Source organism: Streptomyces sp. PTL18 (assembly GCF_059510295.1).
Map to the genome: position 1 here is coordinate 336329 of NZ_JCAJZO010000007.1, position 44391 is coordinate 380719.

The 44391-nt window shown below is 71.7% G+C and carries 41 protein-coding genes and 1 pseudogene (1 of these 42 running past the window's edge); 23 read left to right on the forward strand and 19 right to left on the reverse strand.

What is annotated here, in order from left to right; genetic code table 11:
* The 3 genes and pseudogenes from AC5WS8_RS16835 to AC5WS8_RS16845 all read left to right on the forward strand — a co-directional run.
* Positions 1-490, forward strand: the final stretch of a protein-coding gene (locus AC5WS8_RS16835) for a helix-turn-helix transcriptional regulator (protein ID WP_496104188.1). The gene continues 761 nt to the left of window position 1, outside the view; 490 of the gene's 1251 nt are visible here — the last part of the coding sequence; the start codon falls outside the window, past its left edge; it ends in the stop codon at positions 488-490.
* On the forward strand, positions 487-849 hold the full coding sequence (locus tag AC5WS8_RS16840; protein WP_124439674.1) for a hypothetical protein: 363 nt from the start codon (positions 487-489) through the stop codon (positions 847-849). Before AC5WS8_RS16835 ends, AC5WS8_RS16840 begins: the two co-directional genes overlap by 4 nt.
* 532 nt (positions 850-1381) lie before the next feature.
* Positions 1382-1612, forward strand: a pseudogene (locus AC5WS8_RS16845) (LysE family transporter); the annotation flags it as partial.
* Positions 1613-2001: 389 nt separating this feature from the next.
* Here AC5WS8_RS16845 and AC5WS8_RS16850 read toward each other — a convergent pair.
* The 3 genes from AC5WS8_RS16850 to AC5WS8_RS16860 all read right to left on the reverse strand — a co-directional run bounded on the left by AC5WS8_RS16850 (position 2002) and on the right by AC5WS8_RS16860 (position 5538).
* Positions 2002-2952, reverse strand: a complete 951-nt coding sequence (locus AC5WS8_RS16850; protein WP_496104189.1) for a class I SAM-dependent methyltransferase — start codon at positions 2950-2952, stop codon at positions 2002-2004.
* Positions 2953-3229: 277 nt separating this feature from the next.
* Positions 3230-4564 (reverse strand): alpha-2,8-polysialyltransferase family protein, encoded by a 1335-nt coding sequence (locus tag AC5WS8_RS16855; RefSeq protein WP_496104190.1) that lies wholly within the window; start codon positions 4562-4564, stop codon positions 3230-3232.
* Positions 4561-5538: a glycosyltransferase family 2 protein gene (locus AC5WS8_RS16860; protein ID WP_496104191.1), complete on the reverse strand. Its 978-nt coding sequence runs from the start codon at positions 5536-5538 to the stop codon at positions 4561-4563. Before AC5WS8_RS16860 ends, AC5WS8_RS16855 begins: the two co-directional genes overlap by 4 nt.
* Before the next feature lie 198 nt (positions 5539-5736).
* On the opposite strand from AC5WS8_RS16860, the gene AC5WS8_RS16865 reads away from it, so the two are divergent.
* The 12 genes from AC5WS8_RS16865 to AC5WS8_RS16920 all read left to right on the forward strand — a co-directional run bounded on the left by AC5WS8_RS16865 (position 5737) and on the right by AC5WS8_RS16920 (position 20628).
* Positions 5737-7110 (forward strand): DUF6716 putative glycosyltransferase, encoded by a 1374-nt coding sequence (locus tag AC5WS8_RS16865; RefSeq protein ID WP_496104192.1) that lies wholly within the window; start codon positions 5737-5739, stop codon positions 7108-7110.
* A gap of 23 nt (positions 7111-7133) precedes the next feature.
* Positions 7134-8405, forward strand: coding sequence for a cytidylyltransferase domain-containing protein (locus tag AC5WS8_RS16870; RefSeq protein ID WP_496104193.1), 1272 nt, complete (start codon positions 7134-7136; stop codon positions 8403-8405).
* A gap of 11 nt (positions 8406-8416) precedes the next feature.
* Positions 8417-9355, forward strand: a complete 939-nt coding sequence (locus AC5WS8_RS16875; RefSeq protein ID WP_496104194.1) for an N-acetylneuraminate synthase family protein — start codon at positions 8417-8419, stop codon at positions 9353-9355.
* 26 nt (positions 9356-9381) lie between these two features.
* Entirely contained in the window at positions 9382-10671 is a 1290-nt protein-coding gene (locus tag AC5WS8_RS16880; RefSeq protein ID WP_496104195.1) for a hypothetical protein, read from the forward strand.
* An 816-nt stretch (positions 10672-11487) separates the two neighbouring features.
* Complete coding sequence (locus tag AC5WS8_RS16885; protein ID WP_496104196.1) at positions 11488-12711, forward strand: amidohydrolase; 1224 nt, start codon at positions 11488-11490, stop codon at positions 12709-12711.
* A gap of 276 nt (positions 12712-12987) precedes the next feature.
* Positions 12988-14043, forward strand: coding sequence for a BMP family lipoprotein (locus AC5WS8_RS16890; RefSeq protein ID WP_496104197.1), 1056 nt, complete (start codon positions 12988-12990; stop codon positions 14041-14043).
* 232 nt (positions 14044-14275) lie between these two features.
* Positions 14276-15769, forward strand: a complete 1494-nt coding sequence (locus AC5WS8_RS16895; RefSeq protein ID WP_496104198.1) for an ABC transporter ATP-binding protein — start codon at positions 14276-14278, stop codon at positions 15767-15769.
* Positions 15766-16893 (forward strand): ABC transporter permease, encoded by a 1128-nt coding sequence (locus AC5WS8_RS16900; protein WP_496104199.1) that lies wholly within the window; start codon positions 15766-15768, stop codon positions 16891-16893. The genes AC5WS8_RS16895 and AC5WS8_RS16900 overlap by 4 nt, the downstream gene beginning before the upstream one ends.
* Positions 16893-18179, forward strand: coding sequence for an ABC transporter permease (locus AC5WS8_RS16905; protein WP_496104200.1), 1287 nt, complete (start codon positions 16893-16895; stop codon positions 18177-18179). Before AC5WS8_RS16900 ends, AC5WS8_RS16905 begins: the two co-directional genes overlap by 1 nt.
* Positions 18176-18577: a cytidine deaminase gene (locus AC5WS8_RS16910; protein ID WP_496104201.1), complete on the forward strand. Its 402-nt coding sequence runs from the start codon at positions 18176-18178 to the stop codon at positions 18575-18577. Before AC5WS8_RS16905 ends, AC5WS8_RS16910 begins: the two co-directional genes overlap by 4 nt.
* Positions 18578-18669: 92 nt before the next feature.
* The gene (locus AC5WS8_RS16915) at positions 18670-19953 is read left to right on the forward strand and encodes a thymidine phosphorylase (RefSeq protein WP_496104202.1); all 1284 of its coding nucleotides are present in this window, start codon (positions 18670-18672) and stop codon (positions 19951-19953) included.
* Positions 19954-20241: 288 nt separating this feature from the next.
* Positions 20242-20628 (forward strand): STAS domain-containing protein, encoded by a 387-nt coding sequence (locus tag AC5WS8_RS16920; protein WP_496104237.1) that lies wholly within the window; start codon positions 20242-20244, stop codon positions 20626-20628.
* Here AC5WS8_RS16920 and AC5WS8_RS16925 read toward each other — a convergent pair.
* Together AC5WS8_RS16925 and AC5WS8_RS16930 are read right to left on the reverse strand one after the other, a co-directional pair.
* Entirely contained in the window at positions 20521-21528 is a 1008-nt protein-coding gene (locus tag AC5WS8_RS16925) for a sigma-70 family RNA polymerase sigma factor (protein ID WP_496104203.1), read from the reverse strand. The two genes, AC5WS8_RS16920 and AC5WS8_RS16925, sit on opposite strands and share 108 nt — an antisense overlap.
* A gap of 137 nt (positions 21529-21665) precedes the next feature.
* Positions 21666-22946 (reverse strand): MFS transporter, encoded by a 1281-nt coding sequence (locus AC5WS8_RS16930; protein ID WP_496104204.1) that lies wholly within the window; start codon positions 22944-22946, stop codon positions 21666-21668.
* 63 nt (positions 22947-23009) lie between these two features.
* Between AC5WS8_RS16930 and AC5WS8_RS16935 the strand changes: the two genes are divergently transcribed.
* On the forward strand, positions 23010-23972 hold the full coding sequence (locus tag AC5WS8_RS16935; RefSeq protein WP_496104205.1) for a LysR family transcriptional regulator: 963 nt from the start codon (positions 23010-23012) through the stop codon (positions 23970-23972).
* Between the two features lie 93 nt (positions 23973-24065).
* Here AC5WS8_RS16935 and AC5WS8_RS16940 read toward each other — a convergent pair whose 3' ends face one another.
* Positions 24066-24827 (reverse strand): alpha/beta hydrolase family protein, encoded by a 762-nt coding sequence (locus AC5WS8_RS16940; RefSeq protein ID WP_496104206.1) that lies wholly within the window; start codon positions 24825-24827, stop codon positions 24066-24068.
* A 113-nt stretch (positions 24828-24940) separates the two neighbouring features.
* Between AC5WS8_RS16940 and AC5WS8_RS16945 the strand changes: the two genes are divergently transcribed.
* Together AC5WS8_RS16945 and AC5WS8_RS16950 are read left to right on the forward strand one after the other, a co-directional pair.
* Complete coding sequence (locus AC5WS8_RS16945) at positions 24941-26095, forward strand: adenosine deaminase (protein WP_496104207.1); 1155 nt, start codon at positions 24941-24943, stop codon at positions 26093-26095.
* Between the two features lie 131 nt (positions 26096-26226).
* Complete coding sequence (locus AC5WS8_RS16950) at positions 26227-26577, forward strand: ATP-binding protein (RefSeq protein WP_496104208.1); 351 nt, start codon at positions 26227-26229, stop codon at positions 26575-26577.
* A 69-nt stretch (positions 26578-26646) separates the two neighbouring features.
* Here AC5WS8_RS16950 and AC5WS8_RS16955 read toward each other — a convergent pair whose 3' ends face one another.
* The 5 genes from AC5WS8_RS16955 to afsQ1 all read right to left on the reverse strand — a co-directional run bounded on the left by AC5WS8_RS16955 (position 26647) and on the right by afsQ1 (position 30535).
* On the reverse strand, positions 26647-26853 hold the full coding sequence (locus AC5WS8_RS16955; RefSeq protein ID WP_496104209.1) for a PspC domain-containing protein: 207 nt from the start codon (positions 26851-26853) through the stop codon (positions 26647-26649).
* Positions 26854-26981: 128 nt separating this feature from the next.
* Positions 26982-27533 carry a VanZ family protein gene (locus AC5WS8_RS16960; protein WP_496104210.1) on the reverse strand — a complete coding sequence of 184 codons (552 nt, stop codon included), beginning with the start codon at positions 27531-27533 and terminating at the stop codon, positions 26982-26984.
* A 103-nt stretch (positions 27534-27636) separates the two neighbouring features.
* Entirely contained in the window at positions 27637-28299 is a 663-nt protein-coding gene (locus AC5WS8_RS16965; RefSeq protein WP_496104211.1) for a hypothetical protein, read from the reverse strand.
* Positions 28296-29861 carry an ATP-binding protein gene (locus AC5WS8_RS16970; RefSeq protein WP_496104212.1) on the reverse strand — a complete coding sequence of 522 codons (1566 nt, stop codon included), beginning with the start codon at positions 29859-29861 and terminating at the stop codon, positions 28296-28298. The genes AC5WS8_RS16965 and AC5WS8_RS16970 overlap by 4 nt, the downstream gene beginning before the upstream one ends.
* Positions 29858-30535: a two-component system response regulator AfsQ1 gene (afsQ1, locus tag AC5WS8_RS16975; RefSeq protein ID WP_103837555.1), complete on the reverse strand. Its 678-nt coding sequence runs from the start codon at positions 30533-30535 to the stop codon at positions 29858-29860. Before afsQ1 ends, AC5WS8_RS16970 begins: the two co-directional genes overlap by 4 nt.
* Positions 30536-30798: 263 nt before the next feature.
* Between afsQ1 and AC5WS8_RS16980 the strand changes: the two genes are divergently transcribed.
* Positions 30799-31575: a SigE family RNA polymerase sigma factor gene (locus AC5WS8_RS16980; RefSeq protein WP_496104213.1), complete on the forward strand. Its 777-nt coding sequence runs from the start codon at positions 30799-30801 to the stop codon at positions 31573-31575.
* Positions 31576-31772: 197 nt separating this feature from the next.
* Here the strand turns inward: AC5WS8_RS16980 and AC5WS8_RS16985 are convergent, their stop codons facing one another.
* Positions 31773-32474: a uridine kinase gene (locus tag AC5WS8_RS16985; RefSeq protein WP_496104214.1), complete on the reverse strand. Its 702-nt coding sequence runs from the start codon at positions 32472-32474 to the stop codon at positions 31773-31775.
* A 63-nt stretch (positions 32475-32537) separates the two neighbouring features.
* Between AC5WS8_RS16985 and AC5WS8_RS16990 the strand changes: the two genes are divergently transcribed.
* Positions 32538-32963: a hypothetical protein gene (locus AC5WS8_RS16990; protein WP_496104215.1), complete on the forward strand. Its 426-nt coding sequence runs from the start codon at positions 32538-32540 to the stop codon at positions 32961-32963.
* Between the two features lie 104 nt (positions 32964-33067).
* Here AC5WS8_RS16990 and AC5WS8_RS16995 read toward each other — a convergent pair whose 3' ends face one another.
* Genes AC5WS8_RS16995 through deoC form a run of 3 tightly spaced genes read right to left on the reverse strand, consistent with a single transcriptional unit; the run spans position 33068 to position 36382 of the window.
* Entirely contained in the window at positions 33068-33952 is an 885-nt protein-coding gene (locus tag AC5WS8_RS16995; RefSeq protein WP_496104216.1) for an aldehyde dehydrogenase family protein, read from the reverse strand.
* Positions 33945-35381: an aldehyde dehydrogenase family protein gene (locus tag AC5WS8_RS17000; RefSeq protein WP_496104217.1), complete on the reverse strand. Its 1437-nt coding sequence runs from the start codon at positions 35379-35381 to the stop codon at positions 33945-33947. The genes AC5WS8_RS16995 and AC5WS8_RS17000 overlap by 8 nt, the downstream gene beginning before the upstream one ends.
* A gap of 5 nt (positions 35382-35386) precedes the next feature.
* Positions 35387-36382 carry a deoxyribose-phosphate aldolase gene (deoC, locus tag AC5WS8_RS17005; RefSeq protein ID WP_496104238.1) on the reverse strand — a complete coding sequence of 332 codons (996 nt, stop codon included), beginning with the start codon at positions 36380-36382 and terminating at the stop codon, positions 35387-35389.
* A gap of 114 nt (positions 36383-36496) precedes the next feature.
* Between deoC and AC5WS8_RS17010 the strand changes: the two genes are divergently transcribed.
* The gene (locus tag AC5WS8_RS17010; RefSeq protein WP_496104218.1) at positions 36497-37183 is read left to right on the forward strand and encodes a PH domain-containing protein; all 687 of its coding nucleotides are present in this window, start codon (positions 36497-36499) and stop codon (positions 37181-37183) included.
* Positions 37184-37541: 358 nt separating this feature from the next.
* On the opposite strand, the gene AC5WS8_RS17015 is transcribed toward AC5WS8_RS17010, so the two are convergent.
* The 3 genes from AC5WS8_RS17015 to AC5WS8_RS17025 form a co-directional block, all read right to left on the reverse strand.
* Complete coding sequence (locus AC5WS8_RS17015) at positions 37542-39173, reverse strand: phospho-sugar mutase (protein WP_496104219.1); 1632 nt, start codon at positions 39171-39173, stop codon at positions 37542-37544.
* A gap of 191 nt (positions 39174-39364) precedes the next feature.
* On the reverse strand, positions 39365-40189 hold the full coding sequence (locus AC5WS8_RS17020) for a purine-nucleoside phosphorylase (protein WP_496104220.1): 825 nt from the start codon (positions 40187-40189) through the stop codon (positions 39365-39367).
* Between the two features lie 138 nt (positions 40190-40327).
* The gene (locus AC5WS8_RS17025; RefSeq protein ID WP_103837389.1) at positions 40328-40768 is read right to left on the reverse strand and encodes a gamma-glutamylcyclotransferase family protein; all 441 of its coding nucleotides are present in this window, start codon (positions 40766-40768) and stop codon (positions 40328-40330) included.
* 96 nt (positions 40769-40864) lie between these two features.
* Between AC5WS8_RS17025 and AC5WS8_RS17030 the strand changes: the two genes are divergently transcribed.
* Together AC5WS8_RS17030 and AC5WS8_RS17035 are read left to right on the forward strand one after the other, a co-directional pair.
* The gene (locus AC5WS8_RS17030; protein WP_496104221.1) at positions 40865-42313 is read left to right on the forward strand and encodes an NAD(P)H-quinone dehydrogenase; all 1449 of its coding nucleotides are present in this window, start codon (positions 40865-40867) and stop codon (positions 42311-42313) included.
* A gap of 202 nt (positions 42314-42515) precedes the next feature.
* Positions 42516-43460: a DeoR/GlpR family DNA-binding transcription regulator gene (locus tag AC5WS8_RS17035; RefSeq protein WP_496104222.1), complete on the forward strand. Its 945-nt coding sequence runs from the start codon at positions 42516-42518 to the stop codon at positions 43458-43460.
* Between the two features lie 458 nt (positions 43461-43918).
* Here the strand turns inward: AC5WS8_RS17035 and AC5WS8_RS17040 are convergent.
* Positions 43919-44391 (reverse strand): acyl-CoA carboxylase biotin carboxyl carrier protein subunit (locus AC5WS8_RS17040; RefSeq protein WP_496104223.1); only part of this gene is annotated, 473 nt, incomplete at its 5' end.

A 44391-nucleotide genomic window follows, 5' to 3' on the forward strand; every position in this document is an offset into this window, starting at 1 on the left:
AGCCGTGCAGGCTGAGGCGTTCGCCTGGCTCGGCGACTTCGACGCCTGCGAGGAGGCTTTGGACGAGGCCGAGAAGGTGGCCAGCCTGAGCGGCCAGGTGTCGAACGGCGGATGGCTGCGCTTCGATGGCTCGCGCCTGGCGGAGGAGCGAGGCGCCCGGTACTTGCAACTCAACCGGCTCGGCCTGGCCGAGACCTCGTTGAAGGATGCGCTGACGCTCGCCCCTCTGGCCGCTGGCCACTCCTTCCGGCGTCGGGGCGCGGTACTTGTCGACCTGGCCGCGATCGGCGCCAAGCGGAAAGACTTGGAGCAGGTCATGCAGTACGGGCTCGAAGCCCTGCGGCTGGCGCAGGCCTCCGGGTCCGGCTACGTCGCCCGTAGACTCCAGACCCTGACTTCCGAGCTGGGCACCTTGGGGCGTGACCGGCGTATCACCGAGTTGAAGGCCGAGATCGGCAGCCTGACGGCATCACGAGAGGGGATGGCATGACGACCGAGGGCGCGCGAGTCTTTCGCGAGGCGTGGATCGCTGGAGTGCGGAAGCACTTCCCTGGTGAGCCCAAGCCGAGCTACGTAACTCCGTGGGAAGAGACGCCTGAATGGGAGCGCGAGGCTGCGGGCGCCGTGTATGAGCAGGTTCGCCATTTCCTCAAACTGAGCGCCGGGCATGCCTCCCGCCTTTCGCGCGAGCAGAAGGGACGGTTCGTCGCGACGTGTTGGACGGCGCAGATGTTCAAGCACTTCAATGACCCGAAGCCGGGGTACGTAGCCGATTGGCCCGACCTGCCGGACTGGCAGAAGGAAACCGACTCAGGCATCTTCGAGGCCATTGAGAACAGTCTGAATTAACGCCTATCGATTTGTGCCCGCAAACGCCATAGCTGCGAGTCGGAGTTGAAAAAGCCTCGGCGGGGATGGCCACTCGCCCTGGTAGTGGCGCAGACCTTGGCAGGCCGTCGGCCCCAGCCACAGAGGGTTTGCGCGGTGTGGCCTGTTCTGGGGGCACATGGTGAGCACGCGTGGCCGTCGCGGGCCTGGTGCTGGCCGGTGAACACCGTGGGCCGGAGCGGTGCCGTGGGCGTCTGGAGGGCGTGAGCCACGGACCGGACCGGCCGAAGGCCGCATGCCGGGCCGGGGTGCGGCGAGCCGTCCCGGCGGCGCGCCGAAGGCGCGCCTGGAGGAAGTGAAGACAGATTCCGACACCCCTACAGCTGCCTGCTCCCGCTTCCCGTGCGCGCTGGTCCGGGGCGTAACCGGCTGACCAGGCTCCCCAGGCAACCCGGTACGGTTCCCATGGAGTTCTCTCCGGCCGTGCCTCAAGTGCTCTGCATGCGGCGGTAATTCGTTGGGGCCCCGGGGTGCCTCTGGGAGCATGGGAACGTTCTTCGTACAGTTCGTCGACCCGGGATACGCCTACCCGGCGCTGTCCTTCGTCGTCCTCGGCGCCTTCGCACAGCTCGCCAGCTTCCTGTACCTCAGCGCCCTGATATTCAGCGGCACGCGCCTGGCGGCGGCCTTCCGGCGACGCAAGCGGCTGTCGGCGGGGGCCACCTCGGCCGTGGGCCTGCTGTTCCTCGGCTTCGCGGTCAAGCCGTCGCTGGCGAGCGCGTAGCGCGGAGGTCCGGAACCGTCGGTCGGTGCGGTCCGTCCAGCCCTCGGGCAGGTCGCCCGGAGCCACCGACACCATGTTTTCGTCGTCCTCGCCGACGTTCCGTCGTCCCGCGCCTCGACCTGCTCGCACCCTACGACCGCGCCGCCGCCCCGGCGCTGTCCCGGGCCGTCGGCGCACCGCCGCCGACCGCGAGACCCCGGCGAGCGCACTACCGGTCCTCGACGGCCTGGTGCCCGCCCTGGAGGCCCGGTGGCCACCGCCGCAGCCCGGGACGGGCGAGGTACTCCCTCACCCGCCCGCCGTGTCCCCGGCCCACCGAGGTGCCCCCGTCGGACCGCCGCCGGCCCGGTGAGCGCGCGGGTGTCGAGGCGCGTCACCGGACCCGATGCTCAGCCCGTGCGCCTGCGCTTGCGGGCCCGGCGTACCGCGCGGGTGACCACCGGGGGCAGAAGGTCCACGGCGAGCTTCCGACTGAGGCTGCGGGGGGTCGCGGGACGCTTCGGCGGGTCCGCGGGCCGGGCGGGCCGTGCGGCCCGCGCCGGCTGCGCGGGGATCGCGGCCGCGGGGGGCTCGGGGGCGTCCGCGTGCCGTGACGGCGGGAACGGCGGTGCCTGCATGCCCTTGGACTTCAGGCGGACGATGCGGTGCCCGGCGGCCTCCTGGACGCTCAGGTGGCAGTCCTCGCGCCCCTCCACCATCGCCAGCAGCTCCTCCTGGACGGGCTCGGGATCGCCCCAGGTCCCGTACAGCTTCTGCGTGCTCAGGCAGATCGGGCGCAGGCCCCTGTTGAGCACCGCCTCCCAGGTGGCCACCGAGACGCCGGGCGTGTGCTCCGAGCGGAAGTCGTCCAGGACGACGATCCCGTCGGGCAGCAGCAGGTCGTGGGCCGCGCCTATGTCGCCGTGGACATGCTCGTACAGGTGGGAGCCGTCGATGTGGACGAACCGGCAGGAGCGCGGCCGGACCTCGCCGGGCACCATCGAGCTGGGGCCCTGCAGGACGCGGGGCAGCACGTCGTGGAAGGAGAGGTAGTTCTCCTCGAAGGCCTGCCGGGTCAGGGCGCTGTACGACTTCGTCGACTCCGCCCTGTTGGCGTCGTCCGGTGCGTCGCCCCCGAAGAGGTCGCACACCGTGAACTCCTCGCCGTCCCGGAGGTGCCGGCCGAGGAAGATCGCGCTCTTGCCCATGAACACCCCGACCTCCAGCAGGTCTCCGCGCATCCCGGCGGACTCCTGCCGGTCGAGGAACCAGCGGAAGAGCGTCTGGTCGAGAACGGGGAACCAGCCGGAGACGTCATCGAGCCGGCGGGGCGGTGGAGCCGTTTCAGCTGTGGCGGCCATGAGGACGGGGCACTCCCTTGTGCGGACGGAAACGGTGCGCGGAGCTGCCCAGCATCTGCCCGGAAGTGGTCGTCCAAACGGGCGCCGAGGTGAACAGCAGGGCAATTCCTGTGAGCGGACTGAGCGGACTGAGCGGACTGAGCGGACTGAGCGGACCGAGCGGACTGAGCGGACTGAGCGGACCGAGCGCCGGGGCGGCCACCGTCGGCAGGAGGCCCGTACGAGGGATGTCCAGCACCTCGCCCCAGGGCCTTGATGACGACCCGGCCCGGGGAACTCACCCCCGGGCGGCGCGCCTGAGGGCCCGGGCCCTGCGGACGACCCTGCGGACGGTGGCGTTGCGCGGGATGAACGCCAGCTGGACGGGGATCCCGCCCGGCAGCGCCAGCGAGGTCAGGCGCCGGCGCTTGAAGTACCGCCAGGTGTGCGGGCTCAGGTGCTCGGTGAGGTAGCGCTCGGCGTGCGCCCGCAGCTCGGGGTAGATCTTCGGCTGCATCGCGAAGCCCACGGTCCGTACCAGCGCGTTCAGGTCCTCGACCGCCATGCCCCGACGCTGGTCCTCGACCGCCCTGCGGGCCGTCAACTCGGGCAGCAGGGCGTCGACGATCGTGACCGGGACGCGGTTGCTGTTCTCGAACGGGGTCAGACGCTCCAGCAGGGCCTCGGTGCCGATCCGGGCGACCGGGAGGCCGTAGAACGCCGACGCGGTGAGCAGCGCGGTGGAGAAGCAGCCGACGACCAGCGCCGGACGCATGCGCTGGTACAGCACCTCGGCGAGGACCGGGGCGTCGAGGACCGTCAGGTCGGCGCCCAGCTTCTCGGCCTCCTTCTCCAGCGCGCGCGACCAGCGGGCCGGGGCCGAGGGGTGCGGCTTGAACACCACCCGGGTGTGACCGAGTTCCACGGCACCCTTCAGCATCCGCACATGGAGGTTCTCCTCCTCCACGGCGGTGAGTATGTCGAGCGCCGAGAGGTACTGGCCGAGCAGCAGCGCCGGGGCCTGAACGGCGGGCAGCGCGTCGCCGGTGTCCTCGAGTTCCGTGAGCACCTTGGAGAAGGCCTCCGTCGGCACGATCTCCGGCTCGACGCCGAACTCGGTCAGCAGCAGCGGCTTCAGTCCCGGCACCAGGTCCAGGTGCAGCAGCCGGTCCACGCGGGTGCCGACCAGGGGGTCGATCTTGTTGCGGGTGGGGCCGTAGCTCATCAGGCCGTCCGCGTAGACGGTGACGGGCGCGCCGGTGAAGATCTGGCAGACGCCGAGCGCCGGGTTGACCTGGATGGACTCGACGGCCAGTTCTATGTCGTCGTCGCCGAGGTTCCACAGGAGCCGCAGGTGGCGCTCCCACAGCGGGACGTCGTCCGGGCGGGGGGCCCAGCCGCCCGGGTGGAAGGGGTGGATGGCCTCGTTCCAGGAGATCACCTCGTCGAAGCGGTCGCGCAGCCGCTCGAAGCCGGGCATCTCGTCCAGGGCGGGCGTGGTCTCGGGCGTTGCCGCGTTGTTGGAGACCAGCAGGATGCGCCGGTCGGCGGGTGCGAAGCACGCGCTGTCCAGTGCCGCGGCCAGGGTGGCCGTGCCGTACAGCGTCGACGCCAGGAAGATCTGCGTCGTCACGCGGCCACCCCCGCGGGCACGGGACGGCGGCGCAGCCGGCGCAGACGCGAGCCCCGCTCGATGTCCATGGAGTCCAGGGCCTCCTCGAGCACGTCCTGCGGCATGCGCCGCAGTGCGACAGCACTCATCGACTTCAGTTTCCGTGCCACCGCCGGCTCGAACCTTTCGATGGATCCCAGATGGTGGGAAATGATCGCGCAATACGTGCGCACGGCCTTGGGGAGCAGTTCGCGCGCGTCCCGGTCCTCGGCGGTCTCCGCCACGACCTGGTCGAACGCGCGGATGAAGTCCAGTTGCCGCACATCCCCGATCTGGGTGAGCGAGGAGGCGACACCGCGCCGGTAGTAGACGCCCATGAGGCTCACCGCGGCGAACGACTCCGCCTCCCGGTGCAGCTTCCAGATCCACGGCCGGTCCTCCGCGGTGCGCAGACCGTCGGTGAAGTGCAGCAGACCGCGGTCGACGAGGCGGCGGTGGTAGGCGCCCGCCCACGCGTACGCGTAGTCCACGGACGTGGAGCGGTCGGCGGGCAGTATCGCGTCGCGCGGGTTCATCACCACACCGCGCCGGCCGTGCGGCACCCGGTGGACGGCCCGCGTCCGCCCGGTGCACTGGACGTGGTCGGTGCGCACGAAGTCGCAGCCCAGCTCCTCGATGGCGGCGACCAGCCTGGGGTAGTACCCGGGTTCCAGCCAGTCGTCCCCGTCGAGGAACGTGAGGTACTCGCCGCGCGCCGTGTCGATCCCGGTGTTGCGGGCGGTCGCCAGCCCCCCGTTCTTCTCGTGCCGGACATACACCGCGCCTGGCAGCTCGCGCTCCGCGCGCGCGAGAATGTCGGGAGTCTCGTCGCGCGAGCAGTCGTCGACGAGAATGAACTCGAAGTCCTCACGCGCGTTCGCACGCAGGCTCTTCAGGGTGTCGGGCGCGTATTGCTGCACGTTGTAGAACGGCACGATGACGGAGAGCTTGACCACACCCGTGACGTTAGGCGGCGGCCCGGCATTCGTCTCGACCGGCGGCTTGATGGGGAGTGAACGCCGCGTGGCGGAATAGTGAATCCGACAGTTTCCCGGCCGTTTCGCAGGCCGATTCGCTGTTCGGCGGCCCGCTGTTAACCCTTTGTTGTATTCCGCTTCGGCTGCACCTCGAAATCGCTTCCTAGCGTCTTCGACGTGCCAGCAAGTACCGCGAAGCGCCTGCGGGTTGCCGTCCTAGCCGATTCCGACACCCGGTGGAAATGGGGTGCGCTCACCGCCAACCGCATTTCTCCGACGGAATTCACGGAGACCGATGGATCGGCGGAGACATCCGGTGAAGCGGCCGATTCGGGCATCCGGCTCGACGGCTTCCTCCTGCGGGGCCGTGCCACCCCCACCGCCCGTCAGCTGAGGGAAGTCGGCGTCCGCGCGGACTCCCTGCGCGAGGTCACCGCCGCCGAGTTCCTGTGCGAGATGACGCAGGAGACGTACGACCTGGTCGTGCTCGCCCTCGTCGGCGGCGGCGTCCAGGCGGTGCTGCACGGGCTCGCCCACGCCTGGCGGGGGCGAGCGAAGCGGCCCGTGGTGGTCACCGGCTACGTCGGCGTCGTCTACGAGAAGCTCGCCGACGGGCTGCTGCTGCGCCACGGCGCGGACCTCGTCCTCGCCAACTCCCGTCAGGACGCCGAGCGTTTCCGGGCGGTCTACGAGGGAGTGGGTGCCGACGCCTCGTCGGTGACCGAGGTCGCGCTGCCCTTCCTCGGCGGCGCCCCCTACGAGAAGAAGGACCCCTACACGGTCGTCTTCGCCGCACAGCCCTCCGTGCCCGGGACCCGCACGGACCGCACCTACCTGCTGGACCGGCTCGTCCAGCACGCGCGCCGGCACCCCGAGCGGGAGGTGCTGCTCAAACTGCGCTCCAAGCCCGGCGAGCACACCACCCACATCGAGGAACTGCCCTACCAGAAGCTGGCCCGGCGGCACGATCCGCCGGCCAACTTCCGCCTGGTCTACGGAAACATGGGCGAGGTCCTCGACCACACCGACCTGCTGGTCACCGTCAGCTCGACGGCCGCACTGGAGTCCCTGCACCGCCGCATCCCCACAGTCGTCCTCACCGACCTCGGGGTCCGGGAGGCGCTCGGCAACCACCACTTCGTGGGCTCCGGCTGCCTCGCCTCCTGGGACCAGCTCGACGCCGGACACGAGCCCGCGCCGGATGCGGAGTGGGTGGCCCGGCAGGGCGTCGCCGTCGGCGGCGCCCCCTCGGGGGGAGGTTCGTACGCGACCGCCTTCGACGAGGCCCGGGGGCGCATCGGCAAGCTGCTGGCCGCCGGTGACCTCCCCCCGCTGAAGCCCTACTACACCCCCGTCACCGCGCCCGGCTATCTGCCCGGCGTCCTCGCCCGTCACCACCTCGCCCCCGACGGAAGCCCGCTGCCGGGCGCGCCCGCCGCCGACAGGGCGCCCGGACCCGTACGCCGGATCGTCCGCCGCGCGGCCCGCGGCGCCTACCGCCACGGAGTGCAGCGCGTGGCACCCGTGATCCGGCGGATGGGGGAGCTGTGACCCCTCTTCAAGGAGTAGAGCCCATGTCCCACCCGGAAGCGGGCCGAGGCGCTTCGGTGCGCCGGGTGCTCGCGGTGATCCCTGCGCGCGGCGGCTCCAAGGGCGTGCCCGCGAAGAACCTCGCCCCCGTCGGCGGTGTGCCGCTGGTGGCGCGCGCGGTGCGCGAGTGCCTGGCGGCCCGCCTGGTGACGGACGTCGTGGTGTCCACCGACGACCAGGCCATCGCCGCGACGGCGCGCGAGGCCGGCGCCGAGGTCGTGCTGCGGCCGGCCGCCATCGCCGGTGACACGGCGACCTCGGAGGCCGCCGTCCTGCACGCCATGGACGCCCACGAGGCCCTGCACGGCGCGTCCGTCGACGTGGTCCTGCTCGTGCAGTGCACCAGCCCCTTCCTCGTCCGCGGGGACGTCGACGGGGTGGCCGGGGCGGTCGCCGAGAACGGCGCCGACACGGCGGTGACCGTCGCACCGTTCCACGGGTTCGTCTGGCGAGACGCCGAGGACACGGCGGACGAGGCCGCCGCGGGCACCGTCGCCCGGACCGGCGCGGCCACCGGCGGCTACGGCGTCAACCACGACAAGGCGTTCCGCCCGCGCCGCCAGGACCGCCCCCAGGACCTGCTGGAGACCGGGGCCGCCTACGCCATGGACGCGGCCGGCTTCCGCAAGCACCAGCACCGCTTCTTCGGCCGCACCGAACTCGTGCGCACCGACCCGGCCCGCGTGCTGGAGATCGACGACCCGCACGACCTGGCTCGCGCCCGCGCCCTCGCGCCCCTGTTCGACGCTGACCGGCCGGGCGCCCTTCCGGCCCGCGAGGACATCGACGCGGTCGTACTCGACTTCGACGGCACCCAGACCGACGACAGGGTGCTGATCGACTCCGACGGACGCGAGTTCGTCTCCGTGCACCGCGGGGACGGCCTCGGCATCGCCGCTCTGCGCCGCAGCGGCCTGACGATGCTCATCCTGTCCACGGAGCAGAACCCGGTCGTCGCCGCACGGGCCCGGAAGCTCAAGATCCCGGTCCTGCACGGCATCGACCGGAAGGACCTCGCGCTGAAGCAGTGGTGCGAGGAGCAGGGCATCGCGCCGGAGCGCGTGCTCTACGTCGGTAACGACGTCAACGACCTCCCGTGCCTCGGCCTCGTCGGCTGGCCCGTGGCGGTCGCAAGCGCCCACGACGTCGTGCGCGGCGCCGCACGCGCGGTCACCACCCTCCCCGGCGGTGACGGCGCGATCCGAGAGATCGCCAGCTGGATCCTCGGCCCCTCTCTCGACTCCCTCCCCCAGTAAGGACCCCCCTGATGAGCACCAACTCCCGTCTGCGTACGTTCGGTTCCCGCGAGGTCGGCCCCGACAGGCCCGTCTACATCTGCGGCGAGATCGGCATCAACCACAACGGCGACATCGAGAACGCCTTCAAGCTGATCGACGCGGCCGCCGAGGCCGGCTGCGACGCCGTCAAGTTCCAGAAGCGCACCCCCGAGATCTGCACCCCGCGCGACCAGTGGGGCATCGAGCGCGACACCCCCTGGGGCCGGATGACCTACATCGACTACCGCCACCGCGTGGAGTTCGGCGAGGACGAGTACCGCCGGATCGACACGTACTGCAAGGAGAAGGGGATCGACTGGTTCGCCTCCCCGTGGGACACCGAGGCCGTCGCCTTCCTGGAGAAGTTCGACGTCCCCGCCCACAAGGTGGCGAGCGCCTCCCTGACCGACGACGAGCTGCTGCGCGCCCTGCGTGCCACGGGCCGCACGATCATCCTCTCCACGGGCATGTCGACCCCGAAGCAGATCCGCCACGCGGTCGAGGTCCTCGGCTCCGACAACATCCTCATGTGCCACGCCACCTCGACGTACCCGGCCAAGGCCGAGGAGCTCAACCTCCGCGTGATCAACACGCTGGAGAAGGAGTACCCGAACGTCCCGATCGGCTACTCCGGCCACGAGACGGGCCTGCAGACCACGCTCGCCGCGGTCGCCCTCGGCGCCCGCTTCGTCGAGCGCCACATCACCCTGGACCGCGCGATGTGGGGCTCCGACCAGGCCGCCTCCGTCGAGCCGCAGGGCCTCACGCGCCTGGTGCGCGACATCCGCACCATCGAGGCGGCGCTGGGCGACGGCGTGAAGAAGGTGTACGACTCCGAGCTCGGCCCGATGAAGAAGCTGCGCCGCGTCAGCGGCGTCGTGGCCGAGGCGGAGATCGCGGCGGCCGCCGGCGAGCCGGTGACGGTCTGAGCTCCTTACGGGACGGTCGTATGCCGATGAGCCCCCGTGCCGGATCCACCGGCCACCCCCACCCCACGATCGCCTTCGTCGAGAGCCCGGTACAGCTCCTGAACGTGCTGGAGTGGGCCCACGCGCACACCCTGCGCACCGCGGGGAGCGCCGCGCAGGGGAACGCGGCGGGGGTCCCCGCCCAGGGAGGCCGCAGGCCGCGGGGGATTCCCGCGCAGGGGGGCCGGCGGCCGGGGGCGGGGCGTACGGCGGCGGACGGCGCGGGGCGGCCGGACGGTGGGGCGGCGCAGGACGGGGGTGCGCAGGACGACGCGTCGCTGGAGGGGCTCACCCTCGTGGTGCTGTCGCCCACCGACCCGATGACCCGGGGCCAGCTGCGCCGCATGGCGGAGCTGGCCCGTGACCAGGGGCACGAGGTCCGCTGGGAGGAGGCGCGGGGCGGCCCGCTGGCCCCCTTCCAGACCATCGGCGGCCTCACCCCGCTGCTGCGCCGGGCGTGCCGGGTGGTGATGGGGGACCCGTTCTCCCGCTACGTCCAGCTGCTGCTCACCATCACCCGGGCCCCGGAGCTGGTGGTGGTGGACGACGGCACCGCGACCATGGAGTTCGTCGCCCAGCTGGCCCGCGGTGAACGCCTGGTGCGCTGGCACCGCAAGGGCTCCCGCCGGGGTCCGCGGGACCTGCTGTTCGCCCCGGTGTCGTCGTCGGCGCGCCGCAGGCTGACACCCGGTACCCGGCGCACGGTGGAGGTCTTCTCCTCGATGCCGATCGACGAGGCCCCGGCCGGCGTCACGGTCACGGCCAACGACTTCGCCTGGACCCGGTCCCGCTTCGGCCCGCCCCGGCTGACCAAGGGCGCGGACCTGGTCGGCACCTCCCTCGTCGAGACCGGCGTGGTGGACGGCGAGCGCTATCTGGAGGCGGTGCGGTCGCTCGCCACGGCGCACGGGGCGACCCGCTACTTCGCCCACCGTCGCGAAAGCACGGAGAAACTGCACCGGCTCGCGGCCGAGACGGGCCTGGAGGTGGTCCGCCCGGACCTGCCCCTGGAACTGATCGCACGCCGCGGCCCCGTCGGCCGTACGATCCTCAGCTTCCCCTCCACGGTCGTCCACACCCTGCCCCTGGCCCTGGTCGGCACGCCGGTCCGCGTCGCGGTGTGCGACATCGACCCGGCCTGGCTGACGGACCACGCGTCGCCCCGGGCGCAGGGGTTCCTGTCGGGGGTGACCGGGACGGCACGGGACGTGGACCGGGTCTCGTCGGTGCCGGGAGGACCGGAAGCGACGGCGGAGCAGGACGTGGCGGCCGGATAGAAGGGCCCGGCGGAGCGGGACCGTCGCGCACGTGCGGTGGCCGTCACTCCCCGTCGCGCGGCCCGCGGGCCGGAACGTACGCGTGCTGTCGCGTCCCGTCCCGGTCCGGTTCCAGGAGCGTGCCTGCCCGGACGGGCAGACCGGCCTTGGTGAGGTGGGAAGTGATCGTGTCCCGGGCCGCAGCCGAGGTCGGCCACGGGCGCCGGACCGTGCGCCCGGACCAGCTCCGCGAAGGCGGTGACCGGGGCCCGGTCGAGCGGGCGGGCCGCCAGACCGTCGGGGAAGCGGTCGGCGTGGTCGGGGGCCAGGGTGTCGTACGACGCCCGGGTGGTCCGTACGAAGTCCGGTTCCTCGGCGTTCACGCGGGCGACCCCACCCATGCGGACGTGCCGCGCAGGGCCGCTTCTCAAGCGTTCACCACATCGCCATGTGAGGTCGCCCACGGGTGGGGGAGTCGTAGGAGAGGTGACGCTTCCGCGACGGGAAGGCGGTGTGACGTGGTATCCGTGGTGTACGGGAACGGCTCGGAGCCCTTCGAGCGTTCACGCGGCGGGACGCCCGTACACGGAAGCGATCCCGCACAGGGACCACCGGGCGTCTGCCACGGCGCCGGGACGCCTCCGCGGTCACCCCCGCGGCTCCGTTCCCGAGCTCCCGGCGCGATCCCGTCGCCCGGAAAGCCGGTGATTTTACCCACCCCCACTGCCGACCATGCGGCGTGCGGCCGGATTTTCTTCCCCTGACGGGCTGAAGTTTTGTTGATCGCAGGGAGACCGGCCGCCCGATCGCCTTACCCTTCAAAGGGTGAACCAAGTGATGTCCCCAGAGTCCGAGGCCGATCATCCCGGGGAAGCGGTGCTTCCCGGCGCGCTGTCCGAGGCGCTGCTCGCCGAACTCGTCGCCTTCCGTCGCGACCTGCACATGCACCCCGAACTCGGCCACCAGGAGTTCCGTACGACCGCCGCGATCAAGGCTCGCCTGGAGCAGGCGGGTCTCACACCGCGCGTCCTCGACACCGGGACCGGACTCGTGTGTGACATCGGCGACAGCAGCGCACGTCCCATGCTCGCGCTCCGCGCGGACATCGACGCGCTCCCGATCCCCGACACCAAGACCGACTGCGCCTACCGCTCCACCGTGCCGGACCGCGCCCACGCCTGCGGCCACGACGTGCACACCACGGTCGTCCTCGGCGCCGGACTCGTCCTCGCCGAGCTGCACCGCGAGGGGCGGCTGCCGCAGCCGGTGCGGCTGGTCTTCCAGGCCGCCGAGGAGGTCCTGCCGGGCGGGGCCGCCGACGCCATCGAGTCCGGTGTCCTCGAGGGGGTCGGGCGGATCATCGCCGTGCACTGCGACCCCAAGGTCGAGGCCGGGCGCATCGGGCTGCGGCACGGCCCCATCACCTCCGCCTGCGACCGGCTCGAGGTCGCGCTCGACGGCCCGGGCGGCCACACCGCGCGCCCCCACCTCACCACGGACCTCGTGCTGGCCGCCGCGCGCGTCGCCGCCGAGGTGCCGGGGATGGTCGCGCGCCGCGTCGACGCCCGCAGCGGGCTCTCGGTCACCTGGGGGCGTATCGAGTCCGGGCACGCCTGCAACGTGATCCCGCAGCACGCCGAGATCTCCGGGACCGTCCGCTGCCTCGACCTCGACGCCTGGCGGCAGGCGCCGGACCTGGTGCACGCGGCGGTCGACGAGATCGCCAACCAGTACAAGGCCAAGCCCGAGATCAACTACGTCCGCGGAGTGCCGCCGGTGGTCAACGAGGCCGACACCACCGAACTGCTGCGCGACGCGATGACCGCGCGGCGCGGTGCCCACTCCGTGGAGGACACCGAGCAGAGCCTCGGTGGCGAGGACTTCTCCTGGTACCTGGAGCAGGTCCCCGGCGCCATGGCCCGCCTCGGCGTCCGCCGCCCCGGGGACCGTGTGGTGCGGGACCTGCACCAGGGGGACTTCGACGCGGACGAGCACGCCATCACGGTGGGCGTGGAACTGTTCACGGCGGCGGCGCTGCTGGACGCGGCGGAGAGGGTGTGAGTCGACGGCCCCGCGGGGCCGTCCCACCGTCGGGCGCAACATGTTCGTAAGCCATTTGTACATTGGCCGCAACGGTGTGCGACGAAGGTCAAGACTCCGAGTTCAGGCGGTGTTCGCCTCGAATCGATAACGGCTTCGCGAGAGGTGTTTTTCTGACATCTACGCGCGTTACGATGCCGCGAAGCCGACGCCGCCGGGGCGTCTCGGCCCGAGCATCCGCGTGGTGCTCACATCAAGCGCCGGAATGGCGCTCAGGTCAGGTGAAGGAGCCTTCCCGTGCGCCGGGTAGCCAAGCTTTCCGCTGCGTGTATCGCGACCGCAGCCCTCGCCGTGACTGCCACTGCCTGTGGCAGCACCTCTTCCGACAACAGCAGCTCGTCGCCGTCCTCGGGCGGCGGCAAGGGCGTCAAGATCGGCCTCGCCTACGACGTCGGCGGCCGTGGTGACCGCTCCTTCAACGACTCCGCAGCGCGCGGTGCCGACAAGGCCGAGAAGGAGTTCGGCGGTTCCATCAAGGAGCTGACCGCCAAGACTTCCGACACCGAGGCCGACCGTGAACAGCGGCTGTCGGACCTGGCGGACGCGGGCTACAACCCGATCGTCGCCGTCGGTTTCTCGTACGCCTCCGCCGTGACCAAGATCGCCGCGAAGTACCCGAAGACCAGCTTCGGCCTCGTCGACTCGGTGGTGGACGCGAAGAACGTCGACAGCATCACGTTCACCGAGGAGCAGGGCTCCTACCTGGCCGGTGTCGCCGCCGCGCTGAAGACGAAGAAGGACCACGTCGGCTTCATCGGCGGTGTCGACGTCCCGCTGATCAAGAAGTTCGAGGCGGGTTACGTCCAGGGCGTCAAGGACACCAACCCCAAGATCAAGGTCGACACCCAGTACCTGAGCCACGGCTCGGACTTCTCCGGCTTCGCCAGCCCCGACAAGGGCAAGGAGGCCGCGCAGGGCATGCTCGACAACGGCGCCGACGTCATCTACTCGGCGGCCGGCTCCTCCGGCAACGGTGCGATCGAGGCCATCAACGGCGTCAAGGGGGCCTGGGCCATCGGCGTGGACTCCGACCAGTACAACATCCCGGGTCTGGCCAAGTACAAGAACTCGATCCTGACCTCGATGGTCAAGAACGTCGACGTCGGCGTCTTCGACTTCATCAAGTCCGTCCACGACGGCAAGCCGCTGACCGGCACGAACACCTACTCGCTCGCCAAGAACGGTGTCTCGCTGGCCACCAGCGGTGGCTTCATCGACGACATCCAGCCCAAGCTGGACGCGGCGAAGAAGAAGATCATCGACGGCTCGATCAAGGTCAAGACCACCCCGTGACCTGATGGGTCCCGTCGGACCCCGGCTCGGCGTGGGGGTGCCTTCCGCCGCCCCCCGCCGAGCCATAACAATGTGTCAACTCTACGCGTGTAGCGCAGAGTTGCCGCGCTAGCGTCGCCGACGCCTGCCCTCCCCCCGCAGCCCCTTTCCCCGAGGAGAGTGCGCCATCAACGCGTCCAGCCCTCCCGCTGCCGTCGAACTGCGCGGCATCACCAAGCGTTTCCCCGGCGTCGTGGCCAACCGCGACATCGACATCACGGTCCGTACGGGCACCGTACACGCCCTGTGCGGTGAGAACGGCGCCGGCAAGTCCACTCTGATGAAGATCCTCTACGGCATGCAGCAGCCGGACGAGGGCACCATCACCGTGAACGGCGAACAGGTCGTCCTCCACAACCCGGCCGACGCCATCGCCCGCGGCATCGGCATGGTGCACCAGCACTTCATGCTCGCCGACAACCTCACCGTCCTGGAGAACGTCGTCCTCGGCGCGGAGAAGCTGTACGGGATCGGGAGCAGGGCCCGCGCCAGGATCAACGAGATCTCCGACGCGTACGGCCTGAACGTCCGCCCGGACGTCCTCGTGGAGGAGCTCGGCGTCGCCGACCGCCAGCGCGTGGAGATCCTCAAGGTCCTCTACCGCGGCGCCAAGACCCTCATCCTCGACGAGCCCACCGCCGTCCTCGTACCGCAGGAGGTCGACGCGCTCTTCGACAACCTCCGCGAGCTGAAGGCCGAGGGTCTCACCGTCATCTTCATCTCCCACAAGCTGGGCGAGGTGCTCTCCGTCGCCGACGAGATCACCGTCATCCGGCGCGGCACCACCGTCGGCACGGTCGAGCCGCGGGGCACCACCCCGAAGCAGCTCGCCGAGCTGATGGTCGGCAGCGAACTGCCGACGCCGGAGACCGAGGAGTCCACCGTCACGGACGTCCCGATGCTGAAGCTGGACGGCCTGCACCTCACGCAGACGGACCTGGACGGCGTCGAGCGGATCATCCTGGACGAGATCTCCTTCACCATCCACAAGGGCGAGGTCCTCGGCATCGCCGGTGTGGAGGGCAACGGCCAGTCGGAGCTGGTCGAGGCGATCATGGGCATGCGGCAGCCGGACGCCGGGGTGATCACGCTCGACGGCGTCGACATCTCCCGTATCGCGACCCGCAACCGCCGCGAGGCCGGCATCGGCTACATCCCCGAGGACCGCCACCGCCACGGCCTGCTCCTGGAAGCACCGCTGTGGGAGAACCGCATCCTCGGCCATGTCTCCGAGCGGCCCAACTCGCGCGGCGGCCTCATCGACATCAAGGCGGCCCGTGCCGACACCGAGCGGATCGTGCGGGCCTACGACGTCCGCACCCCCGGCATCGACGTGACCGCGGCCTCGCTGTCCGGCGGCAACCAGCAGAAGCTGATCGTCGGCCGGGAGATGAGCCACGCCCCCAAGCTGCTCATAGCCGCCCACCCGACCCGCGGTGTGGACGTCGGCGCGCAGGCCGCGATCTGGGACCACATCCGCGAGGCCCGCCGTGAGGGCCTGGCCGTGCTGCTGATCTCCGCCGACCTGGACGAGCTGATCGGGCTCTCCGACACCCTGCGGGTGATGTACCGCGGCCGCCTGGTCGCCGACGCCGACCCCGCCACGATCACCCCCGAAGAGCTGGGCTCCGCCATGACGGGTGCGGCCACCGGCCACCTGGAGCACACAGAGGACGACGAGCGATGAACAAGCTGACCTCACGGATCGACAAGGAGCGGCTGCTCCTGGGGATCGCGGCACCGCTGCTGGCGGTCGTCGCCGCGCTCGTCGTGACCACCCTGGTGATCCTCGCGACCGGCAAGAACCCCGGCGACGCCTTCAGCGACATGGTGACCTACGGCTTCGCCAGCGACAGCCAGGTCTACATCCTGAACAAGGCGACGACGTACTACCTGGCGGGTGTCGCGGTGGCCGTCGGCTTCCGCATGAACCTGTTCAACATCGGTGTCGACGGTCAGTACCGGCTCGCCGCGTTCGTCGCCGCCGTCCTCGGCGGCGTGCTCACCGTGCCCGGCTGGATCGCCATCCCGCTGATCATCATATGCGCCATGGCGACCGGCGCCCTCTGGGCGGCCATCGCCGGCGTCCTCAAGGTGACGCGGGGGGTCAGCGAGGTCATCTCGACGATCATGCTGAACTCGATCGCCACCGCGATCATCGCCTACCTGCTCCAGCCCGGAAAGCTGGGCGAGCTCCAGCAGGGCGGCACCCTCGTCTCGACCAAGCCGCTGCCGTCGTCGTCGTACTTCTTCACCATCGACACCGGCCCGGCCGGCCTGCTGTGGGGCTTCATCTTCATCGCCCTCCTGGTCGGCGTCGCGTACTGGTTCGTGCTCGGCCGCACCCGGTTCGGCTTCGACCTGCGCACCGTGGGCCAGTCCGAGACCGCCGCCGCGGCGAGCGGTGTCGGGGTGAAGAAGATGATCGCCACCAGCATGGTCATCTCGGGTGCGGTGGCCGGACTCATCGGTATGCCGACCCTGCTCAACGACAGCCACCAGTTCAGCAACGACTTCCCGGTCGGCATCGGCTTCACCGGCATCGCCATCGCGCTGCTCGGCCGCAACCACCCGATCGGCATAGCGCTCGGCGCCCTCCTGTGGGGCTTCCTGGAGCGCACCACCAACCACCTGGAGTTCCAGGGCTACGACAAGGAGATCCTCGGCGTCATCCAGGGCGTCATCGTCCTGTGCGTCGTGATCGCCTACGAGGTCGTACGCCGCTACGGCCTCAAGCGCCAGCAGCAGCGGGTCGGCGCGGAGCTCGCCGTCCAGGCCGCCGCCCCGACGAAGAAGCAGGAGGTGGCGTGATGACTGCCACGATGACCGACACGCCGCCGCCCGCGACGCCCAGGGCGGCCACCGCGGCCAAGGCCTCGGGCCGTTCGCCCGGCCAGATCCTCATGATCGTCGCGGGCGCCCTGCTGCTCGTGGCGGCGGTCCGCGTGATCACCGGCTCCAACCAGCTCGACTCCGCCGGACAGGTCAGCGCCGCGCTGGGTCTCGCCGTGCCGATCGGCCTCGCCGGTCTGGCGGGTCTGTGGTCCGAGCGGTCCGGCGTGGTGAACATCGGCCTCGAGGGCATGATGATCCTCGGCACCTTCGGGTCCGGCTGGATCGGCTGGCAGTCCAGCCCCTGGCTGGGCCTGCTGTGCGGCATCGGCTTCGGTGTCCTCGGCGGCCTGGTGCACGCCGTCGCGACCGTCACCTTCGGCGTCGACCACATCGTCTCCGGTGTCGCGATCAACCTGCTCGCGCTCGGCGCCACCCAGTACCTCGCCAAGCTGTTCCTCGCCGGCGGCAAGGCGGCCGACGCCGGCGGCAACCCCAAGCAGTCCCCGCCCGTGGACTCACTGCCCAGCGTCACCGTGCCCGGCCTCTCCGACGGCCTCGCCTCCGTCGAGAAGCACCACTGGTTCCTGATCTCCGACCTCGCCGGCATCATCGGCGGCCTGGTCACCGACCTGTCCGTGATCACGATTCTGGCCGCGCTGCTGTTCGCCGGCAGCTGGTGGCTGCTGTGGCGCACCCCCTTCGGTCTGCGGCTGCGCTCCTGCGGCGAGAACCCGACCGCCGCGGAGTCGCTCGGCGTCAACGTCTACACGTACAAGTACGCGGCCGTGGCCATCTCCGGCGGTCTCGCCGGACTCGGCGGTGCCTTCCTCGCGCTGGTCACCTCGCACACGTACCTGGAGGGCCAGACCGGCGGGCGCGGCTACATCGGCCTCGCGGCCATGATCTTCGGCAACTGGCGGCCCGGTGGACTGGCCATGGGCGCCGGCCTGTTCGGCTACTCCGACGCACTCCAGCTGCGCAACGGCGGGGTGACCGTGCACGCCCTGCTCATCCTGCTGGTCGTCCTCCTCGCGGCACTGGCCGGCTGGAAGCTGTACCGCAAGGCCATGTGGCAGGGCGTCATCAGCGCCGTCACGGCCGCACTCGTCCTGATCTGGTATCTGTTCACCGACGAGGTCCCGAGCGATTTCGTCGGCGCCACCCCGTACGTCGTCACCCTCCTCGTGCTGTCGCTGTCCGCGCAGCGCCTGCGGATGCCCAAGGCCGACGGCATGCGGTACCGGAAGGGACAGGGCAAGTGACCGAGCCCGCGACGTTCGACTGGGCGGCCCTCAGACAGGAGGCGCGCGCGGCGATGTCGCGCGCCTACGCCCCCTACTCCGGCTACCGGGTCGGCGTGGCGGCCCTCGTCGACGACGGCCGCACCGTCACCGGCTGCAACGTCGAGAACGCCTCGTACGGCCTCAGCCTGTGCGCCGAGTGCGGGCTCGTCTCGCAGCTGCAGAACACCGGGGGCGGCCGGCTCACCCACTTCACCTGCGTGAACGGCGAGGGCGAACTGCTCGTCCCGTGCGGCCGCTGCCGCCAGCTGCTGTACGAGTTCGGCGGCCCCGACCTGCTGGTGGACTCTCCGGCAGGGGTCCTGCCGCTGTCGGAGATGCTGCCGCAGGCCTTCGGCCCGGACCATCTCACCAAGTAACTCCCGTGCGGCCCTTCCGAGTCGACCTGCGAGGCTCGCGGGGGCCGCACCTCTTCGGACCTGAAGGTCCTTCGAACCTCCGGAAGGAACCCATGGCCATGGACGCCATCTCCGTCATCCGCACCAAGCGGGACCGCGGTGAGCTGAGCGACGAGCAGATCGACTGGGTCATCGACGCGTACACGCGGGGCGAGGTCGCCGACGAGCAGATGTCCGCGCTGGCGATGGCCATCCTGCTCAACGGCATGAACCGCCGCGAGATCGCCCGCTGGACGGCGGCGATGATCGCCTCGGGCGAGCGCATGGACTTCTCCTCCCTCTCCCGCCCGACGGCCGACAAGCACTCGACGGGCGGCGTCGGCGACAAGATCACGCTGCCGCTGGCGCCGCTGGTCGCCGCGTGCGGCGCGGCGGTCCCCCAGCTGTCGGGCCGGGGCCTCGGCCACACGGGCGGCACGCTGGACAAGCTGGAGTCGATCCCGGGCTGGCGGGCGCTGCTGTCGAACGAGGAGATGCTGTCCGTGCTGGACGGTGTCGGCGCCGTGATCTGTGCGGCGGGCGACGGCCTCGCACCCGCGGACAAGAAGCTCTACGCGCTCCGCGACGTGACGGGCACGGTGGAGGCCATCCCCCTGATCGCCTCCTCCATCATGTCGAAGAAGATCGCGGAAGGCACGGGCTCGCTGGTCCTGGACGTGAAGGTCGGCTCGGGCGCCTTCATGAAGACCCTGGACGACGCCCGCGAACTGGCGCGGACGATGGTGGGCCTCGGCGCGGACCACGGCGTGAGGACGATCGCGCTGCTGACGGACATGTCGACCCCCCTCGGCCTGACCGCGGGCAACGCGCTCGAGGTCCGCGAGTCGGTGGAGGTGCTCGCGGGCGGCGGCCCGGCGGACGTGGTGGAGCTGACGATCGCCCTGGCCCGCGAGATGCTGGAGGCGGCCGGAGTGAAGGACGCGGACCCGGCGAAGGCCCTGGCCGACGGCTCCGCGATGGACGTCTGGCGCCGCATGATCGCGGCCCAGGGCGGCGACCCGGACGCGCCCCTGCCGACGTCGAAGGAGCAGCACGTGATCAAGGCCCCCTCGTCCGGTGTCCTGACCCGCCTCGACGCCTACGACATCGGAGTCGCCGCCTGGCGCCTCGGTGCGGGCCGCGCCCGCAAGGAGGACCCGGTGCAGGCGGCGGCGGGCATCGAGATGCATGCCAAGCCGGGGGACACGGTCACGGCGGGCCAGCCGCTGCTGACCCTGCACACGGACACGCCCGAGCGGTTCGCGTACGCGCTGGAGGCGGTGGAGGGTTCCTACGACGTCGCGGCGCCGGGGACCGGGTTCACGGCATCGCCGGTGGTACTGGAACGTATAGCCTGACCAGGCGTTTCTTCTGTCGGGTGAACGGGATCGGTGGGCCGCCGCCGATCCCGTTCGGCATGCGGCAAGCCCGCCGCCCACGCCGCCGCGGGCGTCCCGCTCCACCTCCTCGTCGACCGCTGGGCCTCTGAAGGTCCCGCTGCGACGCTTTGCGGAGAACCGAAGGGTGACGTCTGCCGCCCGCCGAGCACGGCCGGGTTCGGCGAGGCGATCAAGCTCCAGGCCCCCTTCGATCCCGTCATCGGCACCGGCGAGTTTCCGGTCGACCAGGGGTGCAGCCACCGGCCGATGAGTGGGCGGCGTCCACCCGGTCCACCCTCCGTGGACGCCAAGACACCCCCGGTACTCATGCCGACCGGACCTGTTGCCCCCGGAGACGTGGCGCACCTCGGCGACGACGTGCGAGCGCTGATGGAGGCCACCGGGGCGGGAGTCGTCGTATGCGACGTCGGAGCACTCGGACCCGTGCGGCTCGCCACCGTCGACGTACTGGCCCGGCTCCAGCTCGCCGCCCACCGGGCCGGAGGCCGTATCCGGCTGCGTGACCCGACGCCCGCCCTCCGCGCACTACTCGACCTCGTCGGCCTCCCGTTCGAGTTCGAGGGGCAGGCCGAACAGCGGGAACCAGCGCCGGGTGTCGAGGAAGCAGTGGAACCCGGTGATCCGGCCGGCTGACATCTCCAGCACCTGCACCGCCCAGGCCGTGAAGCCGCCCTTCGCCGGATGCGGTTTGTACTGGGCGAAGCCCGGCAGGCCGTTCACCTCGACCGGCAGCAGCCGCGAGCCCGCGCAGGCCGCGCCGAGCGTGGTCATGAAACCGGTGATGTCCGGGGTGCCGCGCAGCCACAGGTCGAACGGCGGCATCGTCATCACCGCGTCCTCGTGCAGCAGGGTCGTCAGCGCCGCCATGTCGTACCCCTCGAAGGCCGCCACATAGCGCTCCAGAAGCTTCCTCTGCTCCTCGTCGAGCGGGTCGGAGACGGCGGCGTCGGCGCCCTCCCCGCTCCGCTCCGCCAGCGTCGCACGCGCCCGCTGCAAGGCGCTGTTGACCGAGGCGACCGAGGTGTCCAGCAGCTCGGCGACCTCGCTCGCCCTCCAGGCCAGCACCTCCCGAAGGATGAGCACCGCCCGCTGCTTGGGCGGCAGTTGCTGAAGGGCGGCCATGAAGGCCAGGCGGACCGACTCCTTGGCGACCGCGGCCTCCGCCGGGTCCCCCGTCACCGGCAGCACCCGCGCGTCGGGCACCGGCTCCAGCCAGGTGCGGTCCGGGCGCGGGGAGAGGACGGCCCGCTCCAGCGGTGCGGCCTCGGTCAGGTCCATCGGGCGGGCCCGCTTGTTGCCCGCGCTCAGCATGTCCAGGCAGACGTTCGTCGCGATCCGGTACAGCCACGAGCGCAGGGAGGAGCGGCCCTCGAACTTCTCGTGGCTCCGCCAGGCGCGGACCATCGTGTCCTGCACCGCGTCCTCGGCCTCGAAGGACGAGCCGAGCATGCGGTAGCAGTACCCCGTCAGCTCGACCCGGTGCCTCTCCAGCCGGACGGCGAGGTCCTCCGCCGTCGCCGTGCCCTCACCCATGGTCCACCCACCCTGCGGCCGTCCCCGTGGCGCACCCTCGCGCCCCCAGCACTTCGCAAGCTACAGCAGCCCTGTGACAACGGTCCCCGGAGCGCACGAACACCCCGGCCCCGACGGCTTGGGGGACGGCCTGCGGTTCAGTGCGCGGGCACCGGCTCCCGGCGGGCGGCGACCCGAGCCGCCCGCGACCCGAACAGGGTGATCACCACGACGCCCGCGACCGCCAGCACACCCATCCCTACCGTTCCGGCCCAGCCCGCCGCGTGGAAGGCCACCGCGCCGAGCGTGCTGCCCGTGCTGGAACCGATGTAGTACGCCGACTGGTAGAGGGCGGACGCCTGCGCGCGGCCCTCCTTCGCCGTGTGGCTGACCGCCGACGACGCCACCGCGTGACCCGCGAAGAACCCCGCCGTGATCAGGACCAGTCCGAGCAGGACCAGCGGGAGCGAGGAGGCCGCGGAGAGCAGCAGACCGGCCGTGGTCGTGCCGCCCGCCAGGTACAGCGCCCCGCGGCGGCCCAGGCTGCCCACCAGCCGGCCCGCCGTCGACGCCGACACCGTGCCCACCAGGTACACCAGGAAGATCGATCCGATGACGCCCTGCGGCAGCCCGAACGGCGCCTCCGTCAGGCGGTAGCCGATCACCGTGTACACGCCGCCGAACACCGTCATGAACAGCGCGCCGATCGCGTACAGCCGCCGCAGCAGCGGGTTGGCGAGGTGGTCGCGGACCGTGCGGGCCAGCACCCGCGGGCGCAGCGAGCCCGCCGTGAAGTGCCGCGGCGCCGGCAGCAGCAGACGGAAAGCCACCGCACAGGCGACCGCGATCACGCCGACGGTGCCCACGGCCACCCGCCAGCCCCACTCCTGGGCGACCCAGCCGGTGATGATCCGGCCGCTCATCCCACCGACGCTGTTCCCGGCCACGAACAGACCGATCGCCGTGACCAGGGCCTTCGGCCGGACCTCCTCGGCCAGGTACGCGGTCGCCGACGCCGGCAGGCCGGCCAGCGCCGCGCCCTGCACCGCCCGCAGCACGATCAGCGAGCCCAGCGAGGGCGCGAAGGGGACGAGCAGTCCGACGGTCACCGCCACGGCCAGCGACGCCGTCATCAGCGTGCGCCGTCCGAAGCGCTCCGACAGGGCGCTCATGGGGAGGACGAACAGCGCCAGTCCACCGGTCGCGCCGGACACCGTCCAGCTCGCCGCGCTCGCCGTCACCCCGAGGTCACGGGAGACGAGCGGCAGCAGGGCCTGCGTGGAGTACAGGAGCGCGAAGGTGGCGACGCCGGCGAGGAAGAGCGCGAGGCTCATCCGGCGGTAGCCGGGGCCACCCGGGGTCATCCGCGAGTCGGGGACAGGGACGGTGACGGCATCGGCGTCCACGGTGGCGGACGCCCCGGTATCGGCAGCAGGCATGACTCGAACGTACGGACACGACCGCTGATCCGTCCAATGCACAGAAACGCCATAATCGTTCCCATGGTGCATCAGCAGAGGTCAGCCGCCCGCCTGTCATCGTCCAGTGACACAAGTGACGCAGAAGACATCGTCACGCTGCTCGCGCCGCGCCTCGCGTACTTCGCGGGCGTCGCCCGAACCGAGCACGTCACGCGTGCCGCGCAGGAGATGCAGGTTCCGCAGTCCACCCTCTCCCGCGCCCTGGTCCGGCTCGAAGAGGACCTCGGCGTACAGCTGTTCGCCCGACGCGGCCGCACGGTGGCCCTCACTCCGGCGGGGCGCACGTTCCTCGCCTCGGTCGAGCGCGCGCTGGCCGAGATCGAACGGGCCGCCGAGGAGGTGCGCGCGGACGCGGACCCCGCCGCCGGCAAGGTCGCCTTCGGCTTTCTGCACACGATGGGCGCCGAGACCGTGCCCGGGCTGATCCACGCCTTCCGCGCCGACCACCCGCGCGTCCGCTTCAGCCTGGTCCAGAACTACGGCGAGGCGATGCTGGAGCGGCTGCGGACGGGGGAGCTGGACCTGTGCCTGACCTCTCCGGTGCCGGACGCCCCCGATCTGGTCGCCCGGCGCCTTGACGAGCAGAAGCTGCGGCTCGTGGTGCCCGCCGACCACCGGCTCGCGAGCCGACGGCGCGTGCGGCTCGCCGAGGCCGCGGACGAGACGTTCGTGACGCTGGAGCCCGGGTACGGGATGCGGCGCATCACCGACGACCTGTGCCGTGAGGCGGGGTTCACGCCGCGGATCGCCTTCGAGGGCGAGGAGGCGGAGACCCTGCGGGGCCTGGTCGCGGCGGGACTGGGGGTGGCTCTGCTGCCGCCGCCCGCCGTGCCGCGGCCCGGTGTCGTGGAGCTGACGGTCACGGCGCCGCGGGCGGTGCGGGAGATCGGCGTGGCGTGGCTGGCGGGGCACGTGGACACGCCGCCGGTGGCCGCGTTCAAGCAGTTCCTGTTGTCGCGGAGGGGGCGGCTCCTGCCGGGGTGACGGTGCGGGCGCGTCGTCGGGTCGCCCTGTGCGGGGGAGCCGCATGCCGTCGCGGCCCCGTCCCCGCCGGGGCCACTTCCGGGGCACCCCCGTTCACCGCCTCAGCGACCTCCCGAATCCCGCCGCCAACGGCATGCGCAACCCCAGCGGCGGCGGAGCCGCCAGAGCGTCCTGGACCGGGCGGGAGAACGCCCGGCCGAACAGCGTGCCCATCACGAAGTCCTCGGTCAGTGCGTGGACTTCCGAGCGGTACTGGTGCAACCCGTGGCCGTCGGCGTGGACTTCGAAACGGCAGATGTCGCGGTTCGCCTTCTTCGCGCGCGACGCGAGGCGGAACGACAGCTCCGGGTCCGTGCGTTCGTCGTTCGTGCCGTGCACGATCAGCACCCGGCGTCCGGCGAGCTGTTTCACCGGTTCGGGTGGCGCCGCCACGTCCTCCTCGGGCAGCCAAGGGGACAGCGCCACCACGGAGGTGACGGCCGTGTGCCCGGCCGCGTGCAGCGCCGCCCGGCCGCCCATGCCCACGCCGACCAGGCAGACCGTCACGTCCCCGTACCGGCGGACGACCTCCTCGGCGGCCCAGTCGGCGTCCTGTGCCGGATGTGCCTCGCTGCCGTTCCAGCCCCGGTAGCGGTAGTGCACCACATGCGCGACGAGGCCTTCGGCGAGACCGGCCCGGGCCAGCCGGCGGCCGAGCGTGCGGACCGAGGCGGTGGCCATCAGGGGGGACGGTCTTCGGAAGGACGCCTCGTCGCCGCTAGGGAGCAGCAGAACCGCGCCGCTCACCGCCGTCGGTTCCGGGCCGAGCGCTCTCCCCAGCCGGGCCCTGCGAACCGGCGTCGCTTGATCTGCCATAACAGAACAGTGTCAGAAGCGACGCCGTACGAAACCTGGCCGACGGATCACCTTTGGGTATCGACGCCTTGCCGCACCCTGTGCTCTACGCGCGTAGGGCGTAGGGTGCGGCAATGACGAGCCAGCACCAGAACACCCCGAGCTGGGACCAGATCCGCCGGGCTCCCAAGGTCCTGCTCCACGACCACCTCGACGGTGGCCTGCGCCCCGGCACCGTCGTCGACCTCGCCCGCGACACCGGGTACTCCCACCTCCCCGAGACCGACCCCGACAAGCTCGGCGTCTGGTTCCGAGAGGCCGCCGACTCCGGTTCCCTGGAGCGGTACCTGGAGACCTTCTCCCACACCGTCGGCGTGATGCAGACCCGCGAGGCGCTGGTGCGCGTGGCGGCGGAGTGTGCCGAGGACCTCGCCGAGGACGGAGTCGTGTACGCCGAGGTGCGGTACGCGCCCGAGCAGCACCTGGAGGGCGGGCTCAGCCTGGAGGAGGTCGTCGAGGCGGTCAACGAGGGCTTCCGGCTGGGCGAACGGCGGGCGAAGGCGGCCGGCCACCGCATCCGCGTCGGAGCCCTGCTCACCGCCATGCGGCACGCCGCCCGCGCCCTGGAGATCGCCGAACTCGCCAACCGGTACCGGGACCTGGGTGTCGTCGGCTTCGACATCGCCGGAGCGGAGGCCGGTTACCCGCCCACCCGGCACCTCGACGCCTTCGAGTACCTCAAGCGGGAGAACAACCACTTCACCATCCACGCCGGGGAGGCCTTCGGGCTGCCGTCCATCTGGCAGGCCCTGCAGTGGTGCGGCGCCGACCGGCTCGGGCACGGCGTGCGCATCATCGACGACATCCAGGTCCTTCAGGACGGCACGGTCAAGCTCGGACGCCTCGCCTCCTACGTACGCGACAAGCGCATCCCGCTGGAGCTGTGTCCGAGCTCCAACCTCCAGACCGGCGCCGCCGACTCGTACGCCGGCCACCCCATCGGGTTGCTGCGGCGGCTGCATTTCCGTGCCACGGTGAACACGGACAACCGCCTGATGTCGGGGACGAGCATGAGCCGGGAATTCGACCACCTGGTCGAGGCATTCGGTTACACGCTCGACGACCTCCAGTGGTTCTCCGTCAATGCTATGAAGTCAGCATTCATTCCTTTCGATGAACGACTGGCGATGATCAATGACGTCATCAAGCCGGGATATGCCGAGTTGAAGTCCGAATGGCTGTTCCAGCAGACCGCCTCCACCAGCGGTTCCGGGGAGTCCGAGGGCTGACGGAAGGCTTTTTCGAGACGGCCGGGCGGTCCTCGCCCGGCCGTATTCGTATGTTTGCGGAGCCCGTCGGCGCGTGTTTACGGTTTTGGACCGCTCAGATCTCCGTCATCGGACCCAAGGACGCGTTCAACATGAAGCAGTCTGCTGCCAGGACCCTCGGTGTCGCCGCTCTCGGCGCCGCCTTCGCCGCCGCCGGCGCGGGTGTCGCCAGTGCGGCCCCCGCCGTGCCGGACGCCGCCGCACTGGACTCCGTCACCCAGGCGCTGCCGACGGGCAACGTCGCCCGGACACTGCCCGGCGCGGACCAGGCGCTCGGCCAGGGACAGAACGCGCTCGGCACCGTGGTGGCCACCGCCCGGCCCGCCGCCGAGAAGGCCCTGCGCAACGGACCCGTCGCGCCGGTCACCGGGCTGCTCGGCGGGCTGCCGGTGCAGGGACTGCCCACGCACGGGCTGCCGGTGAACGGCACCCCGGTGGGCTGAGCGCCGCTCTCCCGGACCACGATGGGCGCCCCCTCGGGGCGCCCATCGGCGTGCCTGCGACCCGCAGGGTCACCAGGCCGTGCCGGCCGCCGCCTTCTCCTCCGAGGGGAACAGGATCCACAGGGCTGTGTAGAGCAGGAACTGCGGGCCCGGGAGCAGGCAGGACAGCAGGAAGATCACGCGCATCGTGGTCGCGGAGGTGCCGAAGCGCCGTGCCAGCGCTGCGCACACTCCGCCGATCATCCGTCCGTGGGTGGGGCGGGCCAGGGCGGTCATGGTGGCTCCTTCGCGAACCGTGGTGGAACCCCGCTCCGGCGCTGCCGGACGTCCGGGGGCCGACGCCGAACTTCTCGGCGCTTTCGGTGTGTTCCACGCTACGGGGGCGAAGCGGACGAAGCGTCGCTCTACGGAGCCATTCCGACCCTGGGAATCGTCGGGGTCCGACCCTGAGCCGGCTCCTCACGGGGGTGGGCGCCCCGGCCGTGGGACTCCACCCGCCGGCGCAGCCGGAACCGTGCCCCGGGCACGACCAGGAGGTGCGCCAGCGCCACCCCGACCGTGTTGAGCAGGATGGCGTCGATGTCCACGACCTGTCCGGGCACCCCGGTCCGCAGCAGCTCGATGCCCAGGGAGATCAGGGTGCCCGTGGCGACCGTACGGACCAGCGAGCCGAGCGGGGAGACGACGAGCCGCCCGCCCGCCATGGGCAGCAGGACACCGAGCGGTGCGAGCAGCGCGAGCCCCTCGCCGATGCGGCGGGCGGCCTCCGGCCAGCCCAGTGCGAGATCGGCTCTGATGCCGGCGAGCGGATGAAGGTTTGCGGGCCTCACCCAGGGCACGTCCAGCGGTCGCAGCGTGATCCAGGCGACGAGCGCCAGGTGTGCGACGAGGAGGACACCCCCTGCCACACGGACGCGGATCGCGGCGCTGCCGCCGATTGAGCCTTGACGCTGCACGCCCCCCTAGACGCCGGTCCCGGCACGATCGGTTCCCCTTTTTTTGGCCGGCCTCGCCCACCTCCGGGGCACCCGGGCCGGTGCCGAGCGGGTGCCCCCTGGTTCACCCGCCGGTGACCTCGGTCGAAGGCGGTGCCACCGCACCCGGGTGCGAGCGCACCTGAGCCGTGCACCGGTAGCGGTGCAGCGGCCGGTCGTCGGGGCCGCCGAGGACGACCGTCCCGTCGTCGGCGGTGGTCGCCTCCGAGTCGGCGAACGTGCAGACGATCTGCCCGAGGGCGGAGGAGGTGAGGTCCTGCAGGCGGCTGCTGAGCCGGAAGGTGTCCTCCGGGTCCTTGCCGCGCGGGCCGCTCACCGTGATGCCGCCGGCCACGTCCGTGGTGAAACCGGCCTGCTTCTCCGCGGGCGACGGCGTCGTGGCGAGCTGGTCGAGCAGCCCCTGCGCCACCAGCACCCGGCGCTGCCGCTCGGCCGTGCCGTCCGGGATGTGCACGGCACGGTCCACCGCCACCAGCTGCGAGGCGCACAGCAGGAAGACCTGCACGGGAACGCCACGACCGGCCTGCGCGGCCAGGTCCGCACCGGACAGCGCACACGGCGTCCGGGACGGCGCCGGCCCGAAGTCCGTCGGCACCTGGGTGGCCCGGATCCCGCACCCCGCCAGCAGCGCGGCCAGCAACGGCACGGCGAGCCAGGGGCCCGCGCGGTGTACGGTCCCCCGGCGCCCGCGCCGTGTCGTCGCCAGGCGTGTGTCCCGGGCCCTCATCGTGCCTTCTCCTGCGTGCCGTTCCCGTTCCGCGTCTCCTGCTCGACCAACGGGGACGCGTCGCGGGGGAGCCGCAGGGTGAACACCGCCCCGCCTTCGGGAGAGTTGGCGGCGGCGATGCTGCCGCCGTGGATGTGCGCGTTCTCCTGCGCGATGGACAGGCCGAGGCCGCTGCCCTCGGAGCGCGGACGCGAGGCGCTCGCCTTGTAGAAGCGGTCGAACACGTGCGGCAGGACGTCCTCGGGGATGCCGGGGCCGTGGTCCCGCACCCGGATGACCAGTTCCTCGCCCTCCTCGCGCACCGAGACCCGTACCGGCGAACCGCCGTGCTTGAGCGCGTTGCCGATCAGGTTCGCCAGGATGACGTCGAGGCGGCGCGGGTCCAGGCGGGCCATGACGCCGCGCTCCGCGTCCAGCTCGACGGCGTCCAGCCAGGCGCGGGCGTCGATGCACGCGGTGATCTGGTCGGCGATGTCCACGTCGTCCAGGACGAGCCGGGCCGTGCCCGCGTCGAAGCGGGTGACCTCCATCAGGTTCTCGACGAGGTCGTTGAGCCTGCGGGTCTCGCTGACCACCAGCCGGACGGCCGGCTCGATCATCGGGTCCACGCTGCCGGTCTCCGCGTCCAGCTCCTCCTCGAGCACCTCCGTGACGGCCGTGATCGCCGTCAGAGGCGTCCGCAGCTCGTGGGACATGTCGGCGACGAAGCGGCGGGAGGCCTCCTCGCGGGCACTCATGTCCGCGACCGTCTTCTCCAGGGACGCGGCGGCGCGGTTGAACGTCCGTGACAGCTCGGCCAGTTCGTCCGTTCCGGACACGCGCAGCCGGGTGTCCAGCTTGCCCTCGCCCAGCCTCCGGGCCGCGATGCCCAGGCGGTGCACCGGCTTGAGCACGGTCGTGGCGGCGGCCTGCGCGAGCAGCGCCGAGCCGATCAGCGCGAGACCGGTGGCGATGCCGAGCGACCAGGCGAGCGAGTCGAGGTCCTTGGCCTCCGGCTCCAGCGACTTGAGCATGTAGCCGGTCGTGCCCCCGTCGATCACCTTGGCGCCGCCCACCAGGTACGGCTTGCCGTCCTCCACGATCCGCTGCCAGTACAGGTGATGGGCGTACTTGTTGGTGGAGGACACCTTCTGCTGCTTGTCGACGGCCTTCCGCAGCGACCGCGGCACGTCCTGGAGCGTGAAGGAGTCCAGGTCGGAGTTGCCGACGACGGTCTTCCCGTGCTCGTCCTGCGCTGTCAGCAGCACACTGAAGCGCTGGCTGCTGTTCGCCATCTGGCCGGCCGCGCGCTGCAGCTCGTCCTGCGTCGGGTGCAGGGGCAGCGAACTGGCGTGGTTCTGCAGCTCCTGCTGGAAGTCGCGCAGCACCGCGTCCTGTGCCCGGGTGAGCACGGACTCACGGTTCAGCCAGTACGCGATGCCGGACGCCGACACGGCGGCGGTCAGCGCGACGAGCCCGAACACCACGACCAGACGCAGACGCAGACTGGTGAAGCGCAGGCGGGACAGTACGGTCCTGCGAGCCGCGGCCCAGCCGCGGATTCCCCCTGGCGAGTCGGTCACTGAGGGGCGTCCAGGCGGTAACCGACACCACGGACGGTACGGATGAGCGTGGGCGACGACGGCACGTCCTCCACCTTGGCACGCAGCCGCTGCACACACGCGTCGACCAGCCGTGAGTCGCCCAGGTAGTCGTGCTCCCACACCAGCCGCAACAACTGCTGCCGCGACAGCGCCTGCCCGGGCCGCCGGCTCAGCTCCAGGAGCAGCCGCAGCTCGGTCGGGGTCAGTTGCAGGTCCTGGCCGTTCTTGGTCACGGTCATCGCGGCCCGGTCGATGACGAGGTTGCCGAAGGCCGCCGAGTCGCTGGCCTCGCGCTCCCCGCGGCGCAGCACGGCCCGGATCCGGGCGTCCAGCACCCGTCCCTGCACGGGCTTGACGACGTAGTCGTCGGCGCCGGACTCCAGCCCGACCACGACGTCGATGTCGTCGCTGCGCGCGGTCAGCAGGATGATCGGCAGCTGGTCGGTGCGCCGGATGCGCCGGCACACCTCGAACCCGTCGATGCCGGGCAGCATCACGTCCAGCACGATCAGGTCCGGCCGCTGTTCGCGCAGCAGCTTCAGACCGTCCTCGCCGGTGGCAGCGGTGGCCACACGGTGTCCCTGGCGCGTCAGAGAGAGCTCCAGGGCCGTTCGGATGGCGTCGTCGTCCTCGATCAGCAACAGGGAAGGCACGGGGGTCATTCTGGCCCATGCCATGGCGGTGTTTCGACTGTCGGGCCGCCCCGGCCCCTTCCGCCCGGCAGGACGCCCCTGTCCGCCAGGCCTGCGCGGCGGTACCGCTCTTCTGTGTGAGCGGGCTGTGACACGGCTGCGGACGACCCCTGTGACAGGTCTGTGACAGTCGACGGACACGGCCATGAACTGGCCCGGGCAGGCTTCTCGGCACAGGCAAGGAAGCGAGCCGACGACCGGGACTCCACGACGGGGGGCGCGAGATGAACACGCTGCACGGCACCGCCACGAGCGCAGTGGTCACGCGTCTGCACGACGTCGCCCGGAACACGGAGAACTCCGGTGCCGGTGTGGGTCCCTCCCCGCTCGAGCGCAGTCGAGAGCTCGGGGGAGGGCGGGGGTGCGCTCGCGGCACCGGGCGTCAGCACACCGCGTTCATGGCGGTGGTTGACGCTCGCACGGGGGAGGCACACGGGGGAGCAGCGTACGGGGAGGCCTCGGGGGAGCGTCGTTCGGCGACGGAGGCGGAGTTCACCGCCTACGTCGAGGAGCGCCGCGCCTCCCTGTACGCCACCGCCTACCACCTGACCGGTGACCGCTTCGAGGCCGAGGACCTGCTGCAGAGCGCGCTGTTCTCGACCTACCGGGCGTGGGACCGGATCAGCGACAAGGCCGCCGTGGGGGGCTACCTGCGGCGCACGATGACCAACCTGCACATCAGCGCGTGGCGGCGCCGCAAGCTGAACGAGTACCCGACCGAGGAACTGCCCGAGACGCCCGGCGACACGGACGCGATGCGCGGTACGGAACTGCGCGCCGTCCTGTGGCAGGCGCTCGCCCGGCTGCCGGAACTCCAGCGCACCATGCTGGTCCTGCGCTACTACGAGGGCCGCACGGACCCGGAGATCGCGGAGATCCTCGACATCAGTGTGGGCACGGTGAAGTCCAGCATCTGGCGGTCGCTCCGCCGGCTGCGCGACGACGAGGTCCTCAGCTTCGGCCGTGACCAGGAGGAGTCCTTCGGCGAACTCGTCGCCTGAGGGACGGGGGGAAGCACGGGGGAGTACGGGGGAGACGGGGAGCGGTACCGCTCGGGGGAGCGGTACCGGGGGAGGGAAGCACGGGGGCACGGAAAAACGGGGGATCACGGGGGAGCGCAAGGGAACGGGACTGGTGGGCCGGGGGGTCCAACCAGTCCCGTTTCTCGTGCGGTCCCCACGCGTCGGGACCGGTGGGGCTACGCCGCCGTACCCACCGCCGCGCGCGGTCCCGCGGCCGCCACGGCCAGCCGGCCCAGTGCCTCGTCCCGGTCGCAGGCGTACGCGCCGAGCGCCGTCTGCCGGGCCACGATCGACCGCTCGGCGCGCATCAGCCGCCAGCCGCGGCGCAGCAGGAACGGCACCGACTTGCGGCCTTCCCTCAGGTCGCGCAGGAAGCGGCGGCGGAACGTCGTGAGCGGTCCGCGGGTCAGGCACAGCGCGTCCGCCAGCAACCCGAGTTCGCGGCAGCGCTCCACGATCTCGGCGGCGAAGACGCCCTCCGCGACGAACACCGGCGCACGGCCGATCTCCAGCGTCTCCTCGCCCGTACGCGCGCTCAGGGCGATGTCGTACACCGGCACCGTGGTACGGCCCGTCGCGCACAGGTCGGCGATGGCCGCGACCGCGACGTCCGCGTCCCACGACCGGGGGTGGTCCCAGTCGATGTCCGAACTCCCCTCCACCAGGGGCAGTGTGGGGTCGTCACCCTCCTTGTAGAAGTCGTCGAGCCGCAGCACGGGCAGGCCGCAGCGGGCGGCTACGAGGGACTTGCCGGAGCCGGAGGGGCCGCACAGCAGCACGACGCGGGCGGGGACCGGGGGATGAGGACTCACGAGACACCAGTGTGACGCATTCCGTACACCTTGCCGACCCCGCGGGTCGACGTTTGGAGCGCACATCACACCTCAACTACGCTGCGTGGCGACATTCTCACGTTTCGCAGCAAGAAGGTGGCAGCAGCCATGGCACGACACGCCTCCCCCACGTCCCCCACCGCCCGGCGCGCGCTCGTGGCCCTCGCGACCGCGGGCGTCGCCCTGGGGGCGGGCGCCGCCTCGGCGTCGGCGGCGGACGGCGCCCCGCCGGCCGACGTGACGGGGACCCGGCCCGCGTCGCTCGGCAAGGTCGACCCGCAGGCGGGCGTGTCGGCGCTGACCGGGACCGTGGGGTACGTCACCGGGCCCGTGCGGTATGCCGCCGGGCCGCTGGCGGACCTGAAGCCCAATCCGCTCGCGGGCACGGGCGTCGACCCGCTCGACAACGGCGTCGCCGCCCGACTCGCCGACTTCAAGCCCCTGTCGTCGCGGTCCCTGACCCGGCCGGTGGCCGAGGCGGAGTCCCTCGGGAGCGTCCTGGTGGCGGGTCAGGTCGTCGGGGCGCTGCGCTGACCGCTTCCCGGCCGGCCACGGCAGACGGAGAGCCGTGCTTTCCCCGGACGGAGGGAAGGCACGGCTCTCCGGCCTGTGGGGCTCCGCAGGGGCCGCGGCAGGCGTCAGTACGACGAACCGGACGCGCCCAGCGACCCCGTCGGATGCCAGACCGTCTTCGTCTCCAGGAAGGCGGTCATGCGCTCGATGCCGGGCGTCTCGAAGTAATCCACAGGCTGTGGACGCAGAACGCGCTTCAGGTTGTCCGCCGCGGCGACCTCCAGCTCCTTCGCCAGCGCCTCGCCGGCGCCGGCGAGGTCGATCGCGTTGACGTCCTGGTGCGCGGCCAGCGGCGCGGCGATCTCCGCCGTGCGGCCGGAGAGGATGTTGACGACCCCACCCGGGACGTCGGAGGTGGCCAGCACCTCGCCGAGGGACAGGGCGGGCAGCGGGGCCTTCTCGGAGGCGACGACGACCGCCGTGTTGCCGGTGGCGATCACGGGGGCCACAACCGAGACCAGGCCGAGGAAGGACGACTCCTGTGGGGCCAGTACGGCGACCACACCCGTCGGCTCGGGGGAGGAGAGGTTGAAGTACGGGCCCGCGACCGGGTTGGCGCCGCCGGTCACCTGGGCGATCTTGTCGGTCCAGCCGGCGTACCAGACCCAGCGGTCGACCGTGGCGTCCACCACGGCCGCCGCCTTCGACTTGGACAGGCCCTCGGCGTCGGCCACTTCGCGGACGAACTGGTCCCTGCGGCCCTCCAGCATCTCCGCCACGCGGTAGAGGACCTGGCCGCGGTTGTACGCCGTCGCGCCGGACCAGCCGCCGAAGGCCTTGCGCGCGGCGACGACCGCGTCCCGCGCGTCCTTGCGGGAGGAGAGGGGCGCGTTCGCCAGCCACTTGCCCTTCGCGTCGGTCACCTCGTACACCCGGCCGCTCTCGGAACGCGGGAACTTCCCGCCGACGTACAGCTTGTAGGTCTTGAAGACAGTGAGCCGATCAGACATCGAGGTACGCCTCCAGGCCGTGGCGGCCGCCCTCGCGGCCGAAGCCCGACTCCTTGTAACCGCCGAACGGCGAGGTCGGGTCGAACTTGTTGAACGTGTTGGACCAGACGACACCGGCGCGCAGCTTGTTCGCGACGGCCAGGATGCGGGAGCCCTTCTCGGTCCAGATGCCCGCCGACAGGCCGTACTGCGTGTTGTTCGCCTTCGCGACCGCCTCGTCCGGCGTGCGGAAGGTGAGCACCGACAGCACCGGTCCGAAGATCTCGTCGCGGGCGATGGTGTGCGCCTGGGTGACGTTGGTGAAGAGCGTCGGGGCGAACCAGTAGCCGGAGGTCGGCAGCTCGCAGGCCGGCGACCAGCGCACGGCGCCCTCCGCCTCGCCCCGCTCGGCCAGGGCGGTGATCCGGGCCAGCTGCTCGGCGGAGTTGATCGCGCCGATGTCGGTGTTCTTGTCCAGCGGGTCGCCGAGCCGGAGCGTGGAGAGCCTGCGCTTCAGGGCGTCCAGCAGCTCGTCCTGGATCGACTCCTGCACCAGGAGACGGCTGCCCGCGCAGCAGACCTGGCCCTGGTTGAAGAAGATGCCGTTCACGATGCCCTCGACGGCCTGGTCGACCGGCGCGTCGTCGAAGACGATGTTGGCGCCCTTGCCGCCCAGTTCGAGGGTGAGCTTCTTCCGTGTGCCGGCGACCGTGCGGGCGATCTCCTTGCCCACGGCGGTGGAGCCGGTGAAGGCGACCTTGTTCACGCCCGGGTGGGCGACGAGGGCGGCGCCCGTGTCGCCGTAGCCCGGGAGGATGTTGACGACGCCCTTGGGCAGACCGGCCTGGCGGCAGATGTCCGCGAAGAACAGGGCGGACAGGGGCGTGGTCTCGGCGGGCTTGAGCACCACCGTGTTGCCGGTCGCCAGCGCGGGGGCGATCTTCCACGCCAGCATCAGCAGCGGGAAGTTCCAGGGAATGACCTGGCCGGCCACGCCCAGCGGGCGCGGGTTCACGCCGAAGCCGGCGTGGTCGAGCTTGTCCGCCCAGCCCGCGTAGTAGAAGAAGTGGGCGGCCGCCAGAGGCAGGTCGGCGTCCCGCGTCTCCTTGATCGGCTTGCCGTTGTCCAGCGTCTCCAGGACGGCCAGCTCGCGGCTGCGCTCCTGGATGATCCGGGCGATGCGGAACAGGTACTTGGCGCGCTCGGAACCCGGCAGCGCCGACCACTTCTCGAAGGCCCTGCGGGCGGCCCCGACCGCGCGGTCGACGTCCTCGGCACCGGCCCGGGCGACCTCGGACAGCACCTCCTCCGTGCTGGGCGAGACGGTCTTGAAGACCTTGCCGTCGGCCGCCTCCACGAACTCGCCGTCGATGAAGAGGCCGTAGGAGGGCGCGATGTCGACGACCGAGCGGGACTCGGGCGCCGGGGCGTACTCGAATGCGGATGCCATGGTGATCAGTCCACCGTCACGTAGTCGGGGCCGGAGTAGCGGCCGGTGGCCAGCTTCTGACGCTGCATCAGCAGGTCGTTCAGGAGCGAGGACGCGCCGAAGCGGAACCAGTGGTTGTCCAGCCAGTCCTCGCCGGCCGTCTCGTTGACGAGGACGAGGAACTTGATGGCGTCCTTCGAGGTGCGGATGCCGCCGGCCGGCTTCACGCCGACCTGGACGCCGGTCTGCGCACGGAAGTCCCGCACGGCCTCCAGCATCAGCAGGGTGTTGGCGGGCGTGGCGTTGACCGCGACCTTGCCCGTCGAGGTCTTGATGAAGTCCGCGCCCGCCAGCATGCCGAGCCAGGAGGCGCGGCGGATGTTGTCGTACGTCGACAGCTCACCGGTCTCGAAGATGACCTTCAGCCGGGCGCTGTCCCCGCAGGCCTCCTTCACGGCGACGATCTCGTCGTACACCTTCAGGTACCTGCCGGCGAGGAACGCGCCACGGTCGATGACCATGTCGATCTCGTCGGCGCCCGCGGCGACGGCCTCGCGGACGTCGGCCAGCTTCACGTCGAGGGCGGCGCGGCCGGCCGGGAAGGCGGTGGCGACCGAGGCGACCTTCACGCCCGAGCCGGCGACGGCCTCCTTGGCGACGGCCACCATGTCGGGGTAGACGCAGACCGCGGCCGTGGTGGGTGTCGTACGGTCCGTCGGGTCGGGGTGGACCGCCTTGGCGCCGAGCGCCCGGACCTTGCCCGGGGTGTCCGCGCCTTCCAGCGTCGTCAGGTCGACCATCGAGATGGCGAGGTCGATGGCGTACGCCTTCGCGGTGGTCTTGATGGAACGGGTGCCGAGCGAGGCGGCGCGCGCCTCCAGGCCGACCGCGTCGACGCCGGGCAGCCCGTGGAGGAAGCGGCGCAGCGTGCTGTCGGACGCGGTGACGTCTGAGAGCCGGACGGGGGTACCGCCCCGCTCGGGCGAAGCCGAGAGCTCGGGGGAGGGTGCAGTGGTGGGCATGGTCACCAGCCGAGCATATCTACGCGCGTAGCGGCTGTACACCCCCGGACGCGCATCGCAACCCGGGGGAGACCGCCCACGACCGCGCCGGGTCCGTCATGCAGAATCGGGACCATGACGACGCCCGAGCACGAGCCACCAGCACCGCAACCGCCGGCCTCCGAGTTCGGGGAGCGGGTCCACCGGTCGTCCGGAGGCATCGCGGGCGGTGTCCTGCTGCTCGCCGTCGTCGCGTGGCTCGGCTTCGACGCGCTGCTCAGCGGCCACGGCCGCACCCCCTGGCTGGCGCTCGCCGCGATGATCCTCGTCGTGCCGCTGGTGGTCGCGTTCACCCTGCGGCCCGCCGTGTACGTCAACGACGAGCGGCTCCGCATCCGCAACCCCTTCCGCGTGATCGTCCTGCCCTGGAGCCAGGTCGCGGTGGTGCGCTCCGGTTACTCCAACGAGGTCATCGCCAAGTCCGGCACCAAGTACCAGCTGTGGGCGGTGCCCGTGTCGATGCGGGCGCGCAAGAGGGCGGCACGGCAGCAGGCTCGGGTCGCCGGAGCGGGCCGGCCGTCGAGGCCTCTTCCCTTCGTCCGCGGCGGTGGGTCGGTCGCCGGTCCGGTGGGCACCACCCGGCCTGCCGGCCCCGCCCGCGCCGCCACCGACCAGATCATGGACGACCTGCGCGAGCTGCACGAGACCCGGGAGCGGGAGGAGAGGGCCCAGGGCGAGGTGACGGTCCGCTGGGCGTACGAGATCGCGGGGCCGGCGCTCGCCGGAGCGGTGCTGCTCGCGATTCTGCTGGCGGTGGGCTGAGCGGAGGGCTTCCATCCCGCCGCGCGCAGGCGAGGTGAGACCGCTGTCGAGATGCTCGCCTGCCGGCTGTGAGCCGGGCGAAAAGGCCCGGTCGCCCCGGCGCGGCTGCTGATTCGATGCGCGGGTGGTGATCTCCCCGAAAGGCACGGGGCCCCCGCCGCAGACCCGTGGCCCGGGTACTTCGCCGCCTGCGGGCACCCAGGGGCCCACCGGATCGGCGCCGGCGTCGAGGGCGTCGTCCACAGGCTGCGCCGCAACACGGTGTTCACCGCGCAGACGCCCTGATCGCAGCCGGGCGCAGGTGCCTCGGCCGGCGAGCAGGGCGTGCGTCCACCGGTCCTCGCGCGGGCGGAGCCGGTCAGATGCCGGCCGCCGCCGCCAGGTCCCGCTTGATCGTCGCCAGCAGTTCCGCGGCCCTGGCCCGGGCCCCCGGGAGATCGGCATGCCCGGCGACCGGGACCACGACCTCCAGGTAGCACTTCAGCTTCGGTTCCGTGCCGCTGGGCCGGACGATCACGCGGGCGCCGTCGAGTGTGTAGCGCAGACCGTCCGTGGGCGGGAGCTTGTCCGTGCCCTGGGCGAGGTCCTCCGCCCCGGTGATCGGCAGGCCCGCGAGCGCGGTCGGGGGCTGCTCGCGCAGGCGGCGCATCGCGGCGGCGATGACCGACAGGTCCTGCACGCGGACCGAGAGCTGGTCCGTGGCGTGCAGGCCGTGTGCGACGGCGAGGTCGCCGAGGAGGTCCAGGAGGGTGCGGCCCTCGGACTTCAGCTCCGAGGCGAGCTCCGCGATCAGGAGGGCGGCGGTGATGCCGTCCTTGTCGCGTACGCCGTCCGGGTCGACGCAGTAGCCGAGCGCTTCCTCGTAGCCGTAGCGCAGACCCTCCACGCGGGCGATCCACTTGAAGCCGGTGAGGGTCTCCTCGTACGGCAGGCCCGCCTTCTCGGCGATGCGGCCGAGGAGGGAGGAGGAGACGATCGACTCGGCGAAGGTGCCGCGCGCGCCGCGCCGGACCAGGTGGGCCGCCAGCAGGGCGCCGACCTCGTCGCCGCGCAGCATGCGCCAGTCGTCGCCGTCCTTCACGGCCACGGCGCAGCGGTCGGCGTCCGGGTCGTTGGCGACGACCAGGTCGGGGTCCGTCTCGCGGGCCCTGGCGAAGGCCAGGTCCATGGCGCCGGGCTCCTCCGGGTTGGGGAAGGAGACGGTCGGGAAGTCCGGGTCGGGGTCGGCCTGCTCCGCGACGAGGGCGGGCTCGGGGAAGCCGGCCCGGGCGAAGGCGGCGAGGAGGACGTCCTTGCCGACACCGTGCATCGCCGTGTAGACGCAGCGGGCGGTGCGCGGCGAGTCCGCGGCGAGGACGGCGTCCGTGCGGGCCAGGTAGGCGTCGAGGACGCTGTCGTCGAGGACCTCCCAGCCGGAGTCCGGGCGGGGGACCGAGGTGAGGGTCGTGACCGCGTCGATCTCGGCCGCGATCTCCGCGTCGGCCGGGGGCACGATCTGGGAACCGTCGCCGAGGTAGACCTTGTAGCCGTTGTCGCGGGGCGGGTTGTGGCTGGCGGTGACCTCCACGCCGGCGACCGCGCCGAGGTGCCGGATGGCGAAGGCGAGGACGGGGGTGGGCAGGGGGCGGGGCAGGACGGCCGCGCGCAGACCCGCGCCCGTCATGACGGCGGCGGTGTCCCGGGCGAAGTCGGCGGACTTGTGGCGGGCGTCGTAGCCGATCACGACGAGGCCGTCGGTGTGGCCCTTGGCCCTGAGGTACGCGGCGAGGCCCGCGGCGGCGCGGATGACCACCGAGCGGTTCATGCGCATCGGGCCGGCGCCGAGTTCGCCGCGCAGGCCCGCGGTGCCGAACTGGAGAGTGCCGCTGAAGCGCGCGGTGAGCTCGGTGACGTCCTCGGCGTCGATGAGCTTGGCGAGTTCGGCACGGGTGTCCGCGTCGGGGTCCTCGGCCAGCCACGCCTTGGCCCGTGCGATGAGTTCGTCGTGCACGTCGGGTCAACCTCTCGTTGTGGGGTCGGGGGGTCTCGGTGGTGGGGTGGCGGGCGGGCGCGCGTGGCGCACCGCTCTCCGGTCCAGTGCAGCACGGGCGGCCTGGGCGGAGGGGGAGGACCGGGCCGAGGGCCGGCACGGGGTCTGGGGGCGGAGCCCCCAGAGGGAGGGCGCCCCGTGCGACGGTTCCCCTACAGCCGTTCCAGCACCTGCGCCAGCAGTGCCCCCATCCGCGTGGCGGAGTCGCGGCCCGCCTGCAGGACCTCCTCGTGGTTCAGCGGTTCGCCCGTCATGCCGGCGGCGAGGTTGGTGACCAGGGAGATGCCCAGGACCTCGGCGCCCGCCTCGCGCGCGGCGATCGCCTCCAGGACCGTCGACATGCCGACCAGGTCCGCGCCTATGGTGCGGGCCATGCGGATCTCCGCCGGGGTCTCGTAGTGCGGGCCGGTGAACTGTGCGTAGACGCCCTCCTCGAGGGTGGGGTCGATCTCCTTGCACAGGGCGCGCAGGCGCGGGGAGTACAGGTCGGTGAGGTCGACGAAGTTGGCGCCGACGATCGGGGAGGTCGCGGTCAGGTTGATGTGGTCGCTGATCAGGACCGGCTGGCCCGGCCGCATCGTCTCGCGCAGGCCGCCGCAGCCGTTGGTGAGGACGATCGTCTTGGCGCCGGCGGCGACGGCGGTGCGGACGCCGTGCGCGACGGCTGCGACGCCGCGGCCCTCGTAGTAGTGCGTGCGGCCGAGGAAGACCAGGGCCCGCTTCTCGCCGACCCGGTAGGAGCGGATCTTGCCTCCGTGGCCCTCCACGGCCGGCGGCGGGAAGCCGGGCAGCTCGGTGACGTGGAGTTCGGCGTCGGGGGCGCCGAGGGCGTCTACGGCCGGAGCCCAGCCGGAGCCCATCACGAGGGCGACGTCGTGGGTCTCGGCACCCGTCAGCTCCCGCAGGCGCGCGGCGGCGGCGTCGGCGGCGGAGTAGGGGTCGCCCTGGAGGTCGTCCGGAAGAAGAGATGCGTTCACGCGCATGAGGGTAGCCGGTCTTTGCCTACGCGCGTAGATGACGGAGGTCACGGCAATGCGATCGTTGTCTTTCCCGCCTCCGGTCAACGGAAAATAGCCCAACGAAAGGGAAATTAAGGGAGAAGTGGATGGAAAAGGTCAGCAGGGGCGCTTGCGCAGCTCCATCACATAGTCGTGCGGTGCTCCCGCGGACTCCGCCGCGTCCGCGATCTCACCCAGGTAGCGGGCCGAGGGCAGGCCGCCCTCGTAGGCGTTGAGGACGTACGTCCAGGCCGTCTCCTCGCCGTCCAGCGTGTGCACGCGGACGCTGCGCAGACGGCGGTAGACGTCGAGGCCCACGCCCTCCCAGCGGTCCATCGACTCCTCGTCCATCGGCGCGATGTCGTACAGCGCGACGAACACCTGGGACAACGGGTCCTCGACGATCGTCGCGAGGGCGCCCTCCCACCCCATGTGCTCGCCGCCGAAGGTCAGCCGCCAGCCGTTCAGCCAGCCCGTGGCGCGCAGCGGCGAGTGGGGTGCGCGGCGGGTCATCAGCCGCGCGTCGAGGTTGCCGGCGTACGCGGCGTAGAGCGACATGGAGTCGAGGGTACGGCAGCTCTTCCGCCGCCTCTCCCGTAACAGAAGCGTCACCTGCGGCCCCCAGGAAGAGCGCCGCCCGAAGGGTGCGGGACAATGGAGTACGTGACTCGGATCGTGATCATCGGTGGCGGACCCGGCGGATACGAAGCGGCGCTGGTGGCCGCGCAGCTCGGCGCGGAGGTGACCGTCGTCGACTGCGACGGTCTGGGCGGGGCGTCGGTGCTCACCGACTGCGTGCCGTCCAAGACACTCATCGCGACGGCCGAGGTGATGACCACCTTCGACTCGTCGTACGAAGAGCTCGGGATCATCGTCGCCGACGACACGCCGCCCCTGGAGCAGGCCGCCCGCGTGGTCGGGGTCGACCTCGGCAAGGTCAACCGACGGGTCAAGCGCCTCGCGCTCGCCCAGTCCCACGACATCACCGCCTCCGTCACGCGTGCCGGCGCCCGGGTCGTGCGCGGCCGTGGCCGGCTGGAGGGCATGCAGGCCCTGGACGGCTCGCGCAAGGTCGTCGTACGGGCCGCGGACGGCAGCGAGGAGACCCTCACCGCCGACGCCGTGCTCATCGCGACCGGCGGTCATCCGCGCGAGCTGCCCGACGCCCAGCCCGACGGCGAGCGGATCCTGAACTGGACCCAGGTCTACGACCTCGACGAACTGCCCGAGGAGCTCATCGTCGTCGGGTCCGGTGTCACCGGAGCCGAGTTCGCGGGCGCCTACCAGGCCCTCGGCTCCAAGGTCACGCTGGTCTCCTCGCGCGACAGGGTGCTGCCGGGGGAGGACCCCGACGCCGCCGCCGTCCTCGAGGACGTCTTCCGGCGCCGCGGCATGAACGTCATGGCCCGCTCCCGCGCGCAGTCCGCCAAGCGTGTGGGCGACCGGGTCGAGGTCACCCTCTCCGACGGGCGCGTGATCACCGGCTCGCACTGCCTGATGGCCGTCGGCGCCATACCCAACAGCAGCGGGATGGGCCTGGAGGAGGCCGGAGTCAAGGTGCGCGAGTCCGGGCACATCTGGACCGACAAGGTCTCCCGGACGACGGCTCCGGGCGTCTACGCGGCCGGCGATGTGACCGGTGTCTTCGCGCTCGCGTCCGTGGCCGCCATGCAGGGACGCATCGCCATGTACCACTTCCTCGGCGACGCGGTGGCCCCGCTCAACCTGAAGACCGTCTCCTCGAACGTCTTCACGGACCCCGAGATCGCCACCGTCGGTTACACCCAGGCCGACGTCGACGCCGGCAAGATCGACGCCCGGTGTGTGAAGCTGCCGCTGCTGCGCAATCCGCGCGCCAAGATGCAGGGCATCCGGGACGGCTTCGTCAAGATCTTCTGCCGCCCGGGCACGGGGATCGTCGTCGGCGGTGTCGTGGTCGCCCCGCGCGCATCGGAACTGATCCACCCCATCTCGATCGCGGTCGACAACAATCTGACGGTCGAACAGATCGCGAACGCGTTCACTGTCTACCCGTCCCTGTCGGGCTCGATCGCCGAGGTGGCGCGGCAGCTGCACACCCGGAAGACGTCGGGCGAGGGCTGACGGCCGGGGCGCCCGCTCTCCGGCCGCGCCCCAGGTCGGGCGGTGGGTCTCGGCCTGGGACCCACGATGCGGTACGGCAGCGGCGGACCGGATGGGTACGGATCGGGCGCCTATACCACTTTCCGCCCTGCCGTGCGAACAACTTCTGTTATTCGGCGCAAACTGCTGAAAGCAGACGGTCGTTGGGGTTACTGTCAGTTTCGTGTTCGCTGCAGAACGTCGTCAACTGATCCTCGAAATGGTGCGGGCCAACGGGGCAGTGTCGCTCCGAGAGCTCGCCCGCGTCGTCCAGACCTCCGAAGTGACCGTACGGCGGGACGTGCGCGCACTGGAGGCCGAAGGACTCCTCGACCGCCGGCACGGCGGTGCGGTGCTCCCGGGCGGGTTCACCCGGGAGTCCGGCTTCCCGCAGAAGTCCCATCTCGCGACCGCCGAGAAGACGGCCATCGCCGACCTCGCCGCGAGCCTCGTCGAAGAGGGTGAGGCCATCGTCGTCGGGGCGGGTACGACCACGCAGGAGCTGGCCCGCCGGCTCGCGCGGGTGCCCGGGCTGACCGTCGTCACCAACTCGCTCCTGGTCGCCCAGGCGCTGGCGCACGCCAACCGTGTCGAGGTGGTCATGACCGGCGGCACCCTGCGCGGCTCGAACTACGCCCTGGTCGGCAGCGGCGCCGAGCAGTCCCTCCAGGGCCTGAGGGTCTCCAAGGCCTTCCTGTCCGGCAGCGGGCTCACCGCCGAGCGCGGCCTGTCCACGTCGAACATGCTGTCGGCGTCCGTGGACCGGGCGCTGGTCCAGGCGGCGGCCGAGGTGGTCGTGCTCGCCGACCACACCAAGCTGGGAACGGACACGATGTTCCAGACGGTGCCGACGGACGTCATCACCCGGCTGGTCACGGACGAGCCCCCGGCGCACGACGACCGCGCGGCCACGGAGCTGCAGGCGCTGGCCGACCAGGGGGTGCAGATCGCCATCGCCGGAGCCTCGGGCGCGGACCCGGTCCCGGCCGGCGGCCGGCAACGCCGGGACGTGCCCCTTCCGGGCCCCCGCCGCAGCCAGGCCCCCGGCCCGCAGCTCCGCAGTGCGACAGCCCTCGGTGAGCATCCCTCGGGAGAGCGCGCCCGGGTGGCGGACCTGCGCCGCCGCTGACACACGGCGTCGGCGCTCGGGCCCGCCGGGGCTGCAAGCCGGGTCGCTGCCGACGCCGCCGTCCGGCCGGCTTCCAGTCCGCCGCCCGCCCGCCCGGCCCGGCCTGGCTTGCCGTCCGTCGGTGGGTGGCTGGCTTGGGGTCTGTCGGGTGATTGCGGAGTTCGCAGCGTCTGCCGGTGGGTGCCCGGCTTGGGGTCTGTCGGGTGATTGCGGTGCCCGCGGCCTCGTTCGTCGGTGGGTGCCCGGCTTCGGGTCCGTCGGATGACTGCCGAGCCCCCAGCCTCGTCTGCCGGTGGATGCCCGGCTTCCGGCCGACGGGCGACTGTCGAGACCCAGCCCCCAGCCCCCGTCCGCCGGGCGACCCGTCTCGCCGGCGGCCGGCAGGAAAGCAGGCGCCCGGCGGGCTCGGTTCTCCGATCCGCCGGGCGTGGTGCTGTGCGGGCCCTCAGTGGGTGCCGTCAGTCCTTGATCTCGCAGATCGCGGCACCGGAGGTGACGGAGGCACCGATCTCGGCGCTCAGGCCCTTGATGGTGCCCGCCTTGTGGGCGTTCAGCGGCTGCTCCATCTTCATGGCCTCCAGGACGACGACCAGGTCGCCCTCCTTGACCTCCTGGCCCTCTTCGACCGCGACCTTGACGATGGTGCCCTGCATCGGCGAGGCGAGGGTGTCGCCGGAGGCGACAGGGCCGGACTTCTTGGCCGCGCGCCGCTTCGGCTTGGCCCCGGCCGCCAGGCCCGTGCGGGCGAGGGACATCCCCAGCGACGCGGGGAGGGAGACCTCCAGGCGCTTGCCGCCGACCTCGACGACGACCGTCTCGCGGCCCGACTCCTCCTCGGCCTCCGTCTCGGCGGGGGCGCTGAAGGGCTTGATGTCGTTGACGAACTCGGTCTCGATCCAGCGGGTGTGGACCGTGAACGGGTCCTCAGAGC

What these genes read in the sequence shown, in the direction of transcription:
- AC5WS8_RS16930 (WP_496104204.1), bottom strand. Translation starts at nt 22,946, where the DNA reads ATGCCTGCTGCCGATACCGGGGCGTCCGCCACCGTGGACGCCGATGCC.
- AC5WS8_RS16875 (WP_496104194.1), top strand. Translation starts at nt 8,417, where the DNA reads ATGAGCACCAACTCCCGTCTGCGTACGTTCGGTTCCCGCGAGGTCGGC.
- AC5WS8_RS16995 (WP_496104216.1), bottom strand. Translation starts at nt 33,952, where the DNA reads ATGTCTGATCGGCTCACTGTCTTCAAGACCTACAAGCTGTACGTCGGC.
- AC5WS8_RS16965 (WP_496104211.1), bottom strand. Translation starts at nt 28,299, where the DNA reads ATGAGGGCCCGGGACACACGCCTGGCGACGACACGGCGCGGGCGCCGG.
- AC5WS8_RS16980 (WP_496104213.1), top strand. Translation starts at nt 30,799, where the DNA reads ATGAACACGCTGCACGGCACCGCCACGAGCGCAGTGGTCACGCGTCTG.
- AC5WS8_RS16900 (WP_496104199.1), top strand. Translation starts at nt 15,766, where the DNA reads ATGAACAAGCTGACCTCACGGATCGACAAGGAGCGGCTGCTCCTGGGG.
- AC5WS8_RS16955 (WP_496104209.1), bottom strand. Translation starts at nt 26,853, where the DNA reads ATGACCGCCCTGGCCCGCCCCACCCACGGACGGATGATCGGCGGAGTG.
- AC5WS8_RS16985 (WP_496104214.1), bottom strand. Translation starts at nt 32,474, where the DNA reads ATGTGCGCTCCAAACGTCGACCCGCGGGGTCGGCAAGGTGTACGGAAT.
- AC5WS8_RS16945 (WP_496104207.1), top strand. Translation starts at nt 24,941, where the DNA reads ATGACGAGCCAGCACCAGAACACCCCGAGCTGGGACCAGATCCGCCGG.
- AC5WS8_RS17010 (WP_496104218.1), top strand. Translation starts at nt 36,497, where the DNA reads ATGACGACGCCCGAGCACGAGCCACCAGCACCGCAACCGCCGGCCTCC.
- AC5WS8_RS16920 (WP_496104237.1), top strand. Translation starts at nt 20,242, where the DNA reads ATGAGTGGGCGGCGTCCACCCGGTCCACCCTCCGTGGACGCCAAGACA.
- AC5WS8_RS16850 (WP_496104189.1), bottom strand. Translation starts at nt 2,952, where the DNA reads ATGGCCGCCACAGCTGAAACGGCTCCACCGCCCCGCCGGCTCGATGAC.
- AC5WS8_RS16885 (WP_496104196.1), top strand. Translation starts at nt 11,488, where the DNA reads ATGTCCCCAGAGTCCGAGGCCGATCATCCCGGGGAAGCGGTGCTTCCC.
- AC5WS8_RS16880 (WP_496104195.1), top strand. Translation starts at nt 9,382, where the DNA reads ATGAGCCCCCGTGCCGGATCCACCGGCCACCCCCACCCCACGATCGCC.
- AC5WS8_RS17000 (WP_496104217.1), bottom strand. Translation starts at nt 35,381, where the DNA reads ATGGCATCCGCATTCGAGTACGCCCCGGCGCCCGAGTCCCGCTCGGTC.
- deoC (WP_496104238.1), bottom strand. Translation starts at nt 36,382, where the DNA reads ATGCCCACCACTGCACCCTCCCCCGAGCTCTCGGCTTCGCCCGAGCGG.
- AC5WS8_RS16870 (WP_496104193.1), top strand. Translation starts at nt 7,134, where the DNA reads ATGTCCCACCCGGAAGCGGGCCGAGGCGCTTCGGTGCGCCGGGTGCTC.
- AC5WS8_RS16840 (WP_124439674.1), top strand. Translation starts at nt 487, where the DNA reads ATGACGACCGAGGGCGCGCGAGTCTTTCGCGAGGCGTGGATCGCTGGA.
- AC5WS8_RS16940 (WP_496104206.1), bottom strand. Translation starts at nt 24,827, where the DNA reads ATGGCAGATCAAGCGACGCCGGTTCGCAGGGCCCGGCTGGGGAGAGCG.
- AC5WS8_RS16950 (WP_496104208.1), top strand. Translation starts at nt 26,227, where the DNA reads ATGAAGCAGTCTGCTGCCAGGACCCTCGGTGTCGCCGCTCTCGGCGCC.
- AC5WS8_RS17025 (WP_103837389.1), bottom strand. Translation starts at nt 40,768, where the DNA reads ATGTCGCTCTACGCCGCGTACGCCGGCAACCTCGACGCGCGGCTGATG.
- AC5WS8_RS16925 (WP_496104203.1), bottom strand. Translation starts at nt 21,528, where the DNA reads ATGGGTGAGGGCACGGCGACGGCGGAGGACCTCGCCGTCCGGCTGGAG.
- AC5WS8_RS16935 (WP_496104205.1), top strand. Translation starts at nt 23,010, where the DNA reads ATGGTGCATCAGCAGAGGTCAGCCGCCCGCCTGTCATCGTCCAGTGAC.
- AC5WS8_RS16915 (WP_496104202.1), top strand. Translation starts at nt 18,670, where the DNA reads ATGGCCATGGACGCCATCTCCGTCATCCGCACCAAGCGGGACCGCGGT.
- AC5WS8_RS16990 (WP_496104215.1), top strand. Translation starts at nt 32,538, where the DNA reads ATGGCACGACACGCCTCCCCCACGTCCCCCACCGCCCGGCGCGCGCTC.
- AC5WS8_RS17030 (WP_496104221.1), top strand. Translation starts at nt 40,865, where the DNA reads ATGGAGTACGTGACTCGGATCGTGATCATCGGTGGCGGACCCGGCGGA.
- AC5WS8_RS16905 (WP_496104200.1), top strand. Translation starts at nt 16,893, where the DNA reads ATGACTGCCACGATGACCGACACGCCGCCGCCCGCGACGCCCAGGGCG.